We start from the raw sequence: 52,924 nt of genomic DNA, 5'->3' as shown, positions 1-52,924 counted from the left end.
CCGGCGCCGCGGACTGGCCCGCGCGTGTGTGGTCGCGCTGATGGACTGGTTCCGCGACGAGACCGTCGTCGGCGTGGTCGAGCTACATGCGACCGACTACGGCATCGACCTCTACCGAGCACTCGGCTTCACCGAGTCGCGCTACCCGACGCTGCGCTACCGCCGGAGCTGACCACCACTGCCGGTTGCCTCGATCAGTCCTCACCTGCTCGTCGTTGTGCCCGGTCCGTGAAGGGAGAAGGGTTTGTGGGCACTGGGGCAAGTAGTCAGTGAGGACGCGCCCGCCCGGGCGCGGTGTGAGGAGCTCGCCAGATGCGTCGCTGGACTGTTGTCAGGACCATCGGGTCGGCGATCGCGGTCGTGATCGTGATCGGGGCGCTGACCCAGTTGCCGGCCAGCCCGTTCGCCCGCCACGGCTACCCGGATCGCCGCGCCGCGGAGACCGGCACCGTCGGGACGACGACGGGTGCTCCCCAGCAGTCACCCGTGAGCCCGGTCGAACGGTCGTCCTCCGCGCCGCCGGTCAAGCCGCAACCGGTGATCACCTACCCGATCGCGGGGACCCGCTCGTACGCCGTTCTGCCCGGCAACCCGGCCGTGATCGGGCGGGCCGGGCGGCTGATGACGTACCAGATCGCGATCGAGGGCGGGATCACCGGGATCGACCGGACCGGGTTCGCCCGGTTCGTGCGGGCGACGTACGGCGCGCCGCAGGGATGGGCGTCGCACGGGCTGTGGCGCTTCCGGCAGGTCGGGCCGGGACAGGATCCCGACTTCACGCTGATGCTGGTCACGCCGGAGACGCGGGACACGATCTGCGGTGCCGCGCCCGATCGCTACACGAGTTGCCGGATCGGCGATCGGGTCGTGCTCAACGTGGCCCGGTGGGCGCACGGCGTACCGAAGTACGGCGCGCCGCTGACGACGTACCGGCAGTACATGATCAACCACGAGACCGGGCACCGGCTCGGCCGCGGGCACGAGCTGTGCCCGGGACCGGGGCGGCCGGCGCCGGTCATGCAGCAACAGACGCTCGGTCTGCACGGCTGCACGCCGTACGCCTGGCCGTACCTCGACGGCGCCCGGTATACCGGCCGCTTGGGGCAGTACGACGACCCGGTGCCTCAGTCCTGAATGATCGAGAGGACGTTGCCGGCCGGGTCCTTGAACCAGGCGATCAACGGACCCTCGCCGCGGAGGATGCCGAGCTCGTCGTGCTGGTCGTTGTACCGCTCGAAGGTGACGCCGCGTTCGGTCAGCTCCCGCGCCGTCGCCTCGATGTCCGCGACCGGGAAGTTGAGCACGGTGTACTCCGCCGGCACATGGTTCGTCTTCGGGTAGACCAGCACCGGGTTGCCGCCGGCGATGTTCAGCCGGAGCATCCCGTTCGCCTCGCCGACGTCGATCCCGAGTGTCTCGCCGTAGAACGCCTTCGCCACCGGGATGTCGTCCACCGAGAACCCACTGAACGCCTTCGTGTCCTTGAACATCTGATGTCCTCCTCGCTCGCTGACATCAGCTACGTCGACACCGCCGACGCGTTCTCGACACTAGTTGTGCAGCGCCACCTGGGGAATCGCCCGGGTGACGGTGGCGGACTCGAGGCCGTCGGCGACGGTGTTGAGGAGGCGGACCAGGTGGGCGGCGTCGGTCGGGCCGAGGATGCCGGTGACGACGTCCAGGACCCGGACGGTCAGCCCGTCGAGCTGGGACAGCCGGGCCTGACCCATGCCGGTCACCGTGAGCCGCGGCGTCGTCCGGACCATGCCGAGGGCTTCCAGGTCGGCGATCGCGAGCTCGGCCTCGCCCGACGTGATGCCGACCTGCTCGGCCACCTCGTCCGGGGTGGTGCGGCCGTTGGAGATCGCGTTCAGCACCAGCGCGGCCGGCATCTTCATCCCCACCGCGTCCTGCAGGCTGAGGATCAAGGGGTGCGCGTGGCCGCGGACGCGTTCGACCGCGTCCAGCAACCGGAGCGCGTCACCGACGTTGCCGATCAGTTGCTCGGTCTGCACGGCCTCGAGTCCGGTTGGACCCGGCCGGTCGGTTGATGGGACGACCTCGCCGATCACCCGCTCGGGGACCGCAAGGGTCTTCGCCTCGACCATGGACCGAGGCTTGATTCCAGCGTCTTCGATGGTCACGCCTCCAGCGTACGGAGTGGTTCTGGCAGCTCGGCGTGTCGTTCCTGAGGAAACCCTGTGAATCTGAGAATCCCGATGATCTACCCTCTCGGGCATGCGGCTGACCGGGAAACGAGCGCTGGTGATCGGTGGCGGTGGCGGCGGGATCGGCCGGGCGGTGACTGAGGCCTTCGGCAACGAAGGGGCCGCGGTGATGGTCGCGGACCTCGACCCGGGACGGGCCGGGGAGGCCGCGGAAGCCGTGCGGCAGCAGGGCGGTACGGCGTACGCCGTGCCGGGCGATGTCCGCTCGCCGGCCGACCTCGAGGCGATGGTGTCCGGCGCGGTGGAGAAGCTGGGCGGCCTCGATGTGCTGGTCACGGTGGTCGGCGGGCAGGTCGCGTTCGTCCCCGCGGTGAAGCTGCACGAGATGGCCGACGAGGACTGGGACACGATCTACGAGGTCAACCTCCGCTACGTCGCGCGGGCGGTGCGCGCGGTGCTGCGTGTCTTCCTGGCGCAGGGTGGCGGCGGCACGATCGTCAGCGTCGGCTCCGTCACCGGCTTCATGGGTGCCCCGAACCAGGCGGCGTACGGCGTGATGAAGGCCGGCCTGCTCAGCCTGGCCCGGACCGTCGCCGCCGAGTACTCGCGTGACGGCATCCGGATGAACGTCGCCGCCGGCGGCGCGATCGCGACCGCAGTGGCCAACGCCGCCGTCGAGGCCGACGTCGTCGAGGAGATCCCGGCCGGCCGCTTCGGCCGCTCCGAGGAGATCGCCGACGCCGTCGTCTACCTGGCCTCGGACGCCTCCTCCTACATGACCGGCCACCAGTTGGTTCTCGACGGCGGAGTCTCGACCCGCGGTCCGTTCGACTGAATCACGACAGTCGAAAGAGTGCTCGAACACATCGGTCCTGCCCGGTTCCGGAAAAGTTTGCCCGGTGGCGGACAAATCAGAATCGGGGCGTGACTTAGCGTCTCGGTCCTCCGTTGGATGTGACGTGACGGTGAACACACGGCGCACCGACACCGCGCTCGCTCCGCGTCCCAGGCCGACCACTTCGAAAGACAGCCAGGAGGACCAGTGACAACCGCCACCGCCACCCAGACGTCCGAGCGCCGACGCGTCCGAGTCTGGTTCGGTGAGCACGTGATCGCCGACTACAACGCCGAGCCGGCGTTGGCCGAGCGGTATGCACACGCCATGAGCCGTCGGTTCGCCGGACTTCGGGTCACCAACGACCCGATGCCCGCCGTCGACCGGCTCCCCGACCCCCTGCCCGGCGAGCGCATGTGGGACGTAGCACCCCGCTGAGAATAGACCCCGGTGCCTTTCGCGTTCCGTTCCTCACCAGACAACCCACCCGGACGCGGCAAAGGGTCGAGAACCTCACCTCGATCACCCAAAGGGACCGGTGCGGCGGCAAGCGGGCGTGGGCGTTCTGCCCCTCGCTTGCCGCCCTTTCTCCCCTGCACGAATGCGCCTGACAACAGACAAACGTCCGCACCGGGTCCCCAAGTCCGGTGCGGACGTTCCTTTTACAGGTTCGCGTAGTACTCCGGCTTCATCTGGATGAGCTGGACGTAGTTGCCGTCCGGGTCGATCAGCGTCGCGAACCAGCCGACACCGCGGTCCTCCGGGTGCACCAGCCACTCGACGTCCAGCGTGCGCAGGTGGGCCGCGGTCGCCTCGATGTCCTCGACGGCGAAGTTCACGATGAATCGGCCGGGCTCCACGGTCTTGGTGGTGACGTCGTCGCGCTGCTCGATGACCAGGCCGAACCCGCCGAGGTTCAGGTTGCCGTACCCGTCGACCTCGGCGTGGAAGCCGTCGCGGTACCACGTCTTCAACCGCTCCGGGTCGGTACTGCCGAGCAACATGCTGTTCAGAACGGGCTGACCCACGATCTCTCCTCTGTCCGTCGAGCTGCCGATCAGCTCACACATCCGGTACGTCGGAGCCCGCTCAGCTCTCTCGACATCCGGCGACGAACTCCTCCACGATCGGTCCGAGCACCTCCGGCTCGACGTCGTGCGGCTGCCCGTCCATCGTCAGCCGCCGCCCGCGCGGCAGCAGGTCCGCCACCACCTGCGCGGTGTTGCGCCGCCACACCCGGCTCTCCCCTCCGTCGATCACCAGCGTCGGCACGGTGATCGCGGTCGCCCAGTGATCCGGAAGGCTGAAGTCACCCATCAGGAGTACGTCGTACGCGAGGGTCGGCGCCAGTGCCTCCAGGTCCTTCCACAGCGGAGCCGTCCGGAGCGGGGCGACCACCTCGGCCGGCATCTCCACCGCCGTGACCAGGAACAGCTCGGTCGCGTCGCCGTACCTGTCCTGCCCGACGAGCTCCTGCAACCGGCCTGCGAGGTCGACCGGCACGGTTCGGGTGTCGTCGATGATGAACGGCGGTTCGATCAGCAGCAACCCACGGATCGGAACACCCCGCGCGGCCGCCTCCGCCGCGAACACGGCCCCCGTCGAGACCCCCAGCGCGTACGCCGACCCGCCCACCAGGTCGACCACCGCCGCGAGATCCTCCAGCTCACGCTCGACCGCCCACGGCTGCACGTCACCACTGTCACCACGTCCACGCCGGTCGTACGTCGCCACCGTGGACCCACCGGCGAGCCGCTTCGCCAGCGGGACGAACGTACGCCGGTCGTTCAGCGCCCCACCGACGAGCACGATCGCCGGCCCGCTGTCGCCGTACACCTCGACGACGATCGGCGTACCGTCGGCCGACAGCACGGTCTCGACCCGCGGCCTCATTGCCGTGGGCAACGACCGCTGCGGGGTCGCCGGGCCGTACAGGCCGCCCAGGTAGGCGAACAGCTCGCTGTGCCCGTAGAGCCGCGGCTCGGTGTGCTGCGCCAGGCCCTCGAAGTAGCGCTCGTACCGCTGCCGCGTGACCTCGACCTCGCCCGCCTCCTCCAACCGCTGCAGGCAGAACGCGCGGACCGTCTCGAGCAGGCGATACCGCGACCCCGATGTCCCGTCGACACGGACCACGAGGGAACGATCGACCAGTCGGCTCAGCACTTCCGCGACGTCGGCCACCGGTACGTCGTCACCCGCGCAGACGGCCTCGGCCGCGGCCAGCGTGCAGCCGCCGGGATGCGGCGCGAGCTGGCGCAGCACCGCCTGCTCGCGGTTGCCGAGGAGATCCCAGCTCCACTCCACCATCGCCGACAAGGTCTGCTGGCGCTCCGGCAGACCACGCTGCCGGTACCGATCGTCGAACCGGTCGGCCAGGTCGCGGACATCCATCGCACCCACCCGGCTCGCGGCCAGCTCCAACGCCAGCGGCAGCCCGTCCAGCCGTTCGCACAGCGCCACGACCGCGGAGGTGTTGTCGCCGGTGAGCCGGAAGCGTGGATCGGCGGCCAACGCGCGGACGACGAAGAGCTGCACCGCCGTGCTGTCGGCCGGGTCGCTTCCCGCGACCGGGAGATCCAGCGGCGGCACCGGCCACCGCTGCTCACCCGCGACACCGAGCGGCTCGCGGCTGGTCGCAAGGATCCGCACCCCGGCCGACCGACGCAGGAGATCCGCCGCCACGTGCGCGGCAGCCTCGATCACGTGCTCGCAGTTGTCGAGCACGACCAGCACGGCGTCACCGCCCTCGACCGTGGCGTCGACCAGATCAGACACGGCGCCGGCGTCAGCTCCCGGATCAAGGGCGACCAGGTCAACCAGCCAAACCCCATCCCCGCTGCCACGCCGAGCCGCCGCCAGCGCGAGGCTCGTCTTCCCAACCCCGCCCGGTCCGGTCAGCGTCACCAACCGCGCCGTCTCGAGCTGCGCCATCACCTCGTCCAGCGCGCTGTCCCGGCCGATCAGCTCGGTCAGCGCGGCCGGCAGATTGGTCCTGCGTTGCACCGATGCCGGTGGTTCCGACGTCAGGATCGTCTGATGCAGCGCGACCAGGTCGGGAGCCGGATCCAGCCCGAGTTCGTCCCGCAGCCGATTGCGTAGGTCGGCGTAGCTCTCCAACGCCTCCGCCTGCCGCCCGGCCTGATGCAACGCCTTCATCTGTACGGCGCGCAGCCGCTGGCGCAACGGGTTGCGGGCGACGAGCTCGGTCAGTTCGGCGACCAGTTCCTCGTGCTCACCGAGGACGAACCGGGCTTCGGCGTACGCCTCCTGCACGGCCAGCCGTTCCTCGTCGAGCCGGTCGATCGCCGCCCGGGCGAACGCGTCCGCCGCGACATCGGCGAACGCCGGCCCGCGCCAAACAGTCAGTGCGTCAGCCAGGGTCGCGGCACGCATCCGGGCGCTCCCGGTCTGCCGGGCCCGGGCGGCAAGTGCACGGAAGCGCCCCGAGTCGACCGCCTCGGGCGCGACCGAGATCAGATACCCGGCCGGGCTCGTCCGGACCAGCTCGCGCGCACCCGGCTCGGCATCGTCGAGCGCGCGGCGCAGCTGGGACACGCGAGTCTGCAAGGTCGCCGTCGGGTTGACCGGCAGCTCGTCACCCCACAAGTCGTCGATCAGCGTGGCCGCGGAGACCGGCCGCCCGGCGTGCAGCAGCAGATCGGCCAGCAACCCCCGCACCTTCCGATCCGGAAGCCTGACCGCCTGGCCGTCATCGGTCCACGCAGTGACTGGCCCGAGCACGCCGAAACGCATGCGGGCAGCTTAGGTCCAAAGAGTTTCTGAAGCGGATGGTTGGAGCCTTGCCGGCATGACAACCACTACGCAGCAATCGGCACCGTCACTCCTGCTCGCGGGCGCGCTCGCCGGCCCGCTGTACGTCGGCATCGGGACCGTCGAGGCGATCGTCCGCGACGGGTACGACATCCGCCGGCACTCGCTCAGCCTGCTGGCGAACGGCACCGGCGGCTGGATCCACTCCACGATGATGGTCGTCACCGGCCTGCTCACCGTGGTCGGAGCGGTCGCCCTCCGCCGCGCCGGACTCCGGTCGCGCTGGGCGGTCGGCGGCATCGCCGCATACGGCGCCGGCGTGGCAGCCGCCGGACTGCTGCGCGCCGACCCGGCCGACGGCTTCCCGATCGGTACGCCGCCCGGAATCCCGGAGACCGTGTCCTGGCACAGCTTCGGGCACGTCATCGCCGGGTTCATCGGCTTCATCGGACTGATCATCGCCTGCTTCGTCCTCGCCCGCAGGTTCGGCCGCGACAACGACCGCGGCTGGTCCCGCTTCTCGCTGATCACGGGCATCGTCTACCTCCTCAGCCTGGTCGGTCTGGGTGCCGGTGCCGGCACGACGGCCGGAAACCTGGGCTTCACGGTCGCCGTCATCCTGGGCTGGGCCTGGTTGACTCTGTTGATGATCCGCACCCGCACGGAGGAGATCCGATGAAGTTCACCGCCGAGCTCGAGTCCAGCGGCAAGAACACGGCCGGCTTCGTGGTCCCGGCCGACGTCGTCGAGGCCCTCGGCGGCGGCGCGCACCCGAAGGTCAGCGTCACCGTCAACGGCTACACGTTCCGCACCTCGATCGCGCGGATGGGTGGCCGCTTCATGCTCGGCTTCAGCGCGGAACGCCGTACCGAGGCCGGTGTCAGCCCGGGCGAGGTGCTCGATGTCGAGGTGGAGCTCGACACGGCTCCCCGTGAGCTCGACGTACCCGGGGAACTGGCCGCGGCCTTGGCCGCCGATGCGAAGGCCAAGGAGTTCTGGGAGACGTTGAGCTACAGCAAGCAGCAGTGGCACGTCCTGCAGGTGACCTCGGCGAAGACCGACGCGACCCGGGACCGGCGGATCGAGAAGTCGATCGGGATGCTGCGCGAGGGCAGGGCGCGCTGATGCGGTTCATCGCCGTACTGCGGACCGCGGAGGCGCACGGGTTCCCGCCACCGGAGCTGGCGGAGGGGATCGCCGCCCTCGGCGCGGAGGCCGCGCGCCGCGGGGTCCTGATCGACACGGCCGGGTTGTTGCCGGCTGCAACGGCTGTCCGGGTCGGCGTCTCCGCCGGCGAACTGACGATCAGCGACGGCCCGTTCGACGACCCCGCGCCGCTCGGGGCCTACGCGGTGTACGACGTCGCCACCCGCGATGAAGTCGTCGACTGGACCAAGCGATTCATGGAGCTCCACCGCCGCACCTGGCCCGGCTGGGAAGGCGAATCCGAGATCCGTCAGGTCTTCGGCCCGGAGGCCTGAGACTCTACGGTTGCAGGATGGGGTGGCCGAAGGGCGTGACGACGGAACCACTCCGGCCTGAGCACGGGCCCGCGGCGATCGAGGTGGCGAATTCGATCGCCACCGCCGACGACAGCGGCGCCTATCTCGTCCTCGACGACTTCGTCGAGTCCCTCAAAGGAGCGGACTCCTTGGGAGTGTGGCTGGACGGCCGGCTCGCGGGGTACGGCCTCGTCTTCCCGCCGGACATCGTGGACGGCCGGCCGATCGTCACGGTCAAAGGCGGAATCGACCCGGCCTTCCGGCGCCGCGGACTCGGTGGTCCGCTCCTCGATTGGCAGTTGCAGTCAGCGGGGGAGCGCGCGGAGGTGGTCGACGTCGGGGTCGAGGCAGAGAACGCCGGTGGCCTCGCCCTGGTGGGGTCCCGCGGGTTCCGGCCGGTCCGCTACTACCGCGTGATGCAGCGCTGGTACGGCGATCGACCGGTGCAGGTGCCGTCACCACCTGACGGCTTCGCGATGATCGCCTTCGAGCCGCCGCACGACGAGCGGTTGCGGCTCGCGTACAACGAGATCTTCGCCGGCCAGTGGGGAGTCCTGCCCCATGACGAGGACCACTGGCGGACCTGGTTCACCGGTCATCGCGCCTTCCGGCCGGAGCTGTCGAGGCTCGTGGTCGACGGTGATCGGATCGCGGCGTTCGCGATGGCCTACGAATTCACGGTCGACACCGAGCACACCGGCGTACGGGAGCTGTGGATCGGGCAGGTCGGCGCCCGCGCGGAGTACCGGGGCCGCGGGCTGGCCCGGGCAGCGATGAGCGGCGTACTGCGGGCTGGTCAGACGGCCGGGTTCGTGCGGTCCTCGCTGGGCGTCGACGCCGACAATCCCACCGGTGCCTCCGGGCTGTACGAATCGCTCGGCTTCGTCGTCGTGTCGAGCCAGATCCAGCACCGGCTCTCACTCGTACGGCGGAGTGCCGACGGCTGATGTCCGTCGCGAGAGCGAGGTCCGTCGCCCGTCGGTGAGTCAGACTGAGGCTGTGGGTGGACTCGAGCGGCTCGGCATCCCCGGCCCACGGACCGTGGACCGGGTGATCGACGTCGCCGTCGTGATCGCGGTCGCGATCGCGTCCTCGGTGCCGTTCATCGATCGCGCGCCTGGCGAGATCACCGCGCTCGGCGTGGTGCTCAACCTCGGGACCGTGATCCCGCTGCTGTGGCGGCGCCGGTGGCCGTTGGGCGTGATGGTGGTCGTCGGCACGGCCGCGACGCTGGTCTCGCTCTACCACCGGCCGGGTCAGTACCTGCAGTACGGCGGTCTGGTCGCGATCTACACGCTCGCGAGTCTCGGCCGGAAGCGGTGGCACCGGATCGGGCTGCTCGTCCTCATCCTGGTCACGTTCCCGCCGGCGTCCTTGCTGCTGAAGCACAACGACCTGGCCGAGTTCATGTTCACCTTCCTGCTCCCGGTCGCCGCCTTCCTCGCCGGGTCACTCGAACGCAGTCACCGTGAGCGCGCGTCGGCGCTGCGTGAACGGGCGGATCAGCTCGAACGCGAACGCTCCGCCGAGGCCGCCCGCGCCGCGGCCGAGGAACGCGCCCGGGTGGCTCGCGACATGCACGACATCCTCGCCCACGCGGTCAGCCTGATGGTCGTCCAGGCCGAGGCCGGCCCGGTGGTCGTCCGCACCGATCCGGACCGGGCCGAACGGGCCTTCGACGCGATCGCCGACGCGGGCCGGGACGCGATGGTGCAGCTCAGGCGGCTGCTCGGCGTACTCAAGGCGGGTGAGGATCGCGCCCCGCAACCCACGCTCGCGTCGCTGCCCGAGCTGGTGCGGGACGTGACCTTCGAGGAGACCGGCGTACGTCGTTCCATGCCGCCGGATACCGAGGTCGCGGTCTATCGGATCGTCCAGGAGGCGCTGACGAACACCGTGAAACACGCCGGCGCGACGCGGGTCGCCGTACGGCTGAAGTGGTCGGCGGACGAGGTGGAGGTGTCGATCACCGACGACGGTGTCGGAGGTGCGGTGTCGCCGGGTGGGCACGGACTGGTCGGGATCCGGGAGCGGGCCGCGGCCTGCGGAGGTACGGCGGACGCCGGGCCGCTGGCCGGTGGTGGCTTCGAGGTCCGGGCCAGATTGCCTTGTCTGGAAGGGGTTTCATGATCCGGGTGGTGCTGGCGGACGACCAGGAGCTGGTCCGCAGCGGGTTTGCGATGATCCTCGACGCGCAACCCGACATCGAGGTCGTCGGCGAGGCCGCCGACGGCGCCGAGGCGGTCTCGCTGGTTCGCTCCCTGGCACCGGACGTCGCCCTGCTCGACGTCCGGATGCCCCGCGTCGACGGCCTGGCCGCGGCTCGCACGATCTGCGCGAGCACGCCGACGAAGGTGGTCATGCTCACCACGTTCGACTCCGACGACTACGTGTACGACGCGCTGTACGCCGGGGCGAGCGGGTTCCTGCTGAAGGACGTCCGGCGGGACGACCTGGTCCACGCCGTCCGCGTCGTCGTAGCCGGGGAGTCGTTGCTCGCGCCCAGTGTCACGCGGCGCCTGATCGCCGACCTCACCCGCAACCGGCCGCGCACCACGCCGGCCGCGGCCCTCGACAGTCTGACCGGCCGCGAGCGCGAGACCCTCGAGCTGCTCGCCCGCGGGCTGTCGAACGCGGAGATCGCCGCCGCGCTCACGGTCAGCGAACACACGGTCAAGACCCACGTCAGCAACACGCTGGCCAAGCTCGACCTGCGCGATCGCGTCCAGGCCGTGATCGCGGCGTACGAGACCGGCCTGGTCACTCCCACGAACCAGTAGGTGCCGCAACCTCCCTCTCGTCGGCGATGTGCCGGTGCGCGCCAGTGCCGAGGCTGGAGGCATGAAGAAACTCGGCATCACCGCCGGCGGCCTTTTCGTTGCCTACGGCATCATCCGCCTGATCGACGGCGCGAACGGCGACCGCGGCCCGGGCCTGGCCTGGACCAGCGGTCACCTCCTGTTCCTGGTCGGCTTGCTGCTGTTCGGCGCCGTCCTGATCCTCGCCCGGCGCACTCTCACCCGTCGCCGCCCACTCGCCACCGCGGCCGTGATCGTCGGCCTGATCGGCATCGCGGCCTTCGTCCGCGTCATCCTGACCGACCTGATCGTCGGCTTCCGCGCCGTGGACCACGCCGACATGTCGCGCGTCCGGCCGCAGTACGACGGCTGGCCGGGTGACCTGGCCATCTACCAGCCGCTCCAGACGCTGGGGCCGATCCTGTTCCTGGCCGGCCTGCTGACCCTCGCCGTACTCCTGACCCTCGAACACCACCTGTCGATCTGGTCGCCGGTCCTCCTCCTGGCCGGCTTCATCGTGATCAGCGCGAACCTGGATCTGATGCCGCTGGGTGGGGCGATGCTCGCTGCCGCGTTCGCGATCAGCAGTACGAGCGGCACCCGCGATCGACGCCGTACGAGCGCCGTGTCCTGGCGGTCAACGTGACCGGTGAGAGCTGACCACCGTCGTGCCAGCTGGTGAGGAACGCCTGCGGCGGCACGACCCCACGCCGGATCCACCATTTGCCCGCGGCCGTCGGCCAACTGATCGCGAAGTGCAGATGCGGCGGCGTCCCGCGGGCGCTCCCGGTCTTCCCCGTGAGCCCGAGCGTCTGCCCAGCGCGTACAACCACCCCGGGCCGGATCCCCGCCGCAATCACTGACAGGTGCGACCCGTAGTACCGCACTCCGTCAACCCCCACCACCGACACGGACAACCCACCCCGATCGGCTCCCACGTTCGACTTCGGGCTCCACCTGTCCACCCGCGTCACCTCGTCGACCCGCCCATCCACCGGCGCCACGAATCGGCACCCCGCCTTCGCGAAGATGTCCGAAGCCGGATAGTCATGATGCTGCTGCGAAGCATCCGCCCGGCACCCGGCAACCGGGAACACATAGCGCGCGGGCGGTTTCGGCGTCGCGGTCGGCCGCGGCGTCGGCGAGGCGCTGGGTGTCGGTGATGGGGTCGGGGTCGGGGTCGGGGTCGCGACTTGACTGCTCTGAACGCCCGTCTGGTCACTGTCGGCCGTCGAGCAACCGGTGACCGCGACGACCGCCACGCCCACCAGCCAGACCACCCGGGCCGCAAGCATCGCCACAGCCTACGCCGAACGCCTTGTGCGAACGAGTCGCATAAGCGTGGAACGGTTCATCGGGACAACATCTGGTGGTCACCGGGAAAGGTGATGATCGCGGCGGATTTCCGCCGGCCAGGAGGACGTACACATGGGGCACTCGCACGGGCATGGTCATGGACACGGTCACGGGCATGGACACGGTCACGAGCATGGGGACGACCACCACCATCATCCGAACGCGGAGCTGGACGCGTCGACGCTGGCGGCGTTGGACGAGTCGGTGCCGGACAGTGAGCTGTCGCCGGCCGAGGTGAGCCGGCGGGGGTTGCTGCGGTCGGCGGGCATTCTCGGGGGTACGGCGGCGCTCGCGGTGAGTGGCGCGCAGTTCGCGGCCGCGGCCGCGCCGAAGGACGGGTTCGTGTTCAAGCACGGCAACCGTCCGAACGTCTGGCTGGCCGGCGACCACCACATCCACACCCAGCTCAGCTCCGACGGCATGTACCGGGTGATCGACCAGGCCCGGCACGCGGCGGCGTACGGACTGGACTGGCTGGTGATCACCGACCACGGCGGCGCGACGCACGCCCGGATCGGGGTCGACCTGGTCAACCCGCAGATCAAGGCGGCCCGTGCGGAGTTGCGCGACACGCTGATCTTCCAGGGCCTGGAGTGGAACATCCCGGCCGCCGAGCACGGCACCGTCTTCGTCGCCCCGGGCAGCCGGGAGGTCGACGTACTCAAGCAGTTCGAGAACAGCTACGACGGCAGCGTGAACAACGCGGGCTCGAACTCGCCCGCCAACGAGGCGCTCGCGGTGTCCGGCATCCAGTGGCTCGGTCAGCAGGTCGACAAGCGCCGGGTCGCGGACGCACTGTTCCTCGCGAACCACCCGGCCCGCAACGGCATCGACAGCCCGCACGAGATCCGCAACTGGCGCGACGCCGACCCGCGGATCGCGGTCGGGTTCGAGGGTGCGCCCGGGCATCAGGCCGGCGGCCTGCCGAAGGGGATCGGCGCGGCCGGCCCGCGCGGCCTCTACGGCAACGCACCGAACCCGAACTCCTTCCCCGGCTACCCGGCCGAGAGCTACCGCACCTGGGGCGGCTTCGACTGGATGACGGCGACCGTCGGCGGCCTGTGGGACAGCCTGCTCGCCGAGGGCAAGCCGTGGTGGATCAGCGCCAACTCCGACTCGCACGTGAACTGGAACGAGACTTCCCGCCGCCCTGACGGCTCCAGCCAGGAGCAGTTCGACCGCGACGGCCGCTACATGGATCCGGTCTACGGCAACGCGGTCAACGCGACCGCAAGCGACTTCTGGCCGGGCTTCTACAGCCGCACGCACGTCGGCGCCGACCGGCGCGACTACCTGTCGGTGATGGAGGGCCTGCGCAACGGCCGCGTCTGGGTCGACCACGGCGCGCTGGTCAAGGGCGTCGAGGTCGAGGTCCGCGAGGTCGGCCAGCGGTACGGCGAACCGCTCGGTGGCGCGCTGATCGTGCGGAAGGGCCGGCCGGTCGAACTCGTCGTACGGATCACCACGCAGACCGTCCCGAACTGGGCGAACTTCGTGCCGACGCTGAACCGGGTCGACGTGATCCGCGGCTCGGTGACCGGTCCGGTCAGCGACCGCGACACGTTCACCACGCCGAACACCAAGGTCGTCAAGCAGTGGGACACCTCGGGCAAGCGCGGCACCTTCGAGCTGGTGTACCCGCTGGGCAAGGCCGAGGAAGCGCAGTACGTGCGCGTCCGCGGCAGCGACGGGCACCGTAGCCAGCCCGGGTACCTCGGTGCGGCCGTCGACCCGGCCGGACCGCAGCTCGACGTGGTCGGCGACGCGGACCCGTGGGTCGACCTGTGGTTCTACACCAACCCGATCTGGGTGCTGCCGAAGTAAGGACGTGACGTGATCATCGCGATCGACGCGGACAGCCAGGACACGGCCGCGGCCGACCACCTGCTGTACGACCTGCTCGACGCCGTGGACCAGCCGGTCGTCGCCTGCACCCACATGGTGTCAGGCGCCGACCGCCCGCACGTGGCGGTGTCGCTCACCAGCACCGCCGACCTGGCCGAACCGATCCGCTCGGCGGTCGCCGGCCGGGACGTCGGTCTGGCGATCACCCGGCCCGGTGCCTCCGAGCCGGAGCTGGCCGGCCCGAGCCGGCTCGTTCGCGGCGCGTACGTCGCCGCCGTCGAAGCGGCCCTGGGTACGTCGGGACGCGTGGTCCGCTGGCCCGGTCACGAGCTGGGCCACGGCGTACTGCCCGCCGCCGAGCTCCGCACCCGCTGCGGGATCGACCACCTGGAAGGTGTCGGCGGTGTGCCGGTCGAGGACGACACCTTGATCGACACGCTCGACTTCCTCCGCCCGCTCCGCCGCGACGGCCGCCTGGTCCTCCAGGTCCAGCCCGCCGCCGGCGACGTACTCATCCCGTTCGAGCTCCAGCACCAGCAGAAGTGCTGCGCCGACCACTGAGCAGCGAGCTACTGTCGAAACATGGGCAGTAGGACCGGAAAGTTCCTCGGCGTCCCGTACGACTGGCGGCGCCCGACCTTGGACCGGACGAGGTCACGCTGGTGGAATCCCGACGACCCGCGGCTGTTCACGCCGAAGGTCCTCGGCTGGGGCTTCGACATCAACTTCGCCCGCCTGTTCGGCCGGCGCCCGCACGACGACTCAGCCCCAGGCAGCTGAATCCCGCAGGACGTCGGGCAACTCGCCGATGACGCCCAGGCGCTGAGTGCAGCGGGTCAGTGCGACGTACAGGTCCCGCAGGCCGCGGGGTGACTCGATCACGATGCCGTCGGGGTCGACGACCAGGACGGAGTCGAACTCGAGGCCCTTCGCCTCGCGGGCACTCAGCACCGTGACGCCGGTGAGGTTGGCGACCGCCTCCTGCACGAGCTCGAGCCGGCTGCGGGACGTGATGATCCCGACCTGTCCGTACTGCGTCTCCTCCGCGGCGATCTTGTCGACGTACAGCGCCTGCTCGGCCGCGGGAACGTCCGCGTGCCAGGGCTTCACGCCGGTCGACCGCACGGATCGCGGCGCCCGCGCCGACGGGTCGACCTCGCGCAGGACGTCGCTTGCGAGATCCATCACCTCGGCCGGGGTGCGGTAGTTCAGGGTGAGCTCGGCCAGCCGCCAGCGATCGCCGAACGTCTCGCCGAGCGCGGCGGACCAGCTCGTCCCGCCACCGATCGCGCCGGTCTGCGCGACATCGCCGACCACGGTCATCGAACGCAGCGGACACCGGCGCGCGATCGCCCGCCACGCCATCGGGGTCAGCTCCTGCGCCTCGTCCACGATCACGTGCCCGTAGGTCCAGCGCCGATCGGCCGCGGCCCGGTCCGCCAGCGTGCGGTCGTCGTCCGCCTCGTACCGCTCGGCCAGCGCCTCGGCGTCGAGGATGTCCTTCGCGGTCAGGATCTCCGCGTCGTCGTCATCGTCGAAGTCGGTCGAGCCCGACCCGGACAACACGTCCAGCGCACCCTGCGCATAGGCGACCGCCCGGGCCCGGGCCGCCCGTTCGCGCGCCGCCTCGGTGCCGTCGTCGCCGAGCAACTCGGCCGCTTCGTCGAGCAGCGGTACGTCGGACGGGCTCCAGTCGTCGCCGTACCTCAGGAGGTGCTCGCGCTCGAGTGCGCTCAGCTGCGGCGCGGCGAGCGCCAGCCGGTCCTCGTCGCCGTACAGGTCCTCGAGGAGTTTCCGCGGGCTGAGCAGCGGCCAGAGCTGGTCGAGGAGCGCCTGCACGGCGGGCTCCGCGAGGACCTCTTTGCGCAGCTCGGCCAGGTCGTACTCGTCGAGGATCATCTCGCCGTCGAGCGGGTCGATGCCGATCAGCTCGGCGTACTGGTTCGTCAGGTGGTCGACCATCTCGGTCAGGAAGAACGGTCGGGCCTGGTTGTGCGTGAGGTTCCGGTTGCGGGCCCTGGTCCGCACCGCGTCGCACACCGACGGGTCGAGGGTGAGCTCGGTCCGGTCGACGGTGACGTGGATCGGGCGGTCCGGCAGCCACTGCCGGTCGGCGACCGCCTTCGCGACCACCTCGGCCATCACCGTGCGGCCCTTGACCTCGGCGCTCTCCGGCGTCTCCGGTCGGGTCGCCGTCAGGCCCGGGTACAGCTCGGCGATCGTGACCAGGCGGACACCGTCCTCGCCGAGGGACGGCAGCACCTGGCCGATGAACCGCAGGAACGCCGCATTCGGCCCGACGACGAGAATTCCGCGCTTTTCCAGTTGCTCACGATGCGTGTAAAGCAGAAATGCCGCCCGGTGCAACGCGATCGCGGTCTTTCCGGTGCCCGGGCCGCCCTGGACGACCAGGATTCCGGGCAGTTCGGAGCGGATGATCCGGTCCTGGTCGGCCTGGATCGTCTGGACGATCGACTCCATCCGCCCGGTCCGGCGGGCGTCCAGCGCCTTCAGCAGGACGGCCTCGCCGATCACGCCCGTACCGGGCTTGGACGGGTCCGCTGCGTCCCGCTCCAGGTCGAGCTGCTCGTCCTGGACGTCGACCACCTTCCGCAGCCGGGTCTGGATGTGCCGGCGCCGGACGACGCCGTGGTTCGCCACCGCGGTCGCGATGTAGAACGGCCGCGCGGCGGGCGCACGCCAGTCGACCAGCAAGGGTTCGTAGTCGGCGTCGTGCAATCCGATCCGGCCGAGGTGCAGGATCTCGCCGTCGGCGCTGTCGAGGCGGCCGAAGTACAGGCCCTCCTCGGCGGCGTTCAGCCGGGCCTGGCGCAGCTTCAGATCACGGATCCGCCCGTCCCGCTGGTGCAGGGCCTGGGCGTTGCGGGTCTGGACCAGTTGGGCCTCGCTCGCGCGCTGCTCGGCCCGCTCGCGCTCGGCGTCCAGCGCGGCGTAGAACGTGGTCAGGTGCGCCTGCTCGGCGTGGACCGGATTCGGCAATTCCTACCCCTTGTGTTAAAATGCGGACCGTTGGTTATCAGGCCGCATTTCGGTATTTCTGGTGGCAGCCAACAAATCCTTGAGTTTATCTCCTTCCGCAGCTTTTCTGTACTGCGCTCTGTCCCGGGCCCGGCCCGTGGTGCACCATCGGGGGATGGTGTCCCACTACATCGTCCCGCCGTACCTGCTCGAGCAGCTCGAGCGCACCGTGGACGACCCCAACCTCCGTGCCCGCTACCGGCAGTCGCTGCAGCACGACGCCGTCCTGCGCACACGCCCCGCCGCCGGGCTCGCCCGGTCGACCGAGGCCGGCGGCCTGCAGCGCGAGGTGTACGACGCCGAGCACGAGACGAACCTGCCCGGCACCCCGGCCCGCGCCGAGGGCGAGGATCCGGTCCAGGACGAGTCGGTGAACCAGGCGTACGACGGGACCGGCGCGACCTGGAGGATGTTCAGCGAATGCTTCGGCCGCGACTCGATCGACGGGCAGGGGCTCGTGCTCACGTCGACCGTGCACTACGACCGCGGGTACTCGAACGCGTTCTGGGACGGTGCACAGATGGTCTTCGGTGATGGGGACGGCGAGATCTTCGCCGGCTTCACGGGGTCGGTCGACGTCACCGGGCACGAGCTCACCCACGGCGTCACGCAGTACACCGCGAACCTCGCGTACGAAGGCCAGTCGGGCGCGCTGAACGAGAGCATCTCCGACGTCTTCGGCTCCCTCGCCAAACAGCACCATCTCGGCCAGAGCACCGAGGAGGCCGACTGGCTGATCGGCGAGGGCCTGTTCATGCCCAGCGTCCAGGGCGTCGCGCTCCGCTCGATGAAGGCCCCGGGCACGGCGTACGACGACCCGCGGCTCGGCCGGGACCCGCAGCCCGACCACATGTCCGGCTACATCGAGACCGAGAACGACAACGGCGGCGTCCACCTCAACTCCGGCATCCCCAACCGCGCCTTCTACCTGACCGCCGCGGCCATCGGCGGCAACGCGTATGACGACGCCGGCAAGATCTGGTACACCACGCTCACGTCCGGCACCCTCTCCGAGAACAGCACCTTCGAGGACTTCGCCAGGGCGACCCAGGCCAGCGCGGAACAGCTGTACGGCGAGGACTCCGACCAACTCGCCGCCGTCACGCGGGCCTGGCAGACCGTCGGCGTCCTCCCCACCGACCAGCCTGACCTGATGAGCGCCGCGCAGACCGAGCTACAACCCAGCAGGCCACCGTCCCCACCGCCGGCGCCCGAGGAATGAGCGGTGGTTGACCTCAAGTGTTGTTGAGGTACTAGCGTCGCTCGGGTGACTGTTCATCCGCTGCGGCTGGCGCTGCTGACGCGCAACCTGGATGCCGGGCGGTTCGGGACGCTGGTCACGCAGTGGTTCGCCCGGCAGGTCGAGCGCAGTGACGAGTTCAAGCTCGACCTGGTGGATCTGAGTGTGGTCGGGCTCGTGGAGCTGCCGCGGCGGATCGAGGACGCGGACGCGGTGGTGATCGTCACGGCCGAGTACAACCACGCGTATCCGGGGGACCTGAAGACCGCGATCGACGCCGTACGACGGCCTTGGTACGGCAAGCCGGTCGCGTTCGTCGTCTACGGCGGCCGGTCGGGCGGGCTGCGCGCGGCCGAGCAGCTCCGGCTGGTCTTCGGCGAACTGCACGCGGTCACGATCCGCGACACGCTCGGTTTCCACGAGACGGACCTCACTCCGGCCGGTGAGCCGGTCGATCCCACGACGCCGGGTGCCGCCGCCGCACTGCTCCGGCAGCTCGCGTGGTGGGCCCGCCCGTTGCGTGATGCTCGGGCGCAAACGCCGTACCCGGAATAGCCACACCCCGGTCACGGTTGGTGGTTCATCGTGAGTGCCGAACCGATGCCGCTGTCCGTGCTCGACCTTTCGCCGGTGCCGACGGGTTCTCGCCCGTCCCAGGCGCTGCACGAGACCCTTGAACTGGCCCGCACCGCGGAGGCCGCCGGCTACCACCGGTACTGGCTGGCCGAGCATCACAACATCCCCAGCGTGGTCAGCACGAGCCCCGAGGTGATGATCGCGGCGGTCGCCGCCGCCACCTCGACCATCCGGGTCGGCTCCGGCGGCATCATGCTGCCGAACCACTCACCGCTCAAGGTCGCCGAGACGTTCCGCGTCCTGGCCGGTCTGTACCCGGACCGCATCGACCTCGGAATCGGCCGCGCGCCCGGCACGGACCAGCGCACCGCGCTCGCCCTGCGCCGCAGCCGGGAGGCGCTCGGCGCCGACGACTTCACCGAGCAGTACGCCGAGCTCCGCGCGTACGCCGAGGGTTTCCCGGCCGGGCACCCGTTCGAGCCGATCTCGGCCCAGCCGGACGACGTTCCGCTGCCGCCGGTCTGGATCCTCGGTTCCAGCACGTACGGCGGTCAGGCGGCGGCCATCCTCGGGACCGGCTTCGCGTACGCCGGCCACTTCGGGACCCTCGATCCGGCCGGGGTGATCTCGGAGTACCGGACGAACTTCCAGCGGTTCGAGCACGAGTCGGAGCCGCACGCGATCCTCGCGCTGGCCGCGATCGTCGCGGAGACCGAAGAGCGGGCACAGCAACTCGCCCGCGCCAACGCCCTCTCGATGCTCCGCCTCCGCTCCGGCCGGCCGGGTCCGCTCCCGTCCCCGGAGGAAGCCGAGGCCTACCCGTGGTCGGACGCCGAGCTGGCCGCCGTCGAGGAATGGGCCGGACTGGTCTCCGTCGGCACCCCTGACCAGGTGGTCGCCGACCTGAGCCGCCGAGCCACCTCGGCCGGCGCCGACGAACTCATCATCACCACGAACATCCACGACCCGGCCGAACGCCGTCACTCGTTCGAGCTCCTCGCTGCCGCCTGGGGCCTGAAGCCCCGCTAGCCCGCACCCCGGACGTGCTCGAAGATCAGGCTCGTCTCGGCATGCACCACCGCTGGATCGGCGGTCAGATGATCCAGCACGAACTCACGCAGCGCGTCCGGTGAGGCCGCTGACACGTGCAGCAGGTAGTCGTTTGCGCCGCTGACATGGAAGAGCGACAGCACTCCCGGTAGCGCCGGGACCTTGCGCCGGAACCGGTCGATCTCGTCGCGGGAGTGCGCACCGATCCGGATCGCGACCAGCGCCTGCAGTGGCTGCCCGAGCGCGCCCAGGTCCACGTCGGCGTGGAACCCGCGGATGACGCCGCGCTCGCGCAGCGAACGCACCCGCGTCAGGCAGGTCGACGGCGCGATGCCGGTCGCCTCGGCGAGGGCGTTGTTCGGCATCCGGCCGTCGGCAGCCAGCAGCCGGACCAGCTCCCGATCCACCTCGTCGAGCCCGCCGGGCAGCGGCCGCGGGGCCGGTCCGGGGCTCCGACGATCCTTCGGCATGGCACCACTGTAGAGCGCGTCCACAGAATCCACAGCGTGTGGATAGGCCTGTGGATGAACTTTCTTCGGAACTCTTGCGGTAGATCCGCAGAAGATTCCATCCTCCTCTCGATCCCAGCTGTGGAGGAGGCCCCGGATGACCCAGCTCGACACCCGGTCGGTGCACGCCGGCCGCGATGACCTGACCGCTCTCGGCGTCCACGTCCCGCCGATCGACCTGTCCACGACCTACCCGCTGCCCTCGGTGGACACCGGCGGAGCGTCGTACGACGCGCTCGCGGAGGGCCGCGGCCCGGACGGCGGCAGCCTCGTCTACCAGCGGTTGTGGAACCCCACCGTCGCGCGCTTCGAGGACGCGCTGGCCGAGCTCGAGCACACCGACGGCGCGGTCGCGTTCGGCTCTGGCATGGCCGCCCTCACCGCCTGCCTGCTCGCTGCCGTCGCGGGCGGCCGCCCCCACGTGGTCGCCGTACGGCCGCTCTACGGCGGGACGGACCACTTGTTATCCACAGGTCTGCTGGGGACGACGGTCACCTGGGCCGACGTGACGGACGTCGCCTCGGCGGTCCGCGCCGACACCGGGCTGGTGATCGTGGAGACGCCGGCCAACCCGAGCGTGGAGCTTGTGGATATCTCCGCGGTGGTCCGCCAGGCGGGCGACGTCCCCGTGCTCGTGGACAACACCTTCGCGACGCCGGTCCTGCAGCAGCCGGCCCGGCACGGGGCGAGCCTGGTGTTGCACTCGGCAACCAAGTACCTCGGCGGTCATGGCGACGTGATGGGTGGCGTCGTCGCGGCCGGCGTGGAGTGGGTCGGCCGGCTCCGGCAGATCCGCGCGGTGACAGGTGGTCTGCTGCACCCGTTGGCGGCGTACGAACTGCACAGGGGACTGCAGACGCTGCCGGTTCGGGTGCGGGCGCAGCAGGCCACCGCCATCAAGGTCGCCGACTGGCTCTCCGCCCAGCCGGTCGTCGAGCGGGTGCACTACCCCGGCCTGTCCGACGCCCAGGGCCTCATCGGCCGCCAGCAAGCCGGCCCAGGCGCAGTCCTGGCCTTCACCGTGACCGGGGGCTACACCGCAGCCGCCCGAGTCGCCGGATCCCTCCACCTGATCACCCACGCCGTGTCACTGGGCGGCGTAGACACCCTGCTCCAGCACCCTGCCGCCCTGACCCACCGCCTGGTCACGGCGGAGGCGAAGCCCGCCGCAGGTCTACTCCGCTTGAGTCTGGGGCTGGAAGACCCCGAAGACCTCACAGCCGACCTGGCCCAAGCCCTCGCCTCAGCCCAGGCCTGACCCGGCCTTCCCTCCCTACTCTCGCCGGCCGTCAGGCCGGCACTGGAGTCGGTCGGGTGAGGACTCGGTCGATGATGCCGTAGTCGCGGGCGGCTTCGGGTGTGAACCAGCGGTCCCGGTCGAAGTCGGTGGTGATGCGGTCGAGCGACTGCCCGGTGCGGTCGGCGATCAGATGCGCCAGGTCCTCCCGCGCCTTGATCGCCTGCTCGGCCTGCACCTTGATGTCACTCGCCGTACCACCCATGCCACCGGTCGGCTGGTGCATCATGATCCGCGCGTGCGGCAGCGCGTACCGCTTCCCCGGCGCACCGCAGGTCAGCAGCACCTGCCCCATCGACGCGACCATCCCCATCGCGTACGTCGCCACGTCGTTGCTGATGAAGCTCATCGTGTCGTAGATCGCCAGCCCGGCCGACACCGAGCCGCCGGGGGAGTTGATGTAGAGCGAGATGTCCGCCTTCGGGTCCTCGGCGTTCAGCAGGATCAGCTGCGCGCACAGCGCGTTGGCGTTCTCGTCCTTGATCTCGTCGCCGAGGACGAGGATGCGCTGCCAGAGCAGGCGCTCGTAGATGTGCCGGTCCAGGTTGTTCGGTAGCTCGCTCATGCTCCCCAGCCTGCGGTCGAGCGTCCGGAAACGGTCAGGAATCTGCCCGTGGCAGATCTGCCCGCCGCAGACCTGGCCGGGATGGCACACTCGATACAGGACATCCGGAGGCGAGGAGGGCCACGACGTGTTGCTACGCCAGGTGATCGGGAACGTCTTCCGCCGGTTGCGGCGCGAGCGGGGGATCACCCTGCGCGAGCTCGCCGAGCTGGCCCAGGTGTCGGTGCCCTACCTGTCCGAGATCGAGCGCGGCCGCAAGGAGCCGTCTTCGGAGATCCTCGCCGCGATCTGCCGCGCGCTGGACCTCGAGCTGACCGACCTGCTGGCCGAGGTGCAGTTCGACCTGGCCACCGCGGTCCGCGCCACGCTGCCGATCCATCTCCAGACCGCCGCGATCCGGGTCGAGCAGTCGGCGCCCCCGCGCATCACCTCGTCCCCGCGCGCGTACTCCGCTTCCGCCCAGGCGTTCGCCCTGGTCGCTTAGTTGGTGCGCTGGTACGACAACCCGGCCGCACGTGCCTGGCGTACGGCGCCGGCACCGGCCGAGGTCCTGGCGTTCCACCAGAGCCTCCCCGGTTACCGCCCGACCCCGCTGACCGCGGTCCCGTCGCTGGCGGCCGAGTTCGGCGTCGGCCAGGTCCTGGTGAAGGACGAGTCGCACCGGCTCGGCCTGCCCGCGTTCAAGGCGCTCGGCGCGTGGTGGGCGATCCACCGCGCGGTCCAGGACCACCCGGGTCCGGTGGAGCTCGTCACCGCGACCGACGGCAACCACGGTCGTGCTGTCGCACGCCGGGCCGCGATGCTCGGTCTGCCGTCGCACGTGTTCGTCCCCGATGTGGTGAGTGAGGCGGCGATCGACGCGATCCTCTCCGAGGGCGCCACGGTGACCGTCGTACCCGACACGTACGACGCCGCGGTCGCCGAGGCAGCGTCGTACGCGGCAGATCGTCGTTTGTTGATCCAGGACTCGGCGTGGCCCGGGTACGAGGTAGTGCCGCAGCACATCGTCGACGGGTACTCGACGCTCTTCCGGGAGATCGACGTACCGCCCGATCTGGTCGTCGTACCGATGGGAGTGGGGTCGATCGCCCAGGCCGCCGTCACGCACTACCGCAGTGGTTCGGTGGCGTCTGCCCTGCTCGGTGTCGAGCCCGCGACCGCCTCCTGTGTCACCACCAGCCTTCTGGCCGGTGAGCTGGTGACTGTGCCGACTGGCAAGACGGTGATGGCCGGACTGAACTGCGGTACGCCATCAACGCTCGCCTGGCCCGTTCTGCGCTCAGGACTCGACTACGCGGTCACCGTCTCGGACGAGGAGGCTTTGCAGGCCGCGGACGATCTCAAGGCCGGCGGCATTTCTTCGGGCCCGAGTGGTGCCGCCACACTCGCCGGCCTCCGCGCGGCCCGGGACCGCTTGGACCTCCGCGCGGACAGCACAGTCATCCTCATCAGCACCGAGGGCGCGCTCGGATAAACCACCTGCTCGCGGTGCCGAGTACGCCTAGCCTGACCGTGTGCACCACATCAGACGGCGTCCACCGGCGGTGCCCGGATCGATCCCCGCCGTACTGAAGATGTTCGAGTCCGAGGTCCGTTTCTATCGGGAGATCGCGCCGGTCGTCGAAGTGCGGGTGCCTGCCTGCTACGAGGCCGAGGAGACCGCCGAGGGAACGGTGCTGGTGCTCGAGGACTTGTCGGCGTGGCGGCCCGGAGCCGAGCCGGCCGCGGGAGCAGCCGCCCTCCGGTCTCTCCACGATCGATGGTCCGGCCGCGCGCCGGCGCAATGGCCGTGGCTGCGGCCAACCGGTGCCGCTGTGGACCTCGTGGCCCGGTTGTACGACGAGACCTGGCCGCGGGTGGCCGCACGCGGGGACCTCTTGCCATCGGTGCGAGCGCTTGGTGAGCGTTTGGTCGGCCAGGTCGAGGTCGTTGAAGGTCAGCTGGCCGGAGCCGGGGAACTCACCCTGGCGCACGGCGATGCGTCCGGACAGAATCTGCGGACCGGTCCCGACGGCGAGATCGCCTTCCTGGACTGGGAAGACGTGTCGGCCGCGCCGGGTGCGGTGGATCTGGCCTGGTTCCTGGTGTCGACGGTCGAGCCCGAGCGATGGGACGAACCCCTGGAGGCCTACGGGCCGTGTCCGGGCCTGGTCGACGCCATGCCGTCGACCGCGGTCCAGGGTTTCCTCAGCCTGGCGGACTGGCCCGAGGGCTCCCGCGAGTCTGCCGCCTGGAACGCCCGCCTGGAAGCGGCCGCGGCGGTGCTGGTGTGAAGTACGTGGTGCGATTCCCGGTGGACGATCGGGAGTTGTCGGCGTTGCATGCGCTCGCGTTCGGGAGTGAGCTCGAGGTCCAGGCGTGGGCGGCGCGGCTGGAGCGGTGGGCGCTGACCTGGGTAGGGGCCTTCAGCAACGATCAGCTGGTCGGGTTCGTACAGGTGTGCTGGGACGGCGGCGCGCATGCGTTCGTCCTGGACACCGCCGTCCATCCCGATCACGGCCGGCAGGGGATCGGGAGACAGCTGGTGCTCGCCGCTGCCGAGGAGGCGAAGGCCGCCGGATGTGAGTGGCTGCATGTCGACTACGAGCCGCATCTGAAGGCCTTCTACGAGGACGCGTGCGGCTTCCGGCCGACGGACGCCGGGCTGCTCAAACTCCGATAGCCGTCAGGCGCTCGGTCGAGATGCACGAGGTCAGGCAGCGTTCCTTCTGGTCGCCGAGGAGATCCGCGGTCCAGGTGGTGAAGCCGCCGTCGCCGAGGTCGGCTCCGTCGCGGCCGATGCCGAGCGCCGTACCCGAGTAGTAGTTCGCGCTCTTCGTCCGGTCGGCATCCTCGACCAGCTCGACCTTCAACGCCGGGCGCACGGTGTCGTCGATCCGCTCCCGCACCGCCGACGCCGTGAACATGGTGAAGCTGAGGTCGGCCCCGTCACCCAGTACGTCGTGCCAGAAGCGCAGGTGGTCGATGAGCAGCTCCGCCTCGGTCCGCCCGGAGCCGGTGTCCCGCGCACTCGACACCAGGACGAACAGCTCGAAGTGCGCGAACATCCCCGGCCCGTCGACCGCCTGCGCGCGGACCACCCGCTGGCACGCGGCCAGGTCGACCCGGGTCTGTCCGGCACGACGCCGTACGGCGGCCTCGATCGCGAGCTCGTTGGTGGGGTCGCTGGCGACCTCGGTCCCGCGGATCGTGCTGACGACCTGGTGCTGGTTGATGGTCGCCATCGCGGACGACGTACCGAGCGGTGTCACCGGAGACAGCTCGACGCCCGCGAACTTCGCGGGCAGGCGCTCCCACAAGTGGTTCTGGGTCTTCACCAGCCTGCGCGGATCGGTGGTCGACGGCCGGACGAACCGGTCCTGCTGCCACCGCCGCAGCAACCGGGCCGGCGTCACCTTGGCAGCGCGCTCGCGACTCACGTCCAGCAGCACCGACTGCAGCTCGGACTGGCTCAACCCGTCGACCAGGGCGGCCCGGCTGCCCTCCGGCAGCTTCGCCCAGAACCGTTCGCTGACGTCTCCCATCGCCCCACTGTGCCGGAACCCGGGCGGAAACCGCTCCCCAATTAGCTCTGTACCTACTAGTATGTTCAGCACTCGACCGAGAGGGGACGCCGTGTACGCGATGCAGTACGAGATCTCGTTGCCGACCGACTACGACATGGGCATCATTCGCCGCCGGGTGGAGACGACCGGTCATCGGCTCGACGACTTCGACGGACTCGGCCTGAAGGCGTACCTGATCCAGGACCGGGCGAACGGTGCGATGGTCAACCAGTACGCGCCCTTCTACCTGTGGAACGACCCGGCCGGGATGGGCCGGTTCCTGTGGGGCGGCGGCTTCTTCACCGCGATCTGTACGTCGTTCGGCCGGCCGCCGGTGCGGCACTGGACCGGGGTCGAGGCGCTGGCCGGGCCGGACGTGGATCAGCCGGCGCTGAGCGCTACCAAGCACACGCAGTCGCTGACCCCGGACGTGGATCCCACGGATCCGGTGACCGCCGCGGTCGAGACCCTTCGCGCGACGGCGGGCCTGGCGCAGGTGCACTCCACCGCGGTCGCTGTGGATCCGACCCGATGGGAGCTCGTCCACTTCACGCTGTGGAGTGGTCCCGAGCCGGGTGCGGTGCCGGGAACGCGCTACCAGGTGCTGCACTTGTCCACACCTGGCACAAAAGAACTGCTGCGCGGCTGAAATCGCCGTATCTTCTTGGACATGAGATACCCGAGCCCGCACCTTTGACCTTCTGACCGACCCGACCGCCTGCCACGCGGCTTGTCCGCGCGCATCGTCGCCTTCGAGGCGCTGCAGGACTTCATCCCGCTCTATCCGCTGTACCAGCTGCTCTTCGCCGATCACGGACTGTCGGCGGCCCAGATCTCGACGCTGTTCGTCATCTGGTCGACGACCTCGTTCGTCCTCGAGGTGCCGTCGGGTGCCTGGGCGGACACGTACTCGCGGCGCAAGCTGCTGGTTCTCGGTGCACTGATCAGCGCGCTGGGTTATGCCGCGTGGATCACGCTGCCGTCGTTCGCCGGCTTCGCGCTCGGCTTCGTGCTCTGGGGTACGTCGTCGGCGCTGATCTCCGGCACCTTCGAAGCCTTCGTGTACGACGAGCTCGCGGCCCGCAACCGCACCGAACGCTACGCGAGCCTGCTCGGCCGAGCGAGGTCCGCGTCGTTCGTGGCGAACCTGGTGGCGACCGCGCTGGCGACGCCGCTGTTCGACCTCGGTGGATACACGTTGGCCGGAGTCGTCAGTGTCATGAGCTGCTTGATCCAGGCGGTGGTTGCGTGGTCGCTGCCCGAAGCACGGCCGGTGGAGGACGCTCGCGAGTCGGATGAGCCCGGCGCGAGGGCGGCGTTCGCCAACTACCTGCACATGCTGCGCTCCGGTGTGACGGAGGTGCTGACCAACCGTCTGGTCCGGCGAGCGGTGGCGCTGGTCGCGTTGCTCGGTGGCTTCCTGGCGTTCGACGAGTACTTCCCGTTGCTCGCCCGGGAGGCCGGTGCGAGCACCGGCGCGATCCCGCTGCTGATCGCCGGTACGGTCGCCGCCCAGGCGATCGGCGGTGCGCTCGCGGGACCGGCGTACAGGTTGCCTGCGGCAACCTTTGCGGCCGGGCTGGCGGCGACGGCGGTGCTGATCGCGGCCGGCTCGCTCAGCGGCTCGGTCTGGGGCTTCCTGCCGATCGCGGTCGGGTACGGCCTCATGCAGCTGGTGATCGTCGTGTCGGAGTCCCGGTTGCAGGATGCGATCACCGGACCGGCGCGGGCGACCGTGACCTCGGTGTCGGGGTTCTTCGCCGAGGTCTTCGCGGTCGCGGTCTATGCGGGGTTCGCGGTGGGATCGATCTGGTTCACGATGTCGATCCTGGTCGCCGCGCTGACGATCCCGGTCCTGCTGACGGCCCTCGTCGTACCGTTCGCCCTCCCGGCGCCGCGCGATTCGGTGAGCGCCGAAGTGTCCGAGACCTAGCCTCACATCATGGGCAGAGGAAGCGTTCCAACAGCATGAGGAAACAGGGGTTGCCGGCCGCCGGTGCGGCCGCGGTGACGGTGGTGTTGTGGGCATCGGCGTTCGTCGCGATCCGGCATGTCGGTCAGGAGATCTCGGCCGGCGCCCTGTCCCTGGGCAGGTTGCTGGTCGGCAGCGTCCTGCTCGGGATCTTCGTGTTCACCCGGCCGCGGCGCTGGCCGGCGCGGGCGGACTGGAAGTTCCTGCTGCTCTGCGGTCTGCTCTGGTTCGGCGTCTACAACCTCGCGCTGAACGAGGCCGAGCGCCGCCTCGATGCGGGGACGACGGCGATGCTCGTGAACATCGGCCCGTTGCTGATCGCACTGCTGGCCGGCGTGCTGCTGCACGAAGGCTTCCCGCGGCAGCTCGTGATCGGCAGCGTCGCCGCGTTCGGCGGTGTCGTCCTGATCGGGCTGTCGTCGTCCTCGGGCACGGCCGAGACCTGGGGTGTCCTGCTCTGCCTGGCGGCCGCCGCGGCGTACGCGATCGGTGTCGTGTCGCAGAAGCCGCTGCTCGCCCGGCTGCCCGCGCTCGAGGTGACCTGGCTGTCGTGCCTGATCGGCGCGGTCGCGTGCCTGCCGTTCGCGCCGACGCTGGTCCGGGAGGCGGGCGACGCCAAGGTGTCGACCATCTGGTGGGTGGTCTTCCTCGGCGCGTTCCCGACCGCGATCGCCTTCACGACCTGGGCCTACGCGCTGGCCCGGACGACGGCCGGCCGGATGGGTGCGACGACGTACCTGGTTCCGCCGTTGACGATCTTCCTCGGCTGGCTGCTGCTCGACGAGAGCCCGGCGCCGCTGGCGTACCTCGGCGGTGTGCTCTGCCTGATCGGGGTCGCGATCTCCCGCTATCGGCGGCGGACCGTGGCGACTGCAGCGACCCCGGCGGTCAACGTGGACAGCCCGGATTCGAAGCCGCTGTCGAAGTCGTAGGCCAGACCTTCGGGTCCGAGTTGGCCGACGATGCGGGCGAGGGTGGGCGCTTTGCCCACCGGCAGCCCCTCCACGCGGGTGAGTAGATCGGGCGCGAGTTCGAAGGTGTCGGCGCGGACCGACGCCTCGCCCAGACTGAATCCGTGGATGAAGTCGATGAGGGTGTTTGCCGACTCGAAGACTTGCCGCGGTGACAGGCCGGCCCGGTCGAGCGCGCGGTAGAACGGCTCCATCGTGACGACCACGACGTCCGACACCGCGGACGTGTCCGACAGCACCTGCAGGGCGAGATTCGGGTGCGCCCGGAGTGCGTTGCGATAGGCCCGCGCGGCGTCCTTGAGTTGCTCGTCCCACGGCACGGTGTCGCCCGGATCCGGGTACTCGAGTCCGGCGAACACCAGCTCGGCCAGGCCGGCCAGGACGGCGGCCTTGTTCGGCAGGTGGTGGTAGAGCGACATCGGGTTGACCTCGAGCGTCGCGGCGAGCCGCCGCATGGTCAGCGCGTCGATGCCCTCGTCATCGACGATCCGCAGCGCCGCGGTCAGGATCGCCTCCCGGCTCAGTCGCTCCTCCCCGGCCCGGGGCCGTCCGGAGCGCTTGCCAGCGGTAACCATACGTCGTATGGTACATAATCATACAGCGTATGGAAAAAGGAGGAGGCGGCATGCAGCCGTTGGCGGGGAAGGTGGCGCTGGTGACCGGCGGGAGCCGGGCGGCCGGGCGGGGGATCGCGGTCGAGCTCGGCGCCGCCGGCGCGACCGTGTACGTGACCGGTCGCAGCACCCGGGCCGGGCGGTCGGAGATGAACCGGCCGGAGACGATCGAGGACACCGCGGAGCTCGTCGACGCGGCCGGCGGCCACGGCATCGCCGTACCGGTCGACCATCTCGTGCCTGAGCAGGTGCGCGACCTGATCGACCGGATCGAGCGCGAGCAGGGCGCGCTGCACATCCTGGTGAACGACATCTGGGGTCAGCACGGCGAGCCCGAGTGGGACAAGACGGTGTGGGAGAGCGATCTCGAAGGCGGTCTGCGGCTGCTGCAGCTCGGCGTCCACACGCACGCGATCACCAGCCACTACGCACTGCCGCTGCTGATCAAGTCACCCGGTGGCCTGGTCGTCGAGATGACCGACGGCACGAACGACTACAACGCCGACCACTACCGGGTCTCGTTCTTCTACGACGTCGCGAAGGGCGCCGTCAGCCGGATGGCATTCGCGCTTGCCCACGAGCTCGACCAGTACGACGCGACCGCGGTCCTGCTCACGCCCGGCTGGCTCCGGTCGGAGGCGATGCTCGACGGGTTCGGCGTGACCGAGGAGACCTGGCGGGACGCGACCGAGCGGATCCCGCACTTCGCGATCTCCGAGAGCCCGTCGTACGTCGGCCGCGCGGTGGCGGCGCTCGCCGCGGATCCCGACGTACGCCGGTGGAACGGCAAGTCCACGTCCAGCGGTGAGCTCGCCCAGCTCTACGGCTTCGCCGACCTCGACGGCAGCCGCCCGGACGCGTGGCGCTACATCGTCGAGGTCCAGGACCCCGGCAAGCCGGCCGACACCACGGGCTACCGCTAAAGCTGGTACGGCGGACAGACGACGTCGCCGGCGCCCGCCGCGGCGACAGATCGAGCATCACTCGACAGCGCCGCATGTGGATGCGAGGCCGCGACCGGAATCCCGAGCGCGGCCGCCAGCGCGAGCACTTCCCGCCGCGACGTCACGGCGACCGCCGGATCCCGCTCATACACATAGGTGAGCTCAGGCCACCGAGCCTGCGCCGGATGCACCAGCACATCACCCCCGAGCACCGCCCGCGACGTCACCACCGACTGATGTCCAGGCGTATGCCCCGGCGTCGGCACCAACCGCATCCCCCGCAGCGCGGTCTCCCCCTCCACCACCCGCAACTGCCCCGACTCCACGATCGGCCGGATCATCCGCTCGTACGTCGTTCCGCCCCGCACATGCTCCACTTCATCCCGCTGCACGACGTACTCCGCCTTCGGAAACATCGGCGCCGCCCCGTCCGCAGCCCACCCCACGTGATCCAGATGCACATGCGTCAACACCACCGCATCAACCTCGTCCACCCCCACCCCCGCCAACTCCAGCAACCCCGGCAACCGCCCACCAACCCCCAACCACTCAGCCGCCTCCCCACCCGCCGGCCCCACCCCCGCATCCACCAACACGACTCCGGCATCCCCAGTCACCAGATAGCTGTGAAAGTGCAGCCACCACCCCTCGCCCCGCACGTTCCCCGGCACGACAGCGGCCGTCCACTCCGCATGCTCCGTCGTCCACCCAGGCAAGGCCTCCGAAACCTCCTCCGGAAACACCGCCACCGCATCACAAAGCACCGTCACGTCCACGCGCTCATTCTGCGGTGCGATCAGGGCAGCAGCATCCAGGTGGCGAGGCCGGCCATGAGGACGGCGATGGCGGTGTCCAGGATCTGCCAGGAGCGGGCGCGGGCGAAGATCGGGGTGAGTTTGCGGGAGAGGAAGCCCAGGGAGAAGAACCAGGCGAAGCTGGCGGTGACGGCGCCTAGGCCGTAGAGCCAGCGGCCGTCGGTGCCGCGCTGGTTGGCGAGGGAGCCGAGCAGGACGACGGTGTCGAGGTAGACGTGCGGGTTCAGGTAGGTGAAGCCGAGGCAGGTGAGGACAACGCTGCGGAGGGCGGCCGGGGCGTGGCCGGCGGGGCTGATGGAGCCGGGGTTGAGGGCTCGCTTCGCGGCGAAACCGGCGTACAGGTAGAGGAACGCGGCGCCGCCGAACTTGGCCAGGTCGAGGGCCAACTGGCTGCGGGTGAGCAGGGCGCCGAGGCCCGCGATGCCGCTGGAGATCAGGAGTGCGTCGGACAGCGCGCAGGTGAGGACGACCGGCAGCACGTGCTCGCGGCGCAGGCCCTGACGGAGGACGAAGGCGTTCTGCGCGCCGATCGCGACGATCAGGGTCAAGGACGTGGCAAAGCCGGCGAAGAGGGGCATACCTTCGACGGTAGGAAGTTCCAGCCCTGCAAACCAGCTAAAGATTCTGACGTACCATTAGGATTGCTTCATCATGCAGTTCGACTCCGCGCAGCTCGAGACGTTCGCGGCCGTCGTCGACGAAGGCAGTTTCGACGCGGCCGCCCGGCGTCTGCAGGTGACGCCGTCCGCGGTCAGCCAGCGCATCAAGGCGTTGGAGAGCCGGCTTGGCCAGGTCGTGGTGATGCGTGGGAAGCCCGCGCAACCGACCGAGGCGGGTCAAGCGCTGCTCCGGCTCGCCCGCCAGGTCTCGCTGCTCGAGCTCGAGGCGATCATCGCCGTCCGCGGCACGGTCGACGCGCTCCGGCTTCCGATCGCCGTCAACGCGGACTCGCTCAACAACTGGTTCCTGCCCGCGATGCTGGACCTGTCGCAGAACCACAACGCCAGGTTCCTGGTCCATCAGGAGGACGAGGAGCACTCCGCCGAGTTCCTGCGCAACGGCACGGTCCTGGCCGCGGTGACCGCCGACCCACGGCCGGTCCAGGGCTGCCGCGTCGTACCGCTCGGCAAGATGCGGTACCTGCCCGTCGCCACCCCCGAGTACGCCGAACGCTGGCTGACCGGAAAGCCCTTGGCCGATGCGCTCGCGGATGCACCGATGATGGTGTTCAACGCGAAGGACGTGCTCCAGCACCGGTTGATCCGCAAGGTCACCAGGCGGAAGCTCGATCCACCGACCCACGCGGTCCCCGCGCCCGGCGCCTTCCACCAGGCGGTCCGGATCGGGCTCGGCTGGGGGATGATCGAGGACGAGGTCGCCGAACCTGAGCTGGCCGCCGGCCGCCTGGTGGACGTTGCCCCAGGCAAGTACATCGACGTCCCGCTGTACTGGCAGCACTGGAAGCTCGAGTCCGGCATCCTCGACGCGCTCACGGCCGCGGTGCTGCGGGCCGCTGCGACGGGCCTTCGAATGACACCGCGTACGTCCTGAGCTCGATCGCGATGCCCACCTTCAGCGGCTGCTCGTCGATCAGCTTGCGCCACGGCAGGTACGGCAGCATCGGGAAGGTGAGGTTCCGCAACGCCGCGAACCACTTGCTCCCCGGGATGAACCATCGAGCGCCGTCCACACCCTGCTTCTGGCAGGCCGCAACGAATCCCCGCATGCGTACGTCGTACTCCGCGAAAGCGCGCCCGTGGTCACCGCCGGCCGCGTGCAACTCACCGGCGAGGACGTAAGCGCCGACGATGGCGAGGCTCGTCCCCATCCCGGACAGCGGCGACGCACAGTACCCGGCGTCGCCGACGAGCGCGATCCGGCCGCGCGACTAGCTGTCGAGCTTCCCCGCGAACTGCTCCTCGACGATCTGCTGCTGCGCCGCGACGTCGCGCCGGTCGTACGCGAGTGGCTCCAACGCGAAGTAGAACAACGCCTTCGCCTCGGCGTCGTCGCACTGAACATGTTCGACACCGATAGCGCCCCGACCGGAGCGGAGCTGGCCGGCGCGATCCGCCGGGTGGCCGACCGCCTCGACGGTTAGTCCCAGCGCATAGCCATTGGGTTGTCCGGTGGGATCACGCCACTGGACATCAACGTCGCGCTCAACGGGTGCACCAAGTCGTGCAGCTCAGTGGTCAGGTCGTCGCCGAGCGCTCGCCAACCCTGCTCGGCCAGCGCGTCCGTGGTGTCCTCGACCTGCTGCCGCAACGCCCGCCCGGTGTCGGTGAGCGCCCCAGCGGAGTCGAGCAACCCACGCTGCCGCAGGTCATCCTCAGCGGCGGCCCAGTCCTCGTCGCTCCACCGCCGGTTGACCTGAAAGACCTCCTTCGACGGCCCGCCCGCGGCAGAGATCGTCACGCACGCCTGGCACGGACTCAGGCCGGCGCCAACCAGCGCCGCAACATGCCCGTCACCCCGCGACTCCCGCAGGATCGTCGTCGCCTGCCACAACACCAGATGTGGTTCATCCGGCCACTCCAGCGCCGCGTTGGCCGCGGCGACCGGTCGCCCACCGACCGGCGCGAGCTCAGCGGCACGACGAGCCACTTCCGCCACGCGCGTGAACGATGCGCCCGGGAACAGGCGCCGTACGGCGCTGTCGACGGCCGACAACCGTGCGTCGAGCAGCTGTTCCGGAGTCGCGTAGCTCCACGCATCCGGCAACGCGCGAGCGACCATCGCCGGGTGGAAGTTGTAGAACACGGCAGCGACCACCGCCGGCCCGACCGGACCGAGCGGCGCCGCCCGGCAGCCGAAGTAGCTCATCCAGCCACCCTTCAGCCCGAGCGCGTCGGTGGCCTGCCTGGTCTCCGGCGAGAAGTAGGTGATCGCGTGAAACGGCTCGAGCGCCTTCCACATCCGCCGAGCCCGGCTATCGGTCATGGCAGCGGACGGTACATCACGTGCAGACCGACGTACCCGAGCTTCGGGTGGTTGAACGCCTCGGGAACGGTGCCCGCGATGCGGAAGCCGAGCGCCTGCCAGAGGTGAACCGCCGGCTCGTTGGTCTCCACCACCGCGTTGAACTGGATCGACCGGAAGCCCTCCCGCCCGGCCCAGGCGATCATGTCCTCACACAGCAGCCGGCCAACACCCTTACCCCGGGCCGCCCCGTCCACCATGAAGCTCGCGCTCGCCACATGCGCGCCAGGCCCCGGCCGGTTCGGATACATGTTGGCACTGCCCAGAACGGTGCCATCGGCATCAACCGCCACCGTCGTCCGGCTCAACGCCGCACTCGACGGCGACATCCACAACGCCCGCGCCTGCTCCTCGGTCAACTCCGGATCGTACGTATACGTCTCCCGCGCAGTAACAATCTCACGAAAGAACGGCCAAATAGCCGCCCAGTCAGCATCGGTAGCAGTTCTGATCTCCACAGTCATGATGCGAGAAGCATCACCCGAGGGTCGCGGGATGCCAAGTGGATTCCCGATAGGCTGTCTGAGGATGACAAACACCGTGGTTCAAGGGCTGCCGCGCTGGAGTCTGGCCGTGCCCCCGCTCGCTTTCGTCGTCCTGCTGCTGTCCTGGGGTCGCAGTCTGGGCGCGGTGCTGCTGATCCTGGTCTGCGCCGGGCTCGGTGCGGCGGTGATCGCCGCGGTTCATCACGCCGAGGTCGTCGCGCATCGGGTCGGTGAGCCGTTCGGCACCCTGATCCTCGCGCTCGCGGTGACCATCATCGAGGTCGCGCTGATCGTGACGCTGATGGCGTCCGGTGGTGAGAAGGCCGCGTCGCTGGCGCGGGACACCGTGTTCGCCGCGGTGATGATCACCTGCAACGGCATCCTCGGACTGTCTCTCGTTGTCGGTTCGCTGAAGCATCACGTGCAGGAGTTCCGGGTGCAGGCGTCCAGCAGCCTCTTGGCCGTGATGACTGCGCTCGTCACGCTGAGCTTGGTGCTGCCGACGTTCACCACCAGCGCGCCCGGTCCGCAGTTCAGCCCGCCGCAGCTCGCGTTCGCCGGCGTCACGTCGCTGGTCATGTACGGCATCTTCGTCTTCGTGCAGACGATCCGGCACCGGGACTACTTTCTCCCGGTCCAGTCGGAGACCGACGCCGAGGAGAGCGAGGAGGAGCACGCCAACGCGCCGAGCGGGAAGGTCGCGCTGCTCAGCCTCGGGTTGCTGTTCGTCTGTCTGATCTCGGTGGTCGGCCTGGCCAAGACGGTCTCGCCGAGGCTGGAGTCGGCGGTCGAATCGGCCGGTGCGCCGCTGGCCGTCGTCGGTGTCGTGATCGCGTTGCTGGTGCTGCTGCCGGAGACGGTTGCCGCAGTCCGCGCGGCACTGCGGAACCGTCTCCAGACCAGCGTCAACCTCGCGCTCGGCTCGGCGCTCGCAAGCATCGGCCTGACCATCCCGGCGATCGCGGTCGCGTCGATCTGGCTGAGTGGACCGCTCGTGCTGGGCCTTGGTGGCAAGGAGATGGTGCTGTTCGCGCTGACCGTCGTGACCGGCACGCTCACCCTCGCCACCGGCCGGGCGACGCTTCTTCAGGGCGCCGTGCACCTGATGGTGTTCACCGCGTTCCTGTTCCTCGCGGTAAGCCCTTGAGGTAGTCGATCACCGCTTGCTGGTGGCTGTGCTCGGCCCAGCCCAGCGCGTTCCCGCCGTACGACGGATCGCGCCGCTCCGGGTCCGCTCCGAGCTCGACGAGCTTCTTCACCGTGTCCAGGTGACCGTTGATCGCGGCCTGATGGATCGGCCCGGAGCCGCCCATGATGTCGAGGTCGAAGCCCAGGTCCCGCAATGGTTCCAGCGCCTCGGTCCGCCCGAGCTCGCCGGCCCGGATCGGCAGATAGGGATTGCGCGCGACGGCCCGCGCCGCGAGCTCCGGGCTGACGTCGGGCGTCTCGCCCCGCATGATCGCGGCGAACACCTCGTGGACCTCGTCGAGCGGCGCCGCACCGCGGGCGCGGAGCAGTTCGGCGATCTCGGTGTGCCCTTGTACGGCGGCCAGTTCGTACGCCCGATGCCCAGAGAACACCGGATGTTGGGTCCCGCGTCCCTCCGGATCGGTGCCCTGGGCAAGCACTAGCTCGACCCGATGAAGCAGCCCTGTCGACGAGGCGAACACCAGCTCGTCCTCCAGGAGTTGCTGCGGAGTCGGGTGCGCGGTGGTCATCCGCTCGTGCCACGGACCGCCGTCACCCCGGCCCAGTCCGTACTCGAGCAGGAGCTCCAGGTGCACATCGTCGTACGGCGGGGGAGCGCCGGGACCGCAGTTGTACATGGTCTGGCTGTCGTTCGGATCCGCGCCCGCCTCCAGCAGCAGCCGGGCGAGCTCGATCCGGTCGCGATGTGGTGGCTGATCGCCCTCACCTCGGCCGAACACGCCGGTCAACGCGGTGAACGGTGACGGAAGGCCCTGCCAGAGATACCCCGCGTTCGGGTCCGCGCCGTGCTCGAGCAGCAACCGAGCGATCTCCACTTGATGGGATGCGTCCAGGCGGCTGTAGGTGAGATACAGCAACGGTTCCCAGCGATATGGTCCGCCTTCGGTGCTTGCGGACGCCGGCAGTTCCGCGCGTACGGCGTCCAGGTCGCCGGCCACCACCTTCGTGTAGATGTTGCTCTGGGCAACCTCCGGGAAGCGGTCGAGGAGATCCCGGGCGGATCGCTGCCGGGCCGGGTCGTCCTGGCCGTAGTGCAGTGTCGCCAGCCGGAGGAACTCGTCGGCACGTTGCTCCGGAGTGTCCAACGGCCCGCCGACGGACTGTCGATGCGGTGAGCGGCTGTAGCGGTCGACGAGCTCGAGGTGCCGCACGATCCGCGGCCAGCTGGGGAATCCGTAGCTGCGGGCGATCACCAGTTGCGCGTCGGCCAGCGACTGCACGGGATGGAACTCGTCGGCCAGGGCGACGGCTTCGCGGTCCCCGGCGCGGACCTGCTTGAGCAAGGCCTTGGCCTGTTTGCGCAGGTGGTCCAGGTTGGGGTCGTCGGGGAGATTCCGGGTCGGCATCGCGACCTCCTCTCTACGAGCCTGCTGTCCGCGTCGTCAGGCGAGAAAGGAGGTGAACACGTGCCACAAACTCCGTGATCAGGCGGGCTGAGCCCTTCCCGCGGACCGGTGGCACCCTGAGTGCCTCTCCGCGAGCGTAGCCGACTAAGTCGTGTCTGGTAATCCCCTGCCTACTGCGCGGATTACCAGACACGACCAGGCTTCTCCATCCACCACTCGATGAACTCGTGCGCCCGGTCCCGGTCCAGCCGGATCACCCACAGGTTGCTGAACTCACCCGGCGGATCGGTCTGGTACGTCGTCCAGCCGCGGACGAACCCGACGCCGTCACCGAAGCCGAGCACCTCGTACTCGAACGACGTCTCGCCCGGAGCGTCCGCGACCTCCAGCCAGGCCTGCACGATCGCGTCCCGGCCCAGGACCGGCTCCTCGTCCGGGCGCCGGTACCACGCGGCGTCCTCGGTCCAGAGTGCGGCGATGTCGGAGGGGTCGTTCGACTCCCAGGCTTTGCGGTACTTCGCCACCCACCTGTCGAGGTCCTTCTCCTTCATGAGATCCGGCGGTGGTTGAGGACGACCGCGGCCGGGTTCGCGAGGACTTCGGGGTGCTCCCGCGGATCGGCGTCGTACGTGACGAGGTTGCCGTCGCCGGAGAGCCCCAGGTAGTCCTGCGCTCCGGTCGATGCGGCCACGAGGGCTTGGTCGACGGTCAGTCCGTGCTTGACCAGCAGGTCGATCTCGCCGGCGACGGTCCCGACGACATCGGATCCGGTCAGCACGCGAACGCCGTACCGATCGGCGAGTTCGAGCATCGACGCGACGTACTCCGACTTGGCCTGGCGTCGCTTGGCCTGCTCCGGCGTGGCGTCCGGCCGCGGAGCGACGGACGCGCACAGCGTCGGGGTCCAGGCGCCGCCACGCGCGCCGAGGGTCTCGAGGTCCTGCTCGGTGATCGACGTACCGTGCTCGATCGAGTCGACGCCGACGCGGATCAGGTCGCTGACGATCTCGGTGTTGGTGTGCGTCGCGACCCGGGCGCCGCGGCCGTGGGCGAGCTCGACCACGGCTCGGACCAGCTCGGTCGGGTAGGTCTGCTCCATCGGGCTGTCCCGGATCGGGCCGTCCGGGCCGACCGCCGGGAAGTCGGCGACGAGCTTCACCCAGGTCGCGCCGTCGTCCAGTTCGGCTCCGACCGCGGTGAGCAGGTCCTCCGGCTCGACCGGCTCGTGCATGCGTGGGAAGTAGCGCCCGGTCGGGGCGAGGAACCGGCCGGCCGCGAGGACCAGCGGTCGCCCGTCGTCCGGCGTGGCCGCGAGCTTGAGCGTGACCGATCGATCGCCACCGACATCGCGGACGGCGCTCACTCCGGCGGCCGCGAGCTGGTCGAGACGCTCGCCGGCGAAGTCGGCGCCGAACAGCCGCGGACCGAGCTCGTCCATCCCGACGGTCAGGTGACAGTGCGAGTCGACCAGCCCCGGTACGCCGAACCGCCCGGGCAGCACCTCCGTGGCGCCTGAGGTGCCGAGCTTGAGACGCGTGGTGTCACCGGCCGGGAGCACGGTTCCTTCGAAGACCCAGGTCGTCATGGTCGCCATCCTGCCGCAGCAGGAGACCCAGCTCACGCTCTTGCTGACTTGAACATGTTCAAAAGACCGTCGTACGCTCGGCTCGACGATGATTTGAACGTGTTCAAGAAGTGGGGACGAGATGAACTTGACCGTGACGACGTACCTGATCTACCTGCTGGTCGCGGTGCCGCTGACGATCTGGGTGGCCCGGACGCTGAGCCGGAACGGCCGGATCTTCCTGATCGACGTGTTCCACGGCAACGAGGACTTCGCCGACGCGGTGAACCGGCTGCTGGTGGTCGGGTTCTACCTGGTCAACCTCGGCTTCGTGACGCTGTTCCTGCGCGGCGGCAGCGCGGTGGCCGACGCCCGTGGGGTGTTCGAGCAGCTGAGCGTGAAGCTCGGGACCGTGATGGTCGTGCTCGGGGTGCTGCACCTGTCGAACGTCTGGATCTTCAACGCGATCCGCCGCCGCAGCCGGATCGAGCAGATGACCAACCCACCGGTCCCGCCGAACGGCGTCATCCCGGCCGGTGCGCTGACCGGCACCGAGCCCCCGTTGCCGGCTGGGTACTGAGCGGTTGTCGTCATGCAGGAGCTGACCGTTCTGTACGACGCGCAGTGTGGACTGTGCCGCCGGTTCAAGGACTGGCTGGCGGCGCAGCGGCCGGCGCCGAACGGGAGGGGAGGGGTGGTGCGCCTGCGGTTCGTCGCGGCGGGGTCGACGGACGCGCGGGCGCTCTACCCGTCGCTCGACCACGACGCGACACTGCGGGAGGTGACGGTGGTCGCCGACGACGGGTCCGTGTACGTCGGCGACCGGGCGTGGATCGTGTGCCTGTGGAGTACGTGGGAGCACCGGCACACCGCCGTACGGCTGGCGAGCCCGGCCATGCGGCCGGTGGCGCGGGCCATGGTCCAGGCGGCCGCGGGGCTGCGGCGTTTGAACGGAGGTGACTACGCTGACCGATGTGACGGAGAGTGCGACCGCCAAGGGTGAGCAGACCCGGGAGCTGATCCTGTCCACCGCGCTGCGGCTGTTCCGCTCGCAGGGATACGCCAAGACGACGATGCGCGCGATCGCCACCGAGGCGGGAGTCTCGGTCGGCAACGCGTACTACTACTACGGCTCCAAAGAGCACCTGATGCAGGCGTACTACGACCACCTGCAGGTGCAGCACCGCGAGGCCGTCGAGTCGATCCTGACAACCGAGAAGGCGTTCGTACCGCGGATGACCGGCGTACTCCGGACCTGGCTCGACGTCGCCGCGCCGTACCACGAGTTCGCCGGGACGTTCTTCAAGACCGCCGCGGACCCGAAGAGCCCGCTGTCCCCCTTCAGCCCCGAGTCCCGACCCGCCCGCGACGCCAGCGTCGAGATCTTCCGCCGCGTCGTCGACGGCTCCGACCTCAAACTCCCCGCCGACCTGAAAGCCGAACTCCCCGAACTCCTCTGGCTCCTCCAGATGGGCATAGTCCTCTTCTGGGTCCACGACTCCAGCGAAAACCTCCACCGCACGAAAACCCTGATAGACAGATCGGTCCCACTCGTCGACCGCCTCCTCCGCCTCACCCGAATCCCCGGCGTCCGAGGCGTGGTCAACGACCTCGTCGGCCTGATCCGCTCCATCAAGCCGTAGGTTCTTCCCCACGCGCGCTACGCGGCCACTCCTCCATCGCGCCCGCTACGCGCGCTCCCACCCACCCGAACCTTTGCGGGCGGCTGCCGCCTCGCGTACTCCTGCAGGGTCGGCGCTCGCTTGTTGAGCGCGCGTCAGGTGTCGCGTGACTGCTTACCCACCCGCAGTCACCCCGCGACCATCTACTCGCCGGTGTGGCCGTCGAGGCGTTCTCGGAGGAGGTCGGCGTGGCCGTTGTGGCGGGCGTATTCCTCGATCATGTGGATGTAGAGGTAGCGGACGGAGTAGGCGCCTTCGTGGTTCGGGCGGGTGAAGGTGTCGTCGAGGGTGTGGTGGGCGGCTAGCTCGTCGGAGGTTCTGACGGTTTGGCGGTAGTCCTCGAGGTCCTGCTCGGCTTGCGCGGGGTCCGCGAGGTCGAAGTCGCCGTCGGGGTGTTCGGCGGTCCAGAACTTCGGCTCGGCGGGGACCTGGGCGAGCGCTCGGTGGAACCAGTACTTCTCGACCTCGGTCAGGTGCCGGACCAGACCAATCAGTGACATGCTGGACGGCTCGACGGTGCGCTGGACGAGTTGGTCGCCGGTGAGGCCGGACACCTTCCAGAGCAGCGTGCCGCGGTGGAAATCGAGGAATCCCTGCAGGAGTTCGCGTTCGCCGGCGGCGGTGGGCGGATCCAGTCGAAACTGTGTCGTCACGAGCCAGAACCTAACCCATGTGACGAGCGTCCTGTGGAAACCCTGCAAGGGTTCGGACCCGCGTGCCGTAGACTGTTGACGACGGCCCGCCCAGTTCTGCCTCGGGCCGGAGAGCGCAAACACGTTGCGCCGGCAGTCGACCACCACGCGCCGCGGCACCCAACAGCAGCCGCGCCGGGCAGGACGACCCACGACTTTCTTTGGAGCATTGCATGGCGGCCAGCCGCCCCACGTCCACATCCCCCCAGAAACAATCCACTTCCCAGCAGTCCGGTCCGCGGAGCGCAACCAGCACACCGCGCAACGATTCGGCGCAACCACGCCGCCGCAGCAGATCCGGTGCCCGACGCAACAAATCCGCCGCCGACGCGCCACTCTTCGGCCCGCCTGCCGGCACCGCGGGTCGCGGCTCCCGTCACTCGAAGGTTGCTGAGAGCAACAACGCCGTCACGTACGACGAGGTGGCGCCGATCGTTGTCCCGGACAACCTCACGTTCGCCGACCTCGGCGTCCCCGCTTCCCTGGTGGCCGCGCTCGCGACCGTCGGCGTGTCCAAGCCGTTCCCGATCCAGGCGGCGACGTTGCCGGATTCGCTGGCCGGCAAGGACGTTCTCGGTCGCGGCCGGACCGGATCGGGCAAGACGTACGCGTTCGTCCTGCCGGTCCTGGCCCGCCTCGCCGCGAGCCGGACCAAGCGCCGGCCGAACCACCCGCGCGCGCTGATCCTCGCCCCGACCCGCGAGCTCGCGACCCAGATCCAGGCGTCGATCACGCCGCTCGCCGACGCGCTCGACCTGCGCACGATGACGGTCTTCGGCGGCGTCGGTCACGGCCCGCAGATCACCGGGCTGCGGAAGGGCGCCGACATCGTCGTCGCCTGCCCGGGCCGGCTCGAGGACCACGTCCAGGCCGGGCACGCGAAACTCGACGCGGTCGAGATCACCGTGCTCGACGAGGCCGACCACATGGCCGATCTCGGCTTCCTGCCCGCGGTACGGCGAATTCTCGAGGCGACCCCGTCGACCGCCCAGCGGCTGCTGTTCTCGGCCACGCTGGACGCCGGCGTCGACGTACTCGTCCAGCGCTTCATGACCGACCCGGTCACGCACAGCGTCGACTCGGCGCAGTCGCCGGTCGCGAAGATGACGCACCACGTCCTGCACGTGAAGGCCGACACCCGGCTGCCGGTGCTCGTCGACCTGACCGCCGCCCCCGGGCGTTCGCTGGTTTTCACGAGGACGAAGTACGGCGCGAAGGCGCTGACGAAGAAGCTGATCGCGCAGGGCGTGCCGGCCGTCGAGTTGCATGGCAACCTGTCGCAGGGCGCCCGTACGCGGAACTTGGAGGCGTTTGCCGCCGGTACGGCGAAGACGCTGGTCGCGACCGACATCGCGGCTCGTGGGATCCACGTCGACGATGTCGCGCTGGTCATCCACGCGGATCCGCCGATCGAGCACAAGGCGTACTTGCACCGCTCGGGGCGGACTGCTCGCGCGGGAGCAGAGGGTACGGTCGTCACGCTGATGACCGATGACCAGGTTCGCGATGTCCGCGACCTCACCCGTAAGGCCGGCATCGCGCCGACGGTCACCAAGCTCACGTCGGGTGACCCGCTGCTGACCGAGCTGGCTCCCGGCGAGCGCACGTTCGTCGAGCCGTCCGCCAAGCCCGACCAGCCGGCCCGAGTCGAGGGATCGGGCGGTCGTGGCTCCGGTCGAGGCAACCGCCGCCGCGCTGCGGGTGCAGCCAAGCCGGCGACCGACCAGGGCACATCCCGGGGCTCGGCCGCTTCGGGCCGCTCGTCCCAGTCGTCTCCGTCGGGTCGCTCCACCCAGCCGTCTCGCGCGGCCCGCGGTGGCGGTCGTTCGAAGTCCCGCGCAGGCTCCGGCGGCGCGAAGACCTACACCACGACCACGCCGGGCTCCGCGGCCCGCCCAGCCGGAGCCGCCGCATTCTCCGCCGGCACCCGCGCCGGCAGTTCCCGCCGCGGTCGCTAGACCCGCACTATCCAAACGAAAGGCCCAGTCACTCCGACTGGGCCTTTCTGGCGCGGTGGGCCCGGACTCGGCCTCGGCTGGCGCAGGCGGGGTTGGGGCACCAGCGGCGGCGGCCGGTGGTGTCCAGGAAGACGCCTCGGCAGTCGGACTCGGAGCACGCGAGGAGGAAGGTGCGCTCCGGGCCGGTCAAGTGATCGACTGCCTGGCGGGCGATTCGGCGAAGTGCGTCGGCGGTGGTGGCGGGCCGGCTGCGGACCAAGCGGTCGGTCACCGTCAGCGTGACCGGATCGGCGTCGAGAAAGCGACTGAGCGCTGCAACCGGCTCAGGATCCGGCGCCACACCGTCGACTGTCGCGAGCGCGATCGGCCGCAGCGTTTCGCGAAGGTCCCACGCAGCCTCGAGATCCGTCGCCCGCACCGCATGCGTCGGCCGCAGCTCGACCAGCGCCAGCCACTCGGCAAGACGCTCGACCGTCGGCACCCGCTCGACCGGGTGCTCCCCGAAATGCGTTCCCCGCGTGGCGAGCAGGTTCAGCCACGTCGCGCCACAGTCCAGCCGGAACTCCCTGCGATCAACCACCTGGACATCGTAACGCCTCACCCGTTACGTTGGTAACGGTTCAGCCGTTACAAGGAGGATGCGATGCGGGACGCCGTACTCGACCGGACCGCCGGCCGCGAACTGCTCGACCAACTGCAGGACCTCGCGCTCAGGGAGGCGACATTCGCGCCGCTGGAACACAACCTGGCCGCACTCACCGCCCTGGGCGGCGTCGAGCCCCAGTTGGCCGGTCACATCCGCACCAGCCTCCGGATCGGCATGAGCCCGGCCGAGATCGCCGAGGTCCATCCAGCGCCGTACGTCGGTGTGCCGAAGGCGCTCGCCGGACTCCGGCTCGGCACGGCCGCCCTCGCCGAGGAAGAGTCGTGATCCGCACCGTTCTGGGTGACCTGCGACCCGAAGCGCTCGGCATCACCGACTCCCACGACCATCTGTTCTTCCGTTCGGTGATGCTGCCCGGGCAGGAGCTGGACGACGAGGCTGCCGCGGTGGCCGAAATCGAGGCGTTCGCGGCGGCCGGTGGACAGGCGATCGTGCAGTGGACGCCACACGGGTTGGGCCGCCGAGCTGAGCTGTTGCCCGGAATCTCGACCAGCACAGGGGTTTCGTTGATCGCGGCAACGGGACTGCATCGCCGGGAGCATTACCCGGAGGGCTTCGTGGACAAGGTACGCGACGGCCTGGCCGAGATCTTCGTGCGCGAGCTGACCGTTGGCATCGGCAACAGTTCGGTCCGGGCCGGAGTGATCAAGGTGGCCGGTGGGTTCCACGTACTGGATGCGCACGCCGAGTTGGTGATGCGGGCGGCGGCCGAGGCGCATCACGTGACCGGCGCGCCGATCGCGATCCATCACGAGCTCGGTTCCGCGGCGGACGCCGTACTGGATCTGCTGGTCGACGAGCTCGACGTACCGCCGTCGGCGGTGATCCTCGGGCATCTCAACCGGTTCCCCGACCACCGCGCGCATCTCGAGTTGGCCGAGCGGGGTGCGTGGCTGGCGTTCGACGGGCCGTCGCGGGCGAACAGCGCGACCGATCCGCGGCTGATGGACTGCCTGGCCGCGCTCGTCGACGCGGGGTACGCCGATCGGCTGCTGCTCGGCGGCGACACGACGACCGCCCGCGCCCGCGCGTCCACGGGTGAAGGACCCGGGATGCCGTTCCTGCTCACCCGTCTCCGGCCCCGGATCGAGCGTCACTTGGGCGCCGAGGTGGCCGAAGCGGTCTTCAGGACCAACCCGGCGCGGGCGTTCAGCGTCGACTGGCGGGGCTGACGGCGGGTCGCGAGTCGCGCGGGCCGAGCGACGGTACGGTTCGCGCATGAGCGTGATCGCGCAGATCTTCGTCGTGCTGGCCGGGGTGTTCCATGTCGCGGTGTTCGCGATGGAGAGCCTGCTGTTCCGCAAGCCGAGCACTTACAAGCGGTTCCTGATCAAGGACGAGACCGAGGCCGCGGCGGCCGCGCCCTGGGCGTTCAACCAGGGCTTCTACAACCTCTTCCTGGCCATCGGCGCGCTCGGCGGCCTGATCTGGGGCGGCGACAAGGGCCACGCCATCGCACTGTTCGCGTGTGCGTGCATGGCGGGTGCCGGCATCGTGCTGATCGCGTCCGACCGGCGGATGGCCCGCGCCGGCGCGACCCAGGCCGTCCCGCCGATCATCGCGCTGGTGCTCGCCGCGGTTCTCTGACGGGCTTGACTTAAAGCCCACTTGATGTCCGAAGGTTCTCGGCATGACCACCGCTGCCGAGCCCGCCACCGCACCGACCGTTGACTCAGGCGGCGTACTCGCGCCGCAGTACCGAGCCCTCACGGTCGGCATGGTCGCGCTGATCACCCTGGTCGCGTTCGAGTCCCTCGCCGTCACGACCGCGATGCCGACGGTCGCGCAGGCCCTGGACGGGCTCAGCCTGTACGCGCTCGCGTTCGGCGGCCCGCTCGCCTCCGGCGTGGTCGCGATGGTGGTCTCCGGCACCTGGAGCGACCTCAAGGGCCCGACCCGCCCGCTCTGGCACGGCACCGCGTGGTTTCTGGCCGGTCTGATCATCGCCGGGCTGGCTCCGAGCATGGAGGTCCTGGTCGCCGGCCGGATCATCCAAGGCTTCGGCTCCGGCTTGCTGACGGTCGCCTTGTACGTCGTCGTCGGGCAGTTGTACCCGGCCCGGTTGCGTCCGCGGATCTTCGCCGCCTTCGCCACTGGTTGGGTCGTCCCGTCACTGGTTGGTCCCGCGATCGCGGGCCTGATCGTCGAGCACACCAGTTGGCGGATCGTCTTCCTCGCCGTACCGGCGCTCGCGATCCCGGCCGCCCTCGTGATGCGGCCCGGTCTGGCCCGCGGCAGTGCTCACGAGGCACGCCCGGGACGGCTGTGGGACAAGCGGGCGCTCTGGGCGATCGCGGCCGCGGTCGGCGTTGGCCTGCTGCACTACGGTGGCCAGCAGCGCAGCGTACTCCAGCTTGTCCTGCTGGCGGTCGGTCTGGCCGGGGTGATCGCGTTCGCACCGCGGCTGCTGCCCAGTGGGACGTTCACGTTCGGACGCGGTCTGCCGTCGGTGATCGCACTGCGCGGTCTGGTGGCGGCGGCCGGCTTCGGCGCCGAGGTGTTCCTGCCGTTGATGCTCACCCGGGAGCGCGGCCTGTCGCCGGCGCTTGCGGGGCTGGTGCTGACCGTGAGTGCGCTGAGCTGGACCGCCGCCTCCTGGTACCGCGGCCGGCCGAACCAGCCGTTCTCGCACGCGGTCTTCCTGCAGGCCGGCATGGTCTTCATCCTGCTCGGCATCGTCACCGCGGCGTTGACCCTCAACTCGCAGGTGCCGGTTGTCGTCGGCATCCTGGGCTGGAGCCTTACCGGGCTCGGCATGGGTACGGTCTTCCCGACGCTGTCGGTGCTCGTCCTCGAGTACTCGGAGCGCGATCAGCAGGGTGCCAACAGTTCCGCGCTGCAGCTGAGCGACTCGTTGGCCACGGCAACGGTCCTGGCGGTCGGTGGATCGCTGTTCGCCGCGCTCGAGCCGCACTCCGCGATCACGGCGTACCTGGTGGCCTTCGGGCTCCCGGCTCTGCTCGCGCTGCTCGGCGTACAGGCGGGCCGGCGGACAGCTACTCCTTAGAACCCGTCACGGCGATGCTGGCGCCGAGGCCGATGATCATCAGGCCGCCGGTCCCGCCGACGAGCTCGAGCCGGCGCGGGGAGCGCGCGAACCACTCGCGAGCCGTTCCGGCCACGAGCGCCCAGACGCTGTCCGAGCAGAGCGCGATCAGGATGAAGATCAGGCCGAGGACGAGGATCTGCAGCCACGCCGGGCTGCTCGCGCCCTTGTCCACGAACTGCGGCAGGACCGCGGCGAAGAACACCGCGGTCTTGGCGTTCGTGAGCCCGACCAGGAAGCCCTGCCGGAGAGTACGGCGGGTGTTGCCCGGCTTCACGCCACTCGTCATCGCCTCGACCAGCGACTTCCGGGTCCGGAACGCGTGCACGCCGAGATAGATCAGGTACGCCGCTCCCGCCAGCTTCACGACGGTCAGGGCGATGGCGCTGGCCGCGATCAGGGTGCCGAGCCCGAGCGAGACCAGCACCAGCAGTACGGACGCGCCGACGGTGTTGCCGACCATCGTCAGCACCGCCTCCCGCCGCCCTACCGCGAGCGCCCGTCCGACGATGAACAGCACACTCGGCCCGGGCACGACGATGATGATGAACGCGGTGATCGCGAACGCGACCAGGTGATGAGCGGACGGCATCTCCTCAGGGTAGTGGGATCTGGTCCGCCCCCGCGTGCTCCGCGGGCGCTTCCTTCGTCGCTACGCTCCTCAGCGCGCCCGCTCCGCGCGCTCCCACCCACCCCCCGGCTCATCGCCGGTGCGTTGTTGCCGGCTGTCGCCGGTGCATCCCCTTCCGGCTACCGCCGGGCCCCTGCCGGCTGCCGCCGGGCCGTGCCGGCTGCCGCCGCCGGGGGTGCGAGCTGCCGCTCGCGAGCGACTGCTCGGCTGGTGCCCTTGGGGAGCGGACCGGGGTGACGAGGAACCGGGGAGCCGACGCCTGCCGGACCCACACCCCGAGGTCTCGTCCCAGCTCAACCGTTCGGGTGGACGTCCCGCTGTGGCCGTGTCGTGAACCCGTCCCCCCAGTTGTCCAGCCGATACGCGCTGGCGTGGTGGTTGCTCGCGAGCGGTAGCGAGCAGCTGGCGGGCGGCAGCCCGCGCGGCCCGGCGGTAGCCGGAAGGGGATGCACCGGCGATGAGCCGAGGGGCGGGTGGGAGCGCGCGGAGCGGGCGCGCTGGGGAGCGCAGCGACGAAGGAAGCGCCGGCGGAGCACGCGAGGGGTGATCGGGTGGGATAGATCACCGCCACGCCGTGATCCGTTGACCGGTGTCTTGGCCGGGCTCTACGGTTCGAAGGACAAACTGCGGTGCCATGAGGGAAGCCGGTGAGAGTCCGGCACGGCCGCGCCACTGTGAGCGAGCTTGCTCGTGAGTCAGGACGCTCGGGTACCAGCAGCCTTTCGAAGGGGACGCGCACTTCCCCAGGAGGTTCAGATGGCAGCTCCTGCCCGCTCGGTCGCCGTACCGGCATTCTCTCCCCGGCTTCTCGCCGTCGCGCTGCTCAGCGTCGGTCTGATGCTTCTGCTCGCCTACCTGGTCGGGTTCGACCAGGGCGCGGTCTCCCAGTCCGGGATGTACCTGCACGAGCTGATGCATGACGGCCGCCACCTACTCGGCGTGCCCTGCCACTAGATCTCATGCGCACCTTCGGATCGCTCCTGGTGCGCGGACTGATCGTCGGACTCTTCGCCGGCCTCCTGGCCGGGACCTTCGCCTATGTGATGGGTGAACCGCGTGTCGACGCGGCCATCGCGATCGAAGAGGCCGGTGCCGCGCACACCCACGACCATGGCGACAGCGCTGAGCCTGCCGCCGAAGAAGAGAAGCCGCTCGTCAGCCGCGAGGGCCAGAAGGCCGGTCTCTTCCTTGCCACCAGCCTGTACGGCGTCGCCCTCGGCGGACTGTTCGCCGTCGGCTTCACCCTGCTCCGGCGCAAGCTCCGGACCGAGAACGACGCGTACGCCGCGCTCGGCCTGGCCGCGGCCGGATTCGTCGGGATGGTGCTGGTGCCGTTCCTGAAGTACCCACCGAACCCACCCGCGGTCGGCGACCCGGACACGATCACCCGCCGGACGGTCACGTACCTGCTCACGCTGGTGATCGGTCTGCTCGCGGTCTGGGCCGGCGTCGCGGCGTCCCGCTGGGCCGAGCGGTACGGCGACCTCGCCCGGCTCGCCGGTGGGGTGATCGGCTTCCTCGTCACGATCGTGGCGGCGTACCTGATCCTGCCGCGAATCAACGAGGTTCCGGAGACGTTCCCCGCTACGCTGCTGTGGCAGTTCCGGTTCGCCTCGCTCGGTACGCAGGCGACGCTGTGGCTCCTGCTCGGCTTCGGGTACGCCGCCACGGTGGACCGCCGGCTCGTCCGACAGAAGGTGGTCGCCGCTTGACGGCCTTGACACTCCTCGCGCATGCGTTGACACCCGCGCTGCGTGGACTCGTGCTCGGCGGCGACGCCGAGCCGGATCCCGCGAGTGTCGAGGCTGCCGGCGAGCTGAAGCTCCACGCCGACGCGGTGTACGCCGGCCCCGAGCGCGCCGCCGTACGCACTGCCGAGGCGCTCGGCCTGACCCCGGTCGTCGAGCCGGCCCTGCGGGACCGTGAGTACGGCGACTGGGCGGGTCGCGGCCTCGAGGAGTTGCTCGCGACGGACCCGCAGCGGGTGTCGGCCTGGCTCGAGCGCCCGCACACCGCGACCCCGGGCGGCGAGACCGAGAACGACGTGCTCGCCCGCGTGGCCGACTGGCTCGGGGACCTGGCCGAGCGTCATGACGATCGCAGCACGGTGCTGGCGATCGTCCATCCCGCGATCGCCCGAGCCGTCGTCCTGTACGTGGTCGACGCGCCCGCCGAGTCGCTGCGCCACGTCGACGTACGTCCGCTGGCCACCGTCAACCTCTCGCACCACACCGGGAACTGGTCCCTCGCCTTCCGCTGACCGAGTGAGCCTCTGACCTGTCAGACTGCCCTCAGCCGATCTCACGCCCAGGTGATCGGCTGTCACGGGGAGTCGCGATGGATCAGCTTGCTGAGCGGTACCGCGCCAATCACGCCCGGCTCGTCGCTGCCCGGGACCGCCTTCAGGCCGCGGTCGACACGGGGACGGCGAACGATGACGACCGACGGCGGCTGGAGACTGTCGCCGAGCTTCTGACCCCGGTCACGGGTACGGCGGTCGATGCCGAGGGCAAGGTCGTCGAGGTCCGGCGGCCCCGTCAGTTCCTCGAGGTGGATCCCGATGGCCAGGGCCGGGCGGTGGAGGTGCTCGGCGAGCTCGATCAGGCGCAGAACGTCGCCGTCCTGGTCCCCGGGATGGGCAACAGCCTGGACACGTTCCGCGGGCAGTCGGACCGTGGCGACCTGATCCGGCAGGAGTCGGGTCCGGGTACGGCCGTGGTGGTGTGGCTCGATTACGACTCGCCGAAGGGTCTGGTGGCGGCAGCGAGCAAGCAGGCGGCGTTGGCCGGCGGGCCACGGCTGGCTCAGTTCCTGACTGATCTCGAGGCAGTGAAGGCGCCCGAGGCGAAGACCACGCTGATCGGTCACTCCTACGGCACCGACGTGGTCGGGCAGGCGCTCCTTCGCGGTGGACGGGCCGATCGGGTGGTCCTGACCGGGTCGCCGGGAATCACGAAGTACATCGACGAGGCGGCTGATTTCGTGCCGACCCCGACCCGCCTGTACGTCGAACGCGCGCCCGGGGACTATGTTGCGTACACCGCGTGGCACGGACCCGATCCGGCCACCTTCCCGGACGCGATCAGGATGGCGACCAACGATCCGCTGGCCAACGACGAGGCGGTGTCGGTGCACTGGCACAACGAGTACTACCGCCCGAACAGCGAGGCCCTGCGCAACATCGGCCGGGTCGTCCGCGGCGACCTGGCCGCCATCACGACCACCGGCACCAGCCGATCGGCCGAGACCAAACTCCTCCTCGGCGCCTCCTGGGGCGACCCGTTGAAGACGATCGCCGGCGCAGCCTCAAAGGTGTACGACGGGATCGCATCGCTCACCAAGCCGTCCCAGTCCTCCGCCCAAGCCGCCGCCTCACAGACCTCCGCCCAGGGCCCCGCGTCGCGGACCTCCGCCCAGGGCCCCGCGTCGCGGAACTCCGCCCAGGGCCCCGCGTCGCGGAACTCCGCCCAGGGCCCCGCGTCGCGGAACTCCGCCCAGGGCCCCGCGTCGCGGAACTCCGCCCAAGGCCCCGCGTCACGGACCTCCGCCGAAACCGGCGCGGCGCAGGCGTCCGCCCGGGATGCCGCCGGGCGGGGCGTGACCGGCCGGCCGGGCGCCGCCCGGTCCCGGCAGTCGGAAGGGCCGCGGCGATGACGGGCGAGCGGGAGTTCCTCCGGGGTGAGTTGCTGGCGGTCGCGGCAGCCGTCGTACCGGATCAGCAGCCGGTGGTCACGCACGACCCCGGTCCGGTGAATCCGGGTGTCCTGTTCGACGGTCGCGGATCCGCGATCATCCACAGGATCACCGTCGAGACCGGCAACCCACGGACCCCGGATCCAGCCGCCGCCGTCGACGCCGCGGCGGATGCCTTCCGGTCCAGAGGCTGGACGGCCGAGGTCGCACCCCCGGAGAACGGTCACTACCGCGTCATCGCGACCCGAGCCGGCTTCGACGTCGCCGTACACGCCTGGTCGACAGACTGGCGGATCACACTCACCGGCGAGACCCCGGTCACAACCTGACGAATCCGGGCCGGCGGATCACTTGACCGGGGAGATCCCGCTCGCGACTGACGAACCGGGGGCACCTTGACCGGGGGAGACCCCGGTCGCAACCTGACGAATCCCGGCTGGCGGATCACCTAACCGGGAGACTCGGCTCGCGACCGACGAACCGGGCGTGGCGGATCACCTGACTGGGGAGACCCCGGCTTGCGGAGGTGACGAAGTGCGGCTGGTTGATCACGTTCTCACTGGGGACTTCGGTCGGGATGTGAAGAAACGCGGCTGGGCGTCGCGGTGGGTTGGCGGCAAGGTGTATGACGGGGTTGTGACGCTGACCGAAGCCCGCAACTACCTCCGCTCGGAACTCCTCGCGGTGGCGGCGACCGTCGTACCGGCCCAGACGCCGATGGTGACCCACGACGTCGGCCCGGTGAACCAGGGTGCCCTCTCCGACGACCGCGGCCGCGAGTCCGTCTGCGAGATCACGGTCGAGACCGGCGACCCGACCACGCCCGACGCGGAAGCCCAGTTCAGCTTCGCCGCCGAGACCCTCGAGGCCCGCGGCTGGAAGGTCGTCCTCGCCCCCGTCGCCGACGGCCACCACCACCTCACCGCCCAGCGCAACGGCTACGACCTCACCGTCGACGCCCGCACCACCGACTGGCGCCTCACCTTCACCGGCCAAACCCCGTACGTCGACGACCTCTGAGCTGCCGCGGTCCAGCCCCCGCGTGCTACGCGGCCACTCCTTCGTCGCACCCGCTCCGCGCGCTCCCACCCACCCCGAGGTTCCCTGCGCGCTGCCGCCCCGCGGTTCGCCCCGCTACCGCCGGGCGGTTTGCGGGCTGCCGCCGCCCGCGGTGTGCGGTGCTGGCGCCCCGCCGTTTGCCCGGCTGTCGCCGCGTGGTGTGCGGTGCTATCGCCCCGCGTTGCGTGGGCTGCCGCCCGCGGTGTGCGCCGCTCCTTCGTCGCGCGGGGTTGACTGCTTGGCCGGCGTGATCCGGCGGGCGACTGCCCGTGACGGGAGTTTGAAGTCCTGCTGCATGCCCAGAGGACGAAGGTCCCCACGTCATGACGGTTGGTCCGCGAACGGGCGCCGGCCGCAGCCGTCAACCGCGCGCGACGCAGGAGCCGCGCAGCGCGCGGGGCGGTAGAGTTGCGTCCAGCAGAGTGGTGTACGACGAGATCCCGGTGGGCGCGTCGCGGGGAACGTGAACGCGGTCATCGGGTGATCCTTCGAGTGATCTCT

At 70.0% G+C, this 52,924-nt stretch carries 63 protein-coding genes and 1 riboswitch (1 of these 64 cut by a window edge); of the genes, 42 read left to right on the top strand and 21 right to left on the bottom strand.

From position 1 onward, the window contains the following. Together ACZ6O0_RS39290 and ACZ6O0_RS39285 are read left to right on the top strand one after the other, a co-directional pair. Positions 1–172: the 3' end of a GNAT family N-acetyltransferase gene (locus tag ACZ6O0_RS39290; RefSeq protein ID WP_465770163.1), read on the top strand. Its footprint begins 308 nt before the window's first position; 172 of the gene's 480 nt are visible here — the last part of the coding sequence; its start codon lies off the left edge, out of view; it ends in the stop codon at positions 170–172. A 140-nt stretch (positions 173–312) separates the two neighbouring features. Continuing rightward, a complete protein-coding gene (locus ACZ6O0_RS39285; RefSeq protein WP_465770162.1) occupies positions 313–1,134 on the top strand; it encodes a DUF3152 domain-containing protein in 822 nt (273 codons plus the stop codon). On the opposite strand, the gene ACZ6O0_RS39280 is transcribed toward ACZ6O0_RS39285, so the two are convergent. Both ACZ6O0_RS39280 and ACZ6O0_RS39275 read right to left on the bottom strand, forming a co-directional pair. Next, positions 1,125–1,490, bottom strand: a complete 366-nt coding sequence (locus ACZ6O0_RS39280) for a VOC family protein (RefSeq protein WP_465770161.1) — start codon at positions 1,488–1,490, stop codon at positions 1,125–1,127. The genes ACZ6O0_RS39285 and ACZ6O0_RS39280 overlap by 10 nt on opposite strands. Positions 1,491–1,550: 60 nt before the next feature. Next, complete coding sequence (locus tag ACZ6O0_RS39275; protein WP_465770160.1) at positions 1,551–2,144, bottom strand: MarR family transcriptional regulator; 594 nt, start codon at positions 2,142–2,144, stop codon at positions 1,551–1,553. A 94-nt stretch (positions 2,145–2,238) separates the two neighbouring features. Between ACZ6O0_RS39275 and ACZ6O0_RS39270 the strand changes: the two genes are divergently transcribed. Both ACZ6O0_RS39270 and ACZ6O0_RS39265 read left to right on the top strand, forming a co-directional pair. Then, positions 2,239–3,003, top strand: coding sequence for an SDR family NAD(P)-dependent oxidoreductase (locus ACZ6O0_RS39270; RefSeq protein ID WP_465770159.1), 765 nt, complete (start codon positions 2,239–2,241; stop codon positions 3,001–3,003). Positions 3,004–3,210: 207 nt separating this feature from the next. Further along, on the top strand, positions 3,211–3,441 hold the full coding sequence (locus ACZ6O0_RS39265) for a hypothetical protein (protein ID WP_012924486.1): 231 nt from the start codon (positions 3,211–3,213) through the stop codon (positions 3,439–3,441). Between the two features lie 224 nt (positions 3,442–3,665). On the opposite strand, the gene ACZ6O0_RS39260 is transcribed toward ACZ6O0_RS39265, so the two are convergent. Both ACZ6O0_RS39260 and ACZ6O0_RS39255 read right to left on the bottom strand, forming a co-directional pair. Continuing rightward, positions 3,666–4,031, bottom strand: a complete 366-nt coding sequence (locus tag ACZ6O0_RS39260; RefSeq protein WP_465770158.1) for a VOC family protein — start codon at positions 4,029–4,031, stop codon at positions 3,666–3,668. 61 nt (positions 4,032–4,092) lie between these two features. Beyond that, a complete protein-coding gene (locus tag ACZ6O0_RS39255; protein ID WP_465770157.1) occupies positions 4,093–6,756 on the bottom strand; it encodes a BTAD domain-containing putative transcriptional regulator in 2,664 nt (887 codons plus the stop codon). A gap of 55 nt (positions 6,757–6,811) precedes the next feature. Between ACZ6O0_RS39255 and ACZ6O0_RS39250 the strand changes: the two genes are divergently transcribed. The 7 genes from ACZ6O0_RS39250 to ACZ6O0_RS39220 all read left to right on the top strand — a co-directional run bounded on the left by ACZ6O0_RS39250 (position 6,812) and on the right by ACZ6O0_RS39220 (position 11,720). Next, on the top strand, positions 6,812–7,453 hold the full coding sequence (locus tag ACZ6O0_RS39250; protein WP_465770156.1) for a DUF998 domain-containing protein: 642 nt from the start codon (positions 6,812–6,814) through the stop codon (positions 7,451–7,453). Next, positions 7,450–7,899, top strand: coding sequence for a YdeI/OmpD-associated family protein (locus ACZ6O0_RS39245; protein WP_465770155.1), 450 nt, complete (start codon positions 7,450–7,452; stop codon positions 7,897–7,899). Before ACZ6O0_RS39250 ends, ACZ6O0_RS39245 begins: the two co-directional genes overlap by 4 nt. After that, a complete protein-coding gene (locus tag ACZ6O0_RS39240; RefSeq protein ID WP_465770154.1) occupies positions 7,899–8,255 on the top strand; it encodes a YciI family protein in 357 nt (118 codons plus the stop codon). Before ACZ6O0_RS39245 ends, ACZ6O0_RS39240 begins: the two co-directional genes overlap by 1 nt. A 17-nt stretch (positions 8,256–8,272) precedes the next feature. Next, positions 8,273–9,223, top strand: a complete 951-nt coding sequence (locus tag ACZ6O0_RS39235) for a GNAT family N-acetyltransferase (RefSeq protein ID WP_465770153.1) — start codon at positions 8,273–8,275, stop codon at positions 9,221–9,223. A gap of 52 nt (positions 9,224–9,275) precedes the next feature. Next, entirely contained in the window at positions 9,276–10,406 is a 1,131-nt protein-coding gene (locus ACZ6O0_RS39230) for a sensor histidine kinase (protein WP_465770152.1), read from the top strand. Continuing rightward, positions 10,403–11,056, top strand: coding sequence for a response regulator (locus ACZ6O0_RS39225; RefSeq protein WP_465770151.1), 654 nt, complete (start codon positions 10,403–10,405; stop codon positions 11,054–11,056). The genes ACZ6O0_RS39230 and ACZ6O0_RS39225 overlap by 4 nt, the downstream gene beginning before the upstream one ends. Positions 11,057–11,117: 61 nt before the next feature. Then, a complete protein-coding gene (locus tag ACZ6O0_RS39220; RefSeq protein ID WP_465770150.1) occupies positions 11,118–11,720 on the top strand; it encodes a hypothetical protein in 603 nt (200 codons plus the stop codon). Here ACZ6O0_RS39220 and ACZ6O0_RS39215 read toward each other — a convergent pair. Continuing rightward, positions 11,656–12,369 (bottom strand): M23 family metallopeptidase, encoded by a 714-nt coding sequence (locus ACZ6O0_RS39215; protein WP_465770149.1) that lies wholly within the window; start codon positions 12,367–12,369, stop codon positions 11,656–11,658. The two genes, ACZ6O0_RS39220 and ACZ6O0_RS39215, sit on opposite strands and share 65 nt — an antisense overlap. Before the next feature lie 133 nt (positions 12,370–12,502). On the opposite strand from ACZ6O0_RS39215, the gene ACZ6O0_RS39210 reads away from it, so the two are divergent. The 3 genes from ACZ6O0_RS39210 to ACZ6O0_RS39200 are packed head-to-tail and all read left to right on the top strand — an operon-like array spanning position 12,503 to position 15,055. Then, positions 12,503–14,254: a histidinol-phosphatase gene (locus ACZ6O0_RS39210; protein ID WP_465770148.1), complete on the top strand. Its 1,752-nt coding sequence runs from the start codon at positions 12,503–12,505 to the stop codon at positions 14,252–14,254. Between the two features lie 9 nt (positions 14,255–14,263). Then, positions 14,264–14,836: a hypothetical protein gene (locus tag ACZ6O0_RS39205; protein ID WP_465770147.1), complete on the top strand. Its 573-nt coding sequence runs from the start codon at positions 14,264–14,266 to the stop codon at positions 14,834–14,836. Between the two features lie 21 nt (positions 14,837–14,857). Beyond that, on the top strand, positions 14,858–15,055 hold the full coding sequence (locus ACZ6O0_RS39200; RefSeq protein ID WP_465770146.1) for a DUF5808 domain-containing protein: 198 nt from the start codon (positions 14,858–14,860) through the stop codon (positions 15,053–15,055). Here the strand turns inward: ACZ6O0_RS39200 and ACZ6O0_RS39195 are convergent. After that, on the bottom strand, positions 15,038–17,275 hold the full coding sequence (locus tag ACZ6O0_RS39195) for a HelD family protein (RefSeq protein WP_465770145.1): 2,238 nt from the start codon (positions 17,273–17,275) through the stop codon (positions 15,038–15,040). The genes ACZ6O0_RS39200 and ACZ6O0_RS39195 overlap by 18 nt on opposite strands. Positions 17,276–17,429: 154 nt before the next feature. On the opposite strand from ACZ6O0_RS39195, the gene ACZ6O0_RS39190 reads away from it, so the two are divergent. From ACZ6O0_RS39190 to ACZ6O0_RS39180, 3 genes are read left to right on the top strand one after another with little or no spacing between them, the layout of a single operon-like run. Beyond that, a complete protein-coding gene (locus ACZ6O0_RS39190; RefSeq protein WP_465770144.1) occupies positions 17,430–18,536 on the top strand; it encodes a M4 family metallopeptidase in 1,107 nt (368 codons plus the stop codon). A gap of 45 nt (positions 18,537–18,581) precedes the next feature. Then, a complete protein-coding gene (locus ACZ6O0_RS39185) occupies positions 18,582–19,109 on the top strand; it encodes an NADPH-dependent FMN reductase (protein WP_465770143.1) in 528 nt (175 codons plus the stop codon). Positions 19,110–19,139: 30 nt separating this feature from the next. After that, positions 19,140–20,159 (top strand): LLM class flavin-dependent oxidoreductase, encoded by a 1,020-nt coding sequence (locus tag ACZ6O0_RS39180; RefSeq protein ID WP_465770142.1) that lies wholly within the window; start codon positions 19,140–19,142, stop codon positions 20,157–20,159. Here the strand turns inward: ACZ6O0_RS39180 and ACZ6O0_RS39175 are convergent. Then, positions 20,156–20,650 (bottom strand): Lrp/AsnC family transcriptional regulator, encoded by a 495-nt coding sequence (locus ACZ6O0_RS39175; RefSeq protein ID WP_465770141.1) that lies wholly within the window; start codon positions 20,648–20,650, stop codon positions 20,156–20,158. The two genes, ACZ6O0_RS39180 and ACZ6O0_RS39175, sit on opposite strands and share 4 nt — an antisense overlap. A gap of 136 nt (positions 20,651–20,786) precedes the next feature. On the opposite strand from ACZ6O0_RS39175, the gene ACZ6O0_RS39170 reads away from it, so the two are divergent. Then, positions 20,787–21,947: a trans-sulfuration enzyme family protein gene (locus ACZ6O0_RS39170; protein ID WP_465770140.1), complete on the top strand. Its 1,161-nt coding sequence runs from the start codon at positions 20,787–20,789 to the stop codon at positions 21,945–21,947. A gap of 31 nt (positions 21,948–21,978) precedes the next feature. On the opposite strand, the gene ACZ6O0_RS39165 is transcribed toward ACZ6O0_RS39170, so the two are convergent. Then, the gene (locus tag ACZ6O0_RS39165; RefSeq protein ID WP_465770139.1) at positions 21,979–22,551 is read right to left on the bottom strand and encodes a ClpP family protease; all 573 of its coding nucleotides are present in this window, start codon (positions 22,549–22,551) and stop codon (positions 21,979–21,981) included. Between the two features lie 127 nt (positions 22,552–22,678). On the opposite strand from ACZ6O0_RS39165, the gene ACZ6O0_RS39160 reads away from it, so the two are divergent. Genes ACZ6O0_RS39160 through ACZ6O0_RS39145 form a run of 4 tightly spaced genes read left to right on the top strand, consistent with a single transcriptional unit; the run spans position 22,679 to position 25,213 of the window. Next, positions 22,679–23,035, top strand: a complete 357-nt coding sequence (locus ACZ6O0_RS39160; RefSeq protein WP_465770138.1) for a helix-turn-helix domain-containing protein — start codon at positions 22,679–22,681, stop codon at positions 23,033–23,035. Between the two features lie 3 nt (positions 23,036–23,038). Further along, a complete protein-coding gene (locus ACZ6O0_RS39155) occupies positions 23,039–24,025 on the top strand; it encodes a pyridoxal-phosphate dependent enzyme (RefSeq protein ID WP_465770137.1) in 987 nt (328 codons plus the stop codon). Positions 24,026–24,065: 40 nt separating this feature from the next. Next, on the top strand, positions 24,066–24,824 hold the full coding sequence (locus ACZ6O0_RS39150; RefSeq protein WP_465770136.1) for a phosphotransferase family protein: 759 nt from the start codon (positions 24,066–24,068) through the stop codon (positions 24,822–24,824). Next, positions 24,821–25,213, top strand: coding sequence for a GNAT family N-acetyltransferase (locus ACZ6O0_RS39145; RefSeq protein ID WP_465770135.1), 393 nt, complete (start codon positions 24,821–24,823; stop codon positions 25,211–25,213). Before ACZ6O0_RS39150 ends, ACZ6O0_RS39145 begins: the two co-directional genes overlap by 4 nt. Here ACZ6O0_RS39145 and ACZ6O0_RS39140 read toward each other — a convergent pair. Continuing rightward, entirely contained in the window at positions 25,200–26,075 is an 876-nt protein-coding gene (locus tag ACZ6O0_RS39140; RefSeq protein WP_465770134.1) for a hypothetical protein, read from the bottom strand. The two genes, ACZ6O0_RS39145 and ACZ6O0_RS39140, sit on opposite strands and share 14 nt — an antisense overlap. Positions 26,076–26,175: 100 nt before the next feature. On the opposite strand from ACZ6O0_RS39140, the gene ACZ6O0_RS39135 reads away from it, so the two are divergent. The 3 genes from ACZ6O0_RS39135 (at position 26,176) to ACZ6O0_RS39125 (ending at position 29,000) form a co-directional block, all read left to right on the top strand. Beyond that, the gene (locus ACZ6O0_RS39135; protein ID WP_465770315.1) at positions 26,176–26,745 is read left to right on the top strand and encodes a DUF4865 family protein; all 570 of its coding nucleotides are present in this window, start codon (positions 26,176–26,178) and stop codon (positions 26,743–26,745) included. Between the two features lie 81 nt (positions 26,746–26,826). Continuing rightward, positions 26,827–28,029, top strand: a complete 1,203-nt coding sequence (locus ACZ6O0_RS39130) for an MFS transporter (protein WP_465770133.1) — start codon at positions 26,827–26,829, stop codon at positions 28,027–28,029. A 35-nt stretch (positions 28,030–28,064) separates the two neighbouring features. Then, the gene (locus ACZ6O0_RS39125) at positions 28,065–29,000 is read left to right on the top strand and encodes a DMT family transporter (RefSeq protein ID WP_465770132.1); all 936 of its coding nucleotides are present in this window, start codon (positions 28,065–28,067) and stop codon (positions 28,998–29,000) included. Here ACZ6O0_RS39125 and ACZ6O0_RS39120 read toward each other — a convergent pair. Further along, positions 28,916–29,614: a TetR/AcrR family transcriptional regulator gene (locus ACZ6O0_RS39120; protein WP_465770131.1), complete on the bottom strand. Its 699-nt coding sequence runs from the start codon at positions 29,612–29,614 to the stop codon at positions 28,916–28,918. The genes ACZ6O0_RS39125 and ACZ6O0_RS39120 overlap by 85 nt on opposite strands. A 50-nt stretch (positions 29,615–29,664) precedes the next feature. On the opposite strand from ACZ6O0_RS39120, the gene ACZ6O0_RS39115 reads away from it, so the two are divergent. Next, on the top strand, positions 29,665–30,576 hold the full coding sequence (locus ACZ6O0_RS39115; RefSeq protein ID WP_465770130.1) for an SDR family oxidoreductase: 912 nt from the start codon (positions 29,665–29,667) through the stop codon (positions 30,574–30,576). Here ACZ6O0_RS39115 and ACZ6O0_RS39110 read toward each other — a convergent pair. Both ACZ6O0_RS39110 and ACZ6O0_RS39105 read right to left on the bottom strand, forming a co-directional pair. Then, complete coding sequence (locus tag ACZ6O0_RS39110; RefSeq protein WP_465770129.1) at positions 30,573–31,373, bottom strand: MBL fold metallo-hydrolase; 801 nt, start codon at positions 31,371–31,373, stop codon at positions 30,573–30,575. The two genes, ACZ6O0_RS39115 and ACZ6O0_RS39110, sit on opposite strands and share 4 nt — an antisense overlap. Before the next feature lie 20 nt (positions 31,374–31,393). Then, positions 31,394–31,990: a LysE/ArgO family amino acid transporter gene (locus ACZ6O0_RS39105; protein ID WP_465770128.1), complete on the bottom strand. Its 597-nt coding sequence runs from the start codon at positions 31,988–31,990 to the stop codon at positions 31,394–31,396. A 73-nt stretch (positions 31,991–32,063) separates the two neighbouring features. On the opposite strand from ACZ6O0_RS39105, the gene ACZ6O0_RS39100 reads away from it, so the two are divergent. Continuing rightward, on the top strand, positions 32,064–32,963 hold the full coding sequence (locus ACZ6O0_RS39100; RefSeq protein ID WP_465770127.1) for a LysR family transcriptional regulator ArgP: 900 nt from the start codon (positions 32,064–32,066) through the stop codon (positions 32,961–32,963). Here the strand turns inward: ACZ6O0_RS39100 and ACZ6O0_RS39095 are convergent. The 3 genes from ACZ6O0_RS39095 to ACZ6O0_RS39085 all read right to left on the bottom strand — a co-directional run bounded on the left by ACZ6O0_RS39095 (position 32,902) and on the right by ACZ6O0_RS39085 (position 34,858). Then, positions 32,902–33,240, bottom strand: coding sequence for a hypothetical protein (locus ACZ6O0_RS39095; protein WP_465770126.1), 339 nt, complete (start codon positions 33,238–33,240; stop codon positions 32,902–32,904). The two genes, ACZ6O0_RS39100 and ACZ6O0_RS39095, sit on opposite strands and share 62 nt — an antisense overlap. Positions 33,241–33,509: 269 nt before the next feature. Then, entirely contained in the window at positions 33,510–34,355 is an 846-nt protein-coding gene (locus ACZ6O0_RS39090) for an SCO6745 family protein (protein WP_465770125.1), read from the bottom strand. Continuing rightward, positions 34,352–34,858: a GNAT family N-acetyltransferase gene (locus ACZ6O0_RS39085; protein WP_465770124.1), complete on the bottom strand. Its 507-nt coding sequence runs from the start codon at positions 34,856–34,858 to the stop codon at positions 34,352–34,354. Before ACZ6O0_RS39085 ends, ACZ6O0_RS39090 begins: the two co-directional genes overlap by 4 nt. 64 nt (positions 34,859–34,922) lie before the next feature. On the opposite strand from ACZ6O0_RS39085, the gene ACZ6O0_RS39080 reads away from it, so the two are divergent. Further along, positions 34,923–36,026 (top strand): calcium:cation antiporter, encoded by a 1,104-nt coding sequence (locus tag ACZ6O0_RS39080; protein ID WP_465770123.1) that lies wholly within the window; start codon positions 34,923–34,925, stop codon positions 36,024–36,026. Here the strand turns inward: ACZ6O0_RS39080 and ACZ6O0_RS39075 are convergent. From ACZ6O0_RS39075 to ACZ6O0_RS39065, 3 genes are all read right to left on the bottom strand, one after another. Beyond that, positions 35,992–37,434, bottom strand: a complete 1,443-nt coding sequence (locus ACZ6O0_RS39075; RefSeq protein ID WP_465770122.1) for an ankyrin repeat domain-containing protein — start codon at positions 37,432–37,434, stop codon at positions 35,992–35,994. The genes ACZ6O0_RS39080 and ACZ6O0_RS39075 overlap by 35 nt on opposite strands. A 182-nt stretch (positions 37,435–37,616) precedes the next feature. Beyond that, positions 37,617–37,985 carry a YybH family protein gene (locus ACZ6O0_RS39070; RefSeq protein ID WP_465770121.1) on the bottom strand — a complete coding sequence of 123 codons (369 nt, stop codon included), beginning with the start codon at positions 37,983–37,985 and terminating at the stop codon, positions 37,617–37,619. After that, a complete protein-coding gene (locus ACZ6O0_RS39065; RefSeq protein WP_465770120.1) occupies positions 37,982–39,019 on the bottom strand; it encodes an amidohydrolase family protein in 1,038 nt (345 codons plus the stop codon). Before ACZ6O0_RS39065 ends, ACZ6O0_RS39070 begins: the two co-directional genes overlap by 4 nt. Positions 39,020–39,140: 121 nt before the next feature. Here ACZ6O0_RS39065 and ACZ6O0_RS39060 point away from each other — a divergent pair, with 121 nt between their 5' ends. The 3 genes from ACZ6O0_RS39060 to ACZ6O0_RS39050 are packed head-to-tail and all read left to right on the top strand — an operon-like array spanning position 39,141 to position 40,641. Beyond that, entirely contained in the window at positions 39,141–39,578 is a 438-nt protein-coding gene (locus tag ACZ6O0_RS39060; RefSeq protein WP_465770119.1) for a hypothetical protein, read from the top strand. Positions 39,579–39,590: 12 nt separating this feature from the next. Next, positions 39,591–40,001: a thiol-disulfide oxidoreductase DCC family protein gene (locus tag ACZ6O0_RS39055; RefSeq protein WP_465770118.1), complete on the top strand. Its 411-nt coding sequence runs from the start codon at positions 39,591–39,593 to the stop codon at positions 39,999–40,001. Continuing rightward, on the top strand, positions 39,973–40,641 hold the full coding sequence (locus ACZ6O0_RS39050; RefSeq protein WP_465770117.1) for a TetR family transcriptional regulator: 669 nt from the start codon (positions 39,973–39,975) through the stop codon (positions 40,639–40,641). Before ACZ6O0_RS39055 ends, ACZ6O0_RS39050 begins: the two co-directional genes overlap by 29 nt. A gap of 182 nt (positions 40,642–40,823) precedes the next feature. Here ACZ6O0_RS39050 and ACZ6O0_RS39045 read toward each other — a convergent pair whose 3' ends face one another. Next, positions 40,824–41,333 carry a DinB family protein gene (locus ACZ6O0_RS39045; protein ID WP_465770116.1) on the bottom strand — a complete coding sequence of 170 codons (510 nt, stop codon included), beginning with the start codon at positions 41,331–41,333 and terminating at the stop codon, positions 40,824–40,826. A gap of 461 nt (positions 41,334–41,794) precedes the next feature. Between ACZ6O0_RS39045 and ACZ6O0_RS39040 the strand changes: the two genes are divergently transcribed. Continuing rightward, positions 41,795–43,330 carry a DEAD/DEAH box helicase gene (locus ACZ6O0_RS39040; RefSeq protein WP_465770115.1) on the top strand — a complete coding sequence of 512 codons (1,536 nt, stop codon included), beginning with the start codon at positions 41,795–41,797 and terminating at the stop codon, positions 43,328–43,330. Positions 43,331–43,358: 28 nt separating this feature from the next. Here ACZ6O0_RS39040 and ACZ6O0_RS39035 read toward each other — a convergent pair whose 3' ends face one another. Next, positions 43,359–43,910, bottom strand: a complete 552-nt coding sequence (locus tag ACZ6O0_RS39035) for a CGNR zinc finger domain-containing protein (protein WP_465770114.1) — start codon at positions 43,908–43,910, stop codon at positions 43,359–43,361. Between the two features lie 63 nt (positions 43,911–43,973). On the opposite strand from ACZ6O0_RS39035, the gene ACZ6O0_RS39030 reads away from it, so the two are divergent. The 4 genes from ACZ6O0_RS39030 to ACZ6O0_RS39015 are packed head-to-tail and all read left to right on the top strand — an operon-like array spanning position 43,974 to position 47,001. Then, on the top strand, positions 43,974–44,261 hold the full coding sequence (locus ACZ6O0_RS39030; protein ID WP_465770113.1) for a carboxymuconolactone decarboxylase family protein: 288 nt from the start codon (positions 43,974–43,976) through the stop codon (positions 44,259–44,261). After that, positions 44,258–45,166: a phosphotriesterase family protein gene (locus ACZ6O0_RS39025; RefSeq protein WP_465770112.1), complete on the top strand. Its 909-nt coding sequence runs from the start codon at positions 44,258–44,260 to the stop codon at positions 45,164–45,166. The genes ACZ6O0_RS39030 and ACZ6O0_RS39025 overlap by 4 nt, the downstream gene beginning before the upstream one ends. Before the next feature lie 46 nt (positions 45,167–45,212). Continuing rightward, the gene (locus tag ACZ6O0_RS39020; protein ID WP_465770111.1) at positions 45,213–45,581 is read left to right on the top strand and encodes a DUF1304 domain-containing protein; all 369 of its coding nucleotides are present in this window, start codon (positions 45,213–45,215) and stop codon (positions 45,579–45,581) included. A gap of 43 nt (positions 45,582–45,624) precedes the next feature. Beyond that, positions 45,625–47,001: an MFS transporter gene (locus tag ACZ6O0_RS39015; RefSeq protein WP_465770110.1), complete on the top strand. Its 1,377-nt coding sequence runs from the start codon at positions 45,625–45,627 to the stop codon at positions 46,999–47,001. On the opposite strand, the gene ACZ6O0_RS39010 is transcribed toward ACZ6O0_RS39015, so the two are convergent. Next, entirely contained in the window at positions 46,991–47,632 is a 642-nt protein-coding gene (locus ACZ6O0_RS39010; protein WP_465770109.1) for a LysE family translocator, read from the bottom strand. The two genes, ACZ6O0_RS39015 and ACZ6O0_RS39010, sit on opposite strands and share 11 nt — an antisense overlap. Before the next feature lie 678 nt (positions 47,633–48,310). Continuing rightward, positions 48,311–48,375, top strand: a riboswitch (cobalamin riboswitch). A gap of 52 nt (positions 48,376–48,427) precedes the next feature. On the opposite strand from ACZ6O0_RS39010, the gene ACZ6O0_RS39005 reads away from it, so the two are divergent. The 6 genes from ACZ6O0_RS39005 (at position 48,428) to ACZ6O0_RS38980 (ending at position 52,384) form a co-directional block, all read left to right on the top strand. Beyond that, a complete protein-coding gene (locus ACZ6O0_RS39005; protein WP_465770108.1) occupies positions 48,428–48,625 on the top strand; it encodes a CbtB domain-containing protein in 198 nt (65 codons plus the stop codon). A 5-nt stretch (positions 48,626–48,630) separates the two neighbouring features. Continuing rightward, entirely contained in the window at positions 48,631–49,383 is a 753-nt protein-coding gene (locus ACZ6O0_RS39000; RefSeq protein ID WP_465770107.1) for a CbtA family protein, read from the top strand. Beyond that, positions 49,380–49,931 (top strand): histidine phosphatase family protein, encoded by a 552-nt coding sequence (locus tag ACZ6O0_RS38995; RefSeq protein ID WP_465770106.1) that lies wholly within the window; start codon positions 49,380–49,382, stop codon positions 49,929–49,931. Before ACZ6O0_RS39000 ends, ACZ6O0_RS38995 begins: the two co-directional genes overlap by 4 nt. Positions 49,932–50,008: 77 nt before the next feature. Then, positions 50,009–51,325 carry an alpha/beta hydrolase gene (locus ACZ6O0_RS38990; RefSeq protein ID WP_465770105.1) on the top strand — a complete coding sequence of 439 codons (1,317 nt, stop codon included), beginning with the start codon at positions 50,009–50,011 and terminating at the stop codon, positions 51,323–51,325. Then, complete coding sequence (locus ACZ6O0_RS38985; protein ID WP_465770104.1) at positions 51,322–51,693, top strand: hypothetical protein; 372 nt, start codon at positions 51,322–51,324, stop codon at positions 51,691–51,693. The genes ACZ6O0_RS38990 and ACZ6O0_RS38985 overlap by 4 nt, the downstream gene beginning before the upstream one ends. Positions 51,694–52,000: 307 nt before the next feature. Next, positions 52,001–52,384 carry a hypothetical protein gene (locus ACZ6O0_RS38980; RefSeq protein WP_465770103.1) on the top strand — a complete coding sequence of 128 codons (384 nt, stop codon included), beginning with the start codon at positions 52,001–52,003 and terminating at the stop codon, positions 52,382–52,384. Positions 52,385–52,924: the final 540 nt, after the last annotated feature.

Source organism: Kribbella sp. NPDC048837 (assembly GCF_055586945.1).
This window is presented reverse-complemented; position numbering and strand designations above follow the sequence as displayed.

Excerpts from the sequence above, each read along its gene's own strand:
- ACZ6O0_RS39285 (WP_465770162.1), top strand. The coding sequence starts at position 313 with ATGCGTCGCTGGACTGTTGTCAGGACCATCGGGTCGGCGATCGCGGTC.
- ACZ6O0_RS39280 (WP_465770161.1), bottom strand. The coding sequence starts at position 1,490 with ATGTTCAAGGACACGAAGGCGTTCAGTGGGTTCTCGGTGGACGACATC.
- ACZ6O0_RS39270 (WP_465770159.1), top strand. The coding sequence starts at position 2,239 with ATGCGGCTGACCGGGAAACGAGCGCTGGTGATCGGTGGCGGTGGCGGC.
- ACZ6O0_RS39255 (WP_465770157.1), bottom strand. The coding sequence starts at position 6,756 with ATGCGTTTCGGCGTGCTCGGGCCAGTCACTGCGTGGACCGATGACGGC.
- ACZ6O0_RS39250 (WP_465770156.1), top strand. The coding sequence starts at position 6,812 with ATGACAACCACTACGCAGCAATCGGCACCGTCACTCCTGCTCGCGGGC.
- ACZ6O0_RS39245 (WP_465770155.1), top strand. The coding sequence starts at position 7,450 with ATGAAGTTCACCGCCGAGCTCGAGTCCAGCGGCAAGAACACGGCCGGC.
- ACZ6O0_RS39240 (WP_465770154.1), top strand. The coding sequence starts at position 7,899 with ATGCGGTTCATCGCCGTACTGCGGACCGCGGAGGCGCACGGGTTCCCG.
- ACZ6O0_RS39235 (WP_465770153.1), top strand. The coding sequence starts at position 8,273 with ATGGGGTGGCCGAAGGGCGTGACGACGGAACCACTCCGGCCTGAGCAC.
- ACZ6O0_RS39225 (WP_465770151.1), top strand. The coding sequence starts at position 10,403 with ATGATCCGGGTGGTGCTGGCGGACGACCAGGAGCTGGTCCGCAGCGGG.
- ACZ6O0_RS39220 (WP_465770150.1), top strand. The coding sequence starts at position 11,118 with ATGAAGAAACTCGGCATCACCGCCGGCGGCCTTTTCGTTGCCTACGGC.
- ACZ6O0_RS39215 (WP_465770149.1), bottom strand. The coding sequence starts at position 12,369 with ATGCTTGCGGCCCGGGTGGTCTGGCTGGTGGGCGTGGCGGTCGTCGCG.
- ACZ6O0_RS39210 (WP_465770148.1), top strand. The coding sequence starts at position 12,503 with ATGGGGCACTCGCACGGGCATGGTCATGGACACGGTCACGGGCATGGA.
- ACZ6O0_RS39200 (WP_465770146.1), top strand. The coding sequence starts at position 14,858 with ATGGGCAGTAGGACCGGAAAGTTCCTCGGCGTCCCGTACGACTGGCGG.
- ACZ6O0_RS39190 (WP_465770144.1), top strand. The coding sequence starts at position 17,430 with ATGGTGTCCCACTACATCGTCCCGCCGTACCTGCTCGAGCAGCTCGAG.
- ACZ6O0_RS39175 (WP_465770141.1), bottom strand. The coding sequence starts at position 20,650 with ATGCCGAAGGATCGTCGGAGCCCCGGACCGGCCCCGCGGCCGCTGCCC.
- ACZ6O0_RS39170 (WP_465770140.1), top strand. The coding sequence starts at position 20,787 with ATGACCCAGCTCGACACCCGGTCGGTGCACGCCGGCCGCGATGACCTG.
- ACZ6O0_RS39165 (WP_465770139.1), bottom strand. The coding sequence starts at position 22,551 with ATGAGCGAGCTACCGAACAACCTGGACCGGCACATCTACGAGCGCCTG.
- ACZ6O0_RS39140 (WP_465770134.1), bottom strand. The coding sequence starts at position 26,075 with ATGGGAGACGTCAGCGAACGGTTCTGGGCGAAGCTGCCGGAGGGCAGC.
- ACZ6O0_RS39135 (WP_465770315.1), top strand. The coding sequence starts at position 26,176 with ATGCAGTACGAGATCTCGTTGCCGACCGACTACGACATGGGCATCATT.
- ACZ6O0_RS39125 (WP_465770132.1), top strand. The coding sequence starts at position 28,065 with ATGAGGAAACAGGGGTTGCCGGCCGCCGGTGCGGCCGCGGTGACGGTG.
- ACZ6O0_RS39120 (WP_465770131.1), bottom strand. The coding sequence starts at position 29,614 with ATGGTTACCGCTGGCAAGCGCTCCGGACGGCCCCGGGCCGGGGAGGAG.
- ACZ6O0_RS39115 (WP_465770130.1), top strand. The coding sequence starts at position 29,665 with ATGCAGCCGTTGGCGGGGAAGGTGGCGCTGGTGACCGGCGGGAGCCGG.
- ACZ6O0_RS39105 (WP_465770128.1), bottom strand. The coding sequence starts at position 31,990 with ATGCCCCTCTTCGCCGGCTTTGCCACGTCCTTGACCCTGATCGTCGCG.
- ACZ6O0_RS39100 (WP_465770127.1), top strand. The coding sequence starts at position 32,064 with ATGCAGTTCGACTCCGCGCAGCTCGAGACGTTCGCGGCCGTCGTCGAC.
- ACZ6O0_RS39095 (WP_465770126.1), bottom strand. The coding sequence starts at position 33,240 with ATGGGGACGAGCCTCGCCATCGTCGGCGCTTACGTCCTCGCCGGTGAG.
- ACZ6O0_RS39090 (WP_465770125.1), bottom strand. The coding sequence starts at position 34,355 with ATGACCGATAGCCGGGCTCGGCGGATGTGGAAGGCGCTCGAGCCGTTT.
- ACZ6O0_RS39085 (WP_465770124.1), bottom strand. The coding sequence starts at position 34,858 with ATGACTGTGGAGATCAGAACTGCTACCGATGCTGACTGGGCGGCTATT.
- ACZ6O0_RS39080 (WP_465770123.1), top strand. The coding sequence starts at position 34,923 with ATGACAAACACCGTGGTTCAAGGGCTGCCGCGCTGGAGTCTGGCCGTG.
- ACZ6O0_RS39075 (WP_465770122.1), bottom strand. The coding sequence starts at position 37,434 with ATGCCGACCCGGAATCTCCCCGACGACCCCAACCTGGACCACCTGCGC.
- ACZ6O0_RS39070 (WP_465770121.1), bottom strand. The coding sequence starts at position 37,985 with ATGAAGGAGAAGGACCTCGACAGGTGGGTGGCGAAGTACCGCAAAGCC.
- ACZ6O0_RS39065 (WP_465770120.1), bottom strand. The coding sequence starts at position 39,019 with ATGACGACCTGGGTCTTCGAAGGAACCGTGCTCCCGGCCGGTGACACC.
- ACZ6O0_RS39060 (WP_465770119.1), top strand. The coding sequence starts at position 39,141 with ATGAACTTGACCGTGACGACGTACCTGATCTACCTGCTGGTCGCGGTG.
- ACZ6O0_RS39055 (WP_465770118.1), top strand. The coding sequence starts at position 39,591 with ATGCAGGAGCTGACCGTTCTGTACGACGCGCAGTGTGGACTGTGCCGC.
- ACZ6O0_RS39030 (WP_465770113.1), top strand. The coding sequence starts at position 43,974 with ATGCGGGACGCCGTACTCGACCGGACCGCCGGCCGCGAACTGCTCGAC.
- ACZ6O0_RS39020 (WP_465770111.1), top strand. The coding sequence starts at position 45,213 with ATGAGCGTGATCGCGCAGATCTTCGTCGTGCTGGCCGGGGTGTTCCAT.
- ACZ6O0_RS39015 (WP_465770110.1), top strand. The coding sequence starts at position 45,625 with ATGACCACCGCTGCCGAGCCCGCCACCGCACCGACCGTTGACTCAGGC.
- ACZ6O0_RS39010 (WP_465770109.1), bottom strand. The coding sequence starts at position 47,632 with ATGCCGTCCGCTCATCACCTGGTCGCGTTCGCGATCACCGCGTTCATC.
- ACZ6O0_RS39005 (WP_465770108.1), top strand. The coding sequence starts at position 48,428 with ATGGCAGCTCCTGCCCGCTCGGTCGCCGTACCGGCATTCTCTCCCCGG.
- ACZ6O0_RS39000 (WP_465770107.1), top strand. The coding sequence starts at position 48,631 with ATGCGCACCTTCGGATCGCTCCTGGTGCGCGGACTGATCGTCGGACTC.
- ACZ6O0_RS38990 (WP_465770105.1), top strand. The coding sequence starts at position 50,009 with ATGGATCAGCTTGCTGAGCGGTACCGCGCCAATCACGCCCGGCTCGTC.
- ACZ6O0_RS38985 (WP_465770104.1), top strand. The coding sequence starts at position 51,322 with ATGACGGGCGAGCGGGAGTTCCTCCGGGGTGAGTTGCTGGCGGTCGCG.